The sequence below is a fragment of the uncultured Sphaerotilus sp. genome (genome assembly GCF_963924895.1).
In the GTDB taxonomy this organism is placed as follows: Bacteria; Pseudomonadota; Gammaproteobacteria; order Burkholderiales; family Burkholderiaceae_C; genus Sphaerotilus.
The window spans coordinates 1-55,701 of record NZ_CAWURG010000017.1 but is presented as its reverse complement, the minus strand read 5'-3'; the positions used below and the strand labels follow the sequence as shown (position 1 = coordinate 55,701).

General features: G+C 69.8%; 49 protein-coding genes and 1 pseudogene (1 of these 50 only partly in view). 18 read left to right on the top strand and 32 right to left on the bottom strand.

The window, feature by feature from the left end; genetic code table 11:
• From AABN02_RS07765 to AABN02_RS07725, 9 genes are all read right to left on the bottom strand, one after another.
• A protein-coding gene (locus tag AABN02_RS07765) for a thymidine phosphorylase (RefSeq protein WP_338414352.1) crosses the window boundary here: on the bottom strand, positions 1–1,276 show its 5' portion. It extends 59 nt beyond the left edge of the window; only the first 1,276 of its 1,335 coding nucleotides appear in the window; its start codon is at positions 1,274–1,276; its stop codon lies beyond the left edge, outside the window.
• Positions 1,277–1,811: 535 nt separating this feature from the next.
• Positions 1,812–2,594 carry a deoxyribose-phosphate aldolase gene (deoC, locus tag AABN02_RS07760; RefSeq protein ID WP_338414351.1) on the bottom strand — a complete coding sequence of 261 codons (783 nt, stop codon included), beginning with the start codon at positions 2,592–2,594 and terminating at the stop codon, positions 1,812–1,814.
• Positions 2,591–3,397, bottom strand: coding sequence for a purine-nucleoside phosphorylase (locus AABN02_RS07755; protein WP_338414350.1), 807 nt, complete (start codon positions 3,395–3,397; stop codon positions 2,591–2,593). The genes deoC and AABN02_RS07755 overlap by 4 nt, the downstream gene beginning before the upstream one ends.
• An 8-nt stretch (positions 3,398–3,405) precedes the next feature.
• Entirely contained in the window at positions 3,406–3,852 is a 447-nt protein-coding gene (locus AABN02_RS07750) for a cytidine deaminase (protein WP_338414349.1), read from the bottom strand.
• Positions 3,853–3,854: 2 nt separating this feature from the next.
• A complete protein-coding gene (locus AABN02_RS07745; protein ID WP_338414348.1) occupies positions 3,855–4,784 on the bottom strand; it encodes an ABC transporter permease in 930 nt (309 codons plus the stop codon).
• A complete protein-coding gene (locus AABN02_RS07740) occupies positions 4,777–5,892 on the bottom strand; it encodes an ABC transporter permease (protein ID WP_338414347.1) in 1,116 nt (371 codons plus the stop codon). The genes AABN02_RS07745 and AABN02_RS07740 overlap by 8 nt, the downstream gene beginning before the upstream one ends.
• The gene (locus AABN02_RS07735) at positions 5,889–7,424 is read right to left on the bottom strand and encodes an ABC transporter ATP-binding protein (protein ID WP_338414346.1); all 1,536 of its coding nucleotides are present in this window, start codon (positions 7,422–7,424) and stop codon (positions 5,889–5,891) included. The genes AABN02_RS07740 and AABN02_RS07735 overlap by 4 nt, the downstream gene beginning before the upstream one ends.
• A complete protein-coding gene (locus AABN02_RS07730; RefSeq protein ID WP_338414345.1) occupies positions 7,421–8,449 on the bottom strand; it encodes a LacI family DNA-binding transcriptional regulator in 1,029 nt (342 codons plus the stop codon). Before AABN02_RS07730 ends, AABN02_RS07735 begins: the two co-directional genes overlap by 4 nt.
• 4 nt (positions 8,450–8,453) lie before the next feature.
• Positions 8,454–9,425 (bottom strand): BMP family ABC transporter substrate-binding protein, encoded by a 972-nt coding sequence (locus AABN02_RS07725; RefSeq protein WP_338414344.1) that lies wholly within the window; start codon positions 9,423–9,425, stop codon positions 8,454–8,456.
• Between the two features lie 211 nt (positions 9,426–9,636).
• Here AABN02_RS07725 and add point away from each other — a divergent pair, with 211 nt between their 5' ends.
• Genes add through AABN02_RS07710 form a run of 3 tightly spaced genes read left to right on the top strand, consistent with a single transcriptional unit; the run spans position 9,637 to position 12,557 of the window.
• On the top strand, positions 9,637–10,668 hold the full coding sequence (gene add / locus AABN02_RS07720) for an adenosine deaminase (protein WP_338414343.1): 1,032 nt from the start codon (positions 9,637–9,639) through the stop codon (positions 10,666–10,668).
• Positions 10,665–11,618 carry a carbohydrate kinase family protein gene (locus AABN02_RS07715; RefSeq protein WP_338414342.1) on the top strand — a complete coding sequence of 318 codons (954 nt, stop codon included), beginning with the start codon at positions 10,665–10,667 and terminating at the stop codon, positions 11,616–11,618. The genes add and AABN02_RS07715 overlap by 4 nt, the downstream gene beginning before the upstream one ends.
• 18 nt (positions 11,619–11,636) lie before the next feature.
• Entirely contained in the window at positions 11,637–12,557 is a 921-nt protein-coding gene (locus AABN02_RS07710) for a pseudouridine-5'-phosphate glycosidase (RefSeq protein WP_338414341.1), read from the top strand.
• A 676-nt stretch (positions 12,558–13,233) separates the two neighbouring features.
• Here AABN02_RS07710 and AABN02_RS07705 read toward each other — a convergent pair.
• From AABN02_RS07705 to AABN02_RS07690, 4 genes are read right to left on the bottom strand one after another with little or no spacing between them, the layout of a single operon-like run.
• Complete coding sequence (locus AABN02_RS07705) at positions 13,234–14,955, bottom strand: dipeptide ABC transporter ATP-binding protein (protein ID WP_338414340.1); 1,722 nt, start codon at positions 14,953–14,955, stop codon at positions 13,234–13,236.
• A 4-nt stretch (positions 14,956–14,959) separates the two neighbouring features.
• Complete coding sequence (locus AABN02_RS07700; RefSeq protein WP_338414339.1) at positions 14,960–16,003, bottom strand: ABC transporter permease; 1,044 nt, start codon at positions 16,001–16,003, stop codon at positions 14,960–14,962.
• Positions 16,000–16,938 (bottom strand): ABC transporter permease, encoded by a 939-nt coding sequence (locus AABN02_RS07695; RefSeq protein ID WP_338414338.1) that lies wholly within the window; start codon positions 16,936–16,938, stop codon positions 16,000–16,002. Before AABN02_RS07695 ends, AABN02_RS07700 begins: the two co-directional genes overlap by 4 nt.
• Positions 16,938–17,690: a class II glutamine amidotransferase gene (locus AABN02_RS07690; protein ID WP_338414337.1), complete on the bottom strand. Its 753-nt coding sequence runs from the start codon at positions 17,688–17,690 to the stop codon at positions 16,938–16,940. The genes AABN02_RS07695 and AABN02_RS07690 overlap by 1 nt, the downstream gene beginning before the upstream one ends.
• Positions 17,691–17,762: 72 nt before the next feature.
• On the opposite strand from AABN02_RS07690, the gene AABN02_RS07685 reads away from it, so the two are divergent.
• Entirely contained in the window at positions 17,763–18,932 is a 1,170-nt protein-coding gene (locus AABN02_RS07685) for a putative zinc-binding metallopeptidase (RefSeq protein WP_338414336.1), read from the top strand.
• On the opposite strand, the gene AABN02_RS07680 is transcribed toward AABN02_RS07685, so the two are convergent.
• Positions 18,916–21,306 (bottom strand): EAL domain-containing protein, encoded by a 2,391-nt coding sequence (locus tag AABN02_RS07680; protein WP_338414335.1) that lies wholly within the window; start codon positions 21,304–21,306, stop codon positions 18,916–18,918. The two genes, AABN02_RS07685 and AABN02_RS07680, sit on opposite strands and share 17 nt — an antisense overlap.
• A 43-nt stretch (positions 21,307–21,349) precedes the next feature.
• Positions 21,350–22,582, bottom strand: coding sequence for an FAD-dependent oxidoreductase (locus tag AABN02_RS07675; protein ID WP_338414334.1), 1,233 nt, complete (start codon positions 22,580–22,582; stop codon positions 21,350–21,352).
• A gap of 37 nt (positions 22,583–22,619) precedes the next feature.
• Here AABN02_RS07675 and AABN02_RS07670 point away from each other — a divergent pair, with 37 nt between their 5' ends.
• Entirely contained in the window at positions 22,620–24,950 is a 2,331-nt protein-coding gene (locus AABN02_RS07670) for a patatin-like phospholipase family protein (RefSeq protein WP_338414333.1), read from the top strand.
• A 16-nt stretch (positions 24,951–24,966) separates the two neighbouring features.
• Here the strand turns inward: AABN02_RS07670 and AABN02_RS07665 are convergent, their stop codons facing one another.
• Positions 24,967–26,016 (bottom strand): LacI family DNA-binding transcriptional regulator, encoded by a 1,050-nt coding sequence (locus tag AABN02_RS07665; protein ID WP_338414332.1) that lies wholly within the window; start codon positions 26,014–26,016, stop codon positions 24,967–24,969.
• A complete protein-coding gene (gene yihA, locus AABN02_RS07660) occupies positions 26,000–26,770 on the bottom strand; it encodes a ribosome biogenesis GTP-binding protein YihA/YsxC (protein ID WP_338414331.1) in 771 nt (256 codons plus the stop codon). The genes AABN02_RS07665 and yihA overlap by 17 nt, the downstream gene beginning before the upstream one ends.
• A 51-nt stretch (positions 26,771–26,821) precedes the next feature.
• On the opposite strand from yihA, the gene AABN02_RS07655 reads away from it, so the two are divergent.
• The 8 genes from AABN02_RS07655 to AABN02_RS07620 all read left to right on the top strand — a co-directional run bounded on the left by AABN02_RS07655 (position 26,822) and on the right by AABN02_RS07620 (position 35,415).
• Complete coding sequence (locus AABN02_RS07655; RefSeq protein WP_338414330.1) at positions 26,822–27,454, top strand: c-type cytochrome; 633 nt, start codon at positions 26,822–26,824, stop codon at positions 27,452–27,454.
• A gap of 122 nt (positions 27,455–27,576) precedes the next feature.
• Entirely contained in the window at positions 27,577–29,694 is a 2,118-nt protein-coding gene (locus AABN02_RS07650) for a cytochrome c biogenesis protein ResB (RefSeq protein ID WP_338414329.1), read from the top strand.
• Positions 29,691–31,040 (top strand): c-type cytochrome biogenesis protein CcsB, encoded by a 1,350-nt coding sequence (gene ccsB, locus AABN02_RS07645; protein WP_338414328.1) that lies wholly within the window; start codon positions 29,691–29,693, stop codon positions 31,038–31,040. Before AABN02_RS07650 ends, ccsB begins: the two co-directional genes overlap by 4 nt.
• Positions 31,041–31,115: 75 nt before the next feature.
• Positions 31,116–31,505, top strand: a complete 390-nt coding sequence (locus AABN02_RS07640) for a hypothetical protein (protein ID WP_338414327.1) — start codon at positions 31,116–31,118, stop codon at positions 31,503–31,505.
• Between the two features lie 62 nt (positions 31,506–31,567).
• Positions 31,568–32,584, top strand: a complete 1,017-nt coding sequence (msrP, locus tag AABN02_RS07635; protein WP_338414326.1) for a protein-methionine-sulfoxide reductase catalytic subunit MsrP — start codon at positions 31,568–31,570, stop codon at positions 32,582–32,584.
• Between the two features lie 2 nt (positions 32,585–32,586).
• Positions 32,587–33,261: a protein-methionine-sulfoxide reductase heme-binding subunit MsrQ gene (locus tag AABN02_RS07630; RefSeq protein ID WP_338414325.1), complete on the top strand. Its 675-nt coding sequence runs from the start codon at positions 32,587–32,589 to the stop codon at positions 33,259–33,261.
• Positions 33,262–33,402: 141 nt separating this feature from the next.
• A complete protein-coding gene (locus AABN02_RS07625; protein ID WP_338414324.1) occupies positions 33,403–34,653 on the top strand; it encodes a hypothetical protein in 1,251 nt (416 codons plus the stop codon).
• 174 nt (positions 34,654–34,827) lie between these two features.
• Positions 34,828–35,415 carry a hypothetical protein gene (locus tag AABN02_RS07620; RefSeq protein WP_338414323.1) on the top strand — a complete coding sequence of 196 codons (588 nt, stop codon included), beginning with the start codon at positions 34,828–34,830 and terminating at the stop codon, positions 35,413–35,415.
• An 8-nt stretch (positions 35,416–35,423) separates the two neighbouring features.
• Here AABN02_RS07620 and AABN02_RS07615 read toward each other — a convergent pair whose 3' ends face one another.
• The 4 genes from AABN02_RS07615 to AABN02_RS07600 are packed head-to-tail and all read right to left on the bottom strand — an operon-like array spanning position 35,424 to position 39,622.
• Positions 35,424–36,584, bottom strand: a complete 1,161-nt coding sequence (locus AABN02_RS07615; protein ID WP_338414322.1) for a HupE/UreJ family protein — start codon at positions 36,582–36,584, stop codon at positions 35,424–35,426.
• A 31-nt stretch (positions 36,585–36,615) separates the two neighbouring features.
• Complete coding sequence (locus AABN02_RS07610; RefSeq protein ID WP_338414321.1) at positions 36,616–37,842, bottom strand: hypothetical protein; 1,227 nt, start codon at positions 37,840–37,842, stop codon at positions 36,616–36,618.
• Complete coding sequence (locus AABN02_RS07605) at positions 37,839–38,081, bottom strand: hypothetical protein (protein WP_338414320.1); 243 nt, start codon at positions 38,079–38,081, stop codon at positions 37,839–37,841. The genes AABN02_RS07610 and AABN02_RS07605 overlap by 4 nt, the downstream gene beginning before the upstream one ends.
• A 47-nt stretch (positions 38,082–38,128) precedes the next feature.
• On the bottom strand, positions 38,129–39,622 hold the full coding sequence (locus tag AABN02_RS07600; protein WP_338414358.1) for a DUF4331 domain-containing protein: 1,494 nt from the start codon (positions 39,620–39,622) through the stop codon (positions 38,129–38,131).
• Positions 39,623–39,819: 197 nt separating this feature from the next.
• Here AABN02_RS07600 and lipB point away from each other — a divergent pair, with 197 nt between their 5' ends.
• Together lipB and lipA are read left to right on the top strand one after the other, a co-directional pair.
• Positions 39,820–40,521, top strand: coding sequence for a lipoyl(octanoyl) transferase LipB (lipB, locus tag AABN02_RS07595; protein WP_338414319.1), 702 nt, complete (start codon positions 39,820–39,822; stop codon positions 40,519–40,521).
• A 17-nt stretch (positions 40,522–40,538) separates the two neighbouring features.
• Complete coding sequence (lipA, locus tag AABN02_RS07590) at positions 40,539–41,516, top strand: lipoyl synthase (RefSeq protein WP_338414318.1); 978 nt, start codon at positions 40,539–40,541, stop codon at positions 41,514–41,516.
• Between the two features lie 40 nt (positions 41,517–41,556).
• Here lipA and AABN02_RS07585 read toward each other — a convergent pair whose 3' ends face one another.
• From AABN02_RS07585 to AABN02_RS07555, 7 genes are all read right to left on the bottom strand, one after another.
• Positions 41,557–43,266, bottom strand: coding sequence for an ABC transporter ATP-binding protein/permease (locus AABN02_RS07585; RefSeq protein WP_338414317.1), 1,710 nt, complete (start codon positions 43,264–43,266; stop codon positions 41,557–41,559).
• Between the two features lie 21 nt (positions 43,267–43,287).
• On the bottom strand, positions 43,288–44,823 hold the full coding sequence (locus tag AABN02_RS07580) for a glycosyltransferase family 39 protein (RefSeq protein ID WP_338414316.1): 1,536 nt from the start codon (positions 44,821–44,823) through the stop codon (positions 43,288–43,290).
• A gap of 59 nt (positions 44,824–44,882) precedes the next feature.
• A complete protein-coding gene (locus AABN02_RS07575) occupies positions 44,883–46,199 on the bottom strand; it encodes a D-amino acid dehydrogenase (RefSeq protein ID WP_338414315.1) in 1,317 nt (438 codons plus the stop codon).
• A 155-nt stretch (positions 46,200–46,354) separates the two neighbouring features.
• On the bottom strand, positions 46,355–47,902 hold the full coding sequence (locus tag AABN02_RS07570; RefSeq protein WP_338414314.1) for a sigma 54-interacting transcriptional regulator: 1,548 nt from the start codon (positions 47,900–47,902) through the stop codon (positions 46,355–46,357).
• A 115-nt stretch (positions 47,903–48,017) separates the two neighbouring features.
• Positions 48,018–48,554 (bottom strand): OmpA family protein, encoded by a 537-nt coding sequence (locus tag AABN02_RS07565; protein ID WP_338414313.1) that lies wholly within the window; start codon positions 48,552–48,554, stop codon positions 48,018–48,020.
• The gene (locus AABN02_RS07560; protein WP_338414312.1) at positions 48,551–49,837 is read right to left on the bottom strand and encodes a diguanylate cyclase; all 1,287 of its coding nucleotides are present in this window, start codon (positions 49,835–49,837) and stop codon (positions 48,551–48,553) included. The genes AABN02_RS07565 and AABN02_RS07560 overlap by 4 nt, the downstream gene beginning before the upstream one ends.
• Positions 49,834–50,436 (bottom strand): YfiR family protein, encoded by a 603-nt coding sequence (locus AABN02_RS07555; RefSeq protein WP_338414311.1) that lies wholly within the window; start codon positions 50,434–50,436, stop codon positions 49,834–49,836. Before AABN02_RS07555 ends, AABN02_RS07560 begins: the two co-directional genes overlap by 4 nt.
• 372 nt (positions 50,437–50,808) lie before the next feature.
• On the opposite strand from AABN02_RS07555, the gene AABN02_RS07550 reads away from it, so the two are divergent.
• Positions 50,809–52,488, top strand: a complete 1,680-nt coding sequence (locus tag AABN02_RS07550) for an FMN-binding glutamate synthase family protein (RefSeq protein ID WP_338414310.1) — start codon at positions 50,809–50,811, stop codon at positions 52,486–52,488.
• 12 nt (positions 52,489–52,500) lie between these two features.
• Here AABN02_RS07550 and AABN02_RS07545 read toward each other — a convergent pair whose 3' ends face one another.
• Positions 52,501–53,259 (bottom strand): sterol desaturase family protein, encoded by a 759-nt coding sequence (locus tag AABN02_RS07545; RefSeq protein WP_338414309.1) that lies wholly within the window; start codon positions 53,257–53,259, stop codon positions 52,501–52,503.
• Between the two features lie 62 nt (positions 53,260–53,321).
• On the opposite strand from AABN02_RS07545, the gene AABN02_RS07540 reads away from it, so the two are divergent.
• Positions 53,322–54,458 carry a J domain-containing protein gene (locus AABN02_RS07540; RefSeq protein WP_338414308.1) on the top strand — a complete coding sequence of 379 codons (1,137 nt, stop codon included), beginning with the start codon at positions 53,322–53,324 and terminating at the stop codon, positions 54,456–54,458.
• Between the two features lie 175 nt (positions 54,459–54,633).
• Here AABN02_RS07540 and AABN02_RS07535 read toward each other — a convergent pair whose 3' ends face one another.
• From AABN02_RS07535 to AABN02_RS07525, 3 genes are read right to left on the bottom strand one after another with little or no spacing between them, the layout of a single operon-like run.
• On the bottom strand, positions 54,634–54,933 hold the full coding sequence (locus AABN02_RS07535; protein ID WP_338414307.1) for a DUF5615 family PIN-like protein: 300 nt from the start codon (positions 54,931–54,933) through the stop codon (positions 54,634–54,636).
• Between the two features lie 33 nt (positions 54,934–54,966).
• Complete coding sequence (locus AABN02_RS07530; RefSeq protein ID WP_338414306.1) at positions 54,967–55,200, bottom strand: DUF433 domain-containing protein; 234 nt, start codon at positions 55,198–55,200, stop codon at positions 54,967–54,969.
• Positions 55,197–55,472, bottom strand: a complete 276-nt coding sequence (locus tag AABN02_RS07525) for a hypothetical protein (protein WP_338414305.1) — start codon at positions 55,470–55,472, stop codon at positions 55,197–55,199. The genes AABN02_RS07530 and AABN02_RS07525 overlap by 4 nt, the downstream gene beginning before the upstream one ends.
• An 89-nt stretch (positions 55,473–55,561) precedes the next feature.
• Here AABN02_RS07525 and AABN02_RS07520 point away from each other — a divergent pair.
• Positions 55,562–55,701: pseudogene (locus AABN02_RS07520) on the top strand (restriction endonuclease); the annotation flags it as partial.

The window sequence follows — 55,701 nt, the reverse complement described above, 5'->3', positions numbered from 1 at the left end:
GTGCCTCGCCCAGCGTGATGAGGCGCTGCACCTGCGCCACCGCCTCGTCGGCCGCGGCTTCGTTGTCGGCGTGGACCATGGCCAGCGGCTCGCCCGCCTCGCGCCGGTCGCCGAGCTGGCACACCTCGCTCAGCCCGACCCGCGGGTCGATCGTGTCCCCGGCGGTGCGCCGCCCGCCGCCAAGCGTCACGACCAGCACGCCGAGTTCGCGCACCGCCATCGACTGCACCCAGCCCGCGTGCAGCGCCGGCACGACCCGCTGCACCGGCGCCCGCGGCAGCCGACCGCGTGTGCCGACATCGGCCGGGCCACCCTGGGCATGGACCATGCGCTCGAAGCGTTCCAACGCCTCGCCGCTGTGCAGCGCGCGGTCCACCCTGGCCTCGGCATCGGCCGTGTCGCCGGTCAGTCCGCCCAGCACCAGCAACTCGGCGCAGAGCGTGCGGGTCAGCGTGTGCAGCCGCACGTCGCGCCGCGTGCCGCGCAGGTAGTCGAGTGCCTCCTGCACCTCCAGCGCGTTGCCGGCGGTGTGGCCGAGCACCTGGTTCATGTCGGTGATGACCGCCCGCGTCGGCAGCCCCGCGCCCTCCGCCACGCGCACGAGGCTGAGCGCCAGTTCGCGGGCGTGTTCGGGTGTCGAGGCAAAAGCGCCGTCGCCGGTCTTCACGTCCATCACCAGCGCCTGCAGCCCGGCGGCGAGTTTCTTGGACAGGATGCTGGCGGTGATCAGCGCGGTGGATTCGACCGTCGCGGTCACGTCGCGGATCGCGTAGAGCCGCCGGTCGGCGGGCGCCACGCTGCCCGAGGCCCCGACGATGGCGCAGCCGGCCGAGCGCAGCGTGGCGATGAGTTCGTCCCGCGCGAGCTGCGTGCGGTAGCCGGGCAGGCTCTCCAGCTTGTCCAGCGTGCCGCCCGTGTGCCCGAGCCCGCGCCCCGACACCATCGGCACCCAGCCGCCGCAGGCCGCCACGATCGGCGCCAGCATCAGGCTCACCTTGTCGCCGACGCCGCCGGTCGAGTGCTTGTCCACGATCGGCGGGTGGTCGCCGAGATCGTCCCAGCGCAGCACGTCGCCGCTGCGGGTCATCGCCTGCGTCAGTGCGACGGTTTCCGCCGGGTCCATGCCGCGCAGCACGACTGCCATCGCCAGCGCGGCCGCTTGCGCGTCGCTCCAGCCGCCGGTGACGAGGCCGTCGACGAAGGCGTCGATCTGCGCGGTGGCGAGGGTGTGGCCGTCGCGTTTGAGGCGGATGATTTCTGGAGGGATTGCGTGCATCACCATTCCATGACGATCAAATAGTGGTGAGTACGAACCTTAGAGCCGCGAGGCACACAATAAAATGGATTACTGTGTGTATATATTTGTTAATTTTGTTCGGATTTTGTAATTTTAGGGTGGCAATTAATCCCTGCATGAGATTAAGTGCAAATAGGACAAATGATGCCGCTAGTAGCGATCCACCAGCCAAAAGCATCCAGGTGCAGTCAATGAATCCTGGTATGCCTATACAATTGGAGGTGGATGATAATATTTTTATTGAGATCCATAATAAAGCCCCGCATGTTGCGTAGTTCTTTACATAATCAAATAAGAATTTCAATGTTACATCTTTTGATTCAATGTGGAGAATATGCTTAAGAAACTTTTCATCGGTCAAAGCGTCTTCGGCTTGTTTAATGGGCTCTGTCTTCATAGTTGAAATTTATCGAGAGTGGAACTTTCGGTATATTCTGGTGATTTGTCAGACGCTGTCTGCTGAATCAGCGCCGAGAGCCAGCCTTGGCTGCCGGATGTGGGGAAAGCGACCATGTCAATACGCTCCGGCGGTTGGAGCGAGGCTGTCGCCTGTGAGGATCGCCTCAATGTCCGCATACAAGCTGCTCGCCCCGATCCGGAACCGCTTCGGATTCAGCGCTCCGGCGCCCAGGTGCTGCGCCACCAGCGCCAGATACGGCTGCACGTCCGCCACCGTGCGCAGCCCGCCCGACGGCTTCAGCCCGACGCGCCCGCTTGCCTGTGCATCGCTGGCGATGGCGGCCAGCATCGCCTCGGCGGCGCTCAGGCTGGCGTGGCGGGTGGTCTTGCCGGTGCTGGTCTTGAGGAAGTCGGCGCCTTCGGCCAGTGCGATCCGGCTGGCGCGGGTGATCAGGACCGTGTCGCCGGCCGCGCCGAGTTCGCCCGACTCGAGGATCACCTTCAGCGTCAGTCCCTCGCACGCCTGCCGCACGCCGCGCAGCACGGCCGCGACCGCCGCCTCGTCACCGGCCTGCAGCGCCCGCCACGGCAGCACCACGTCCACCTCCTGCGCGCCCGCCTGCACGATCTCGCTGGTGTCCCGCACGGCGCGTTCCACGTCCGTGCTGCCGTCCGGAAAGTTGGCGACCGCCGCCACGCCGATGTGCGCCGGCAACTGCGCCCGCGCGAACGCCGCCAGTCGCGGCCAGACGCACACGGCGGCGACCGGCCCGATCGGTGCCTGCGCGCGTTCGCACAGGCGAGCGATGTCAGCTTCGGTGTCGGCGTCGTTGAGGCTGGTCAGGTCGAGACAGGCCAGTGACAGGCGGGCGGCTTCGATGGGAGTCATGGTGGTCATACCAGCGGCAGTGTGGAAAGTATGGCGGCCAGCAGATCGCCCGCCGTGTCTGCGGCGGCCTGCGCTTGCGCCAGCGTGTGCGCGTGGCTGAGCTGCTCGTTGGACAAGCCGGCGGCCATGTTCGTCAGCAGCGACAGCGCCAGCACGCGCATCCCGGCGTGGCGGGCAATGATCGTTTCGGGCACGGTGCTCATGCCGACCGCGTCGGCGCCGAAGCCCTGCACCATGCGGATCTCGGCCGGCGTCTCGAACTGCGGCCCGAGGAACCAGGCGAACACCCCTTCGTGCAGCGGCGTGCCTAGCGATTGCGCGACGGTCTGGGCGTGCTGGCGCAGCGCGGGGTCGTAGGCATCGACCATGCTGACGAAGCGCTCCGAGCCCGCTTCGCCGACCAGCGGCGAGCGCTGCGACAGGTTCAGGTGGTCGCTGATCGCCATCAGGCTGCCGGGCGGCATCACAGGGCGCAGGCTGCCGGCCGCGTTGGTCTGCACCAGTACCTCGCAGCCCAGCGCCCGCAGCGTGCGCAGCGGGGTCTTCATGCCATCCGCCTCGCCCGTCTCGTAGACATGCTTGCGCCCGCTCATCACCGCGAGCCGGTGCGCCCCGAGCCGGCCGAGCCACAGCGCGCCGTCGTGGCCCGCCACCGTCGAGACGGGGAAACCGGGCAGCTCGGCATAGGGGATGCGCTCGGCGTCCTGCAGCCGCGTGGTCAGCCCGCCCCAGCCGGAGCCGAGCACGACGGCGATGCGGGGCGGCTGGTCGGCGCAGCGGGCGCGGAGTCGGTCGAGGGCGGTGTCGGTCATGTCAAGGGTCACGGATGCAGGGAAAGATGGTCCGGGCCGAAGCTGTGCGGCAGCAGCTCATCCAGCGTGAACCGGGCCAGTGCGCGTTGTGGATCGGCGATCAGGATCGGCAGGTCCGCCGCGCCGAACTCGCGCAGCTTCTGCCGACAGCCGCCGCACGGCGTCACCAGCGCGCCACCCGCGTCGCCCAGCACGACCACCGCCCGCAGCCGCCGCCCACCCGCCAGCACCATCGCCGACAGCGCACCCGCCTCGGCGCAGACGCCCTGTGGATAAGCGGCGTTCTCGACGTTGCAGCCCGCATGCAGCCGGCCGTGCTCGTCGAGTACCGCTGCGCCGACCAGGAAGCGCGAGTAGGGCGCGTGGGCCTGCAGACGCGCGGTGCGGGCGGCGTCCATCAGCGCGTTCCACGGGAAGTCGTTCAGTTCCAGCAGGTTTAACTTGTTCTGCGCCATGCTCAACGCTCCTTCAGATACGCCTGCCCCAGCGCCCGCGGCGCCACCGACTTGCCGATGAACCCCGCCAGCAGCACGACGGTCAGCAGATACGGCAGTGCCTGCACTGCCTGCACCGGCACCTCGCCGACCATCGGCAGGCTCACCCCTTGCAGGCGGATCGCGATCGCGTCCAGCGCGCCGAACAGCAGGCAGGCCCACAGCGCCTTCACCGGGTGCCACTGCCCGAAGATCATCGCGGCCAGCGCCATGAAGCCGCGTCCTGCCGTCATGTTCGGCACGAAGGAGGCGTTCTGCGCCAGCACGAGGTAGGCGCCGGCCAGCCCGCAGAGCATCCCGTTCAGCGTCAGCGCCGCATAGCGCAGTCGCGTCACCGACACGCCGGCCGCGTCCACCATCGCCGGGTTTTCGCCGACCGCGCGCAGGCGCAGACCAAACCGCGTGCGGTACACGCCCCACCACACGACCGGCACCAGCGCGAGCGACAGGTAGACCAGCGCGTTGTGGCCGAACAGCGCCGAGTCCGCCATCGACGGGAACACCGCCTGGATGCGCACCGCGTCGCTGACGGGTGGTGTCTGTCCCCCTTGCTTGAACCACGCGATGCCGAGCACGGCGGTCAGCCCGGCGGCGATGATGTTGATGGCCACCCCCGACACCACCTGGTCGCCCTGGTGGCTGACACAGGCCAGCCCGTGCAGCCACGACAGCACGACCGCGACCCCCATCGCCGCGAGCAGCGCAACGGCGGTCGAGCCGCTCCACACGCCCACCGTGCCGGCTGCAAAGGCGGCGAAGAGCATCTTGCCCTCCAGCCCGATGTCGATCACGCCCGAGCGCTCGGACAGCAGCCCGGCCAGCGCGCACAGGATCAGCGGAGTGGCCACCCGCAGCGTGGAGGCCACCAGCGCCCCGATCAGTGCCTCATCCATGGGCGGCTCCCTTGAACAGCAGCCGCGCCACCCGCGGCGCGATCACATACGCCATCGCGCCCGAGAACAGCACGATGAAGCCCTGCAGCGTCACCACCATGTCGCGGCTGAAGCCCGAGACCTCGAACGCCACCTCGGCGCCGCCCTGGAACAGCGCGCCGAACAGCAGGCTTGCCAGCAGGATGCCGACCGGGTGGTTGCGGCCCATCAGCGCCACCGCGATGCCGGTGAAGCCCGCGCCGCCGACGAAGTCGAGCTGCAGCCGCCCGGCCACGCCCGCGATCTCGTTCATGCCGACCAGCCCGGCCAGCGCGCCCGACAGGCCCATCGCGATCAGCACCTGGTGCTTCGGCTCGATTCCGGCATAGGCGGCCGCTCCTTCGCTGGAGCCGACCGCCCGCAGCCGGTACCCCGCCTGGCTGCGCCACAGGAACAGGTAGACCGCGCCCGCCGCCAGCAGCGCCAGCACCACACTCAGGTTCAGCGGCGACGACGGCCACTCGATGCCCAGCGCGCCCAGCAGATCGTGCATGGCCGGCAGCTTGGCCGACGCTGCAAACGCCTTGCTCTCCACCGACATCGACCCCGGCGGCTTGAGCGTGTTCACCAGCAGGTAGACCAGCAGGCTGCTGGCGAGGAAGTTGAACATGATGGTGGTGATGACGACGTGGCTGCCGCGGTACGCCTGCAGGTACGCCGGCACCGCCGCCCACACCATGCCGAACAGCGCCCCGCCGATCAGCATCAGCGGCAGCACCACGATCGCCGGCAAGTGCGGCCCGAGCCACAGCGCCACCAGCCCGGTGCCCAGCCCGCCGAGGATGGCCTGCCCCTCGCCGCCGATGTTGAACAGCCCGCCGTGGAAGGCGACCGCCACCGCCAGCCCGGTGAAGGTGAAGGTCGTCGCGTAGTACAGCGTGTAGCTCAGCCCGCGCGGCGTGCCGAACGCGCCGTGGATCAGCACCGACAGCACCTCCCACGGACTCTGCCCGACCAGCGCCACCACCACGCCCGCGGCGACCAGCGCCACCAGCAGGTTGATGGCCGGCATCAGCGCCACGTCCGCCCAGCGCGGCAGTGGCGCCGTCGCACCTTGAGTCGCACTCATGCGGCAGCTCCTTCGATCATCAGCATGCCCAGTCGGGCCTCCGTGCACTCGGCGATCGGCAGCTCGCCGGTGACACGCCCCTGGTTCATCACCAGCACGCGGTCGGCCAGTGCCAGGATCTCGTCCAGCTCGCTCGACACCACCAGCACCGCGCAGCCCGCGTCCCGCATCGCGCGCAGCCGGCCGTGGATGAACTCGATCGCGCCGATGTCCACACCACGGGTCGGCTGGCCGACGAGCAGGATCTTCGGCGCCTGTCCCAGTTCGCGGGCCAGCACCAGCTTCTGCTGGTTGCCGCCGGAGAACTTGCCGCTGAGCAGTTGCGGATCCCGGGGGCGCACGTCGAATTTCTCCATCATCTGTGCGGTGGCCAGCTTCATCGCGGCCCGGCGCAACCAGCCGCCCTGGCTGTAGGCGGGCAAGCCTTCATAGCCGAGCACGGCGGATTCCCAAGCCTCGAAGCCCATCACCATCGCGCGGGCGTAGCGGTCCTCGGGCACGTGGGCGATGCCGAGGGTGCGGGCAATGCGCGGGTCGAGCCACTTGGGCGGTGCAAAGGTACGTTCGCCGATCTGCAGCGTGCCGGAGTCGGCCGCGTGCAGGCCGGACAGCAGCTCCAGCACCTCGCTCTGCCCGTTGCCTGACACACCCGCCACGCCGACGATCTCGCCCGCGTGCAGGTCCAGCGAGAAGTCGCGCAGCCGCACGACGCCCTGCTTGTCGCGCAGCCCCAGCCCGCGCGCCTGCACCAGCGCCGCGCCGCGGGTCACCGCGCTGTCCGCCTGCCGGCCCATCGCCACCTTGCGCCCGACCATTGCCTCGGCCAGTGCCTCGACCGTGGTGTCGGCGATCTCGCAGTCGTGCACCACCTGCCCGGCGCGCATCACGGTGACGCGGTCGCACAGCCGCACCACCTCCTTGAGCTTGTGGGTGATGAGGATGATCGTCGTACCCGCCTCGCGCAGACGACCAAGCACCTCGAACAGCTGCAGCGTCTCCTGCGGCGTCAGCACGGCGGTCGGCTCGTCGAGGATCAGCACCCGCGCGCCGCGGTAGAGCGCTTTCAGGATCTCCAGCCGCTGCTGGTCGCCCACCGGCAGATCGCCGACGAGGGCGTCGATGTCCACGTGCAGGCCGGTGCGCTGCATCAGGTCACGCAGCCGCTCGCGCACCTGGCCTTCCGCCTTGTGCAGCAGCGCGTGCGGCTCGGCCCCCAGCATCACGTTGTCCAGCGCGCTGAGCGTGTCGACCAGCATGAAGTGCTGGTGGACCATGCCGATGCCGCGGGCGATGGCGTCCTGCGCGTTGCGGATCGTGGCGGGCTGGCCGAAGACCTCGATCGACCCGGCGTCGGCGGTGTAGAAGCCGTAGAGGATCGACATCAGCGTGCTCTTGCCGGCGCCGTTCTCGCCGACGAGGCCGTGGACCGAGCCGGTCTGCACCACCAGGTCCACGTTCTGGTTGGCGGCGACGGCGCCGAAGCGCTTGCCGATGCCGGTCATGCGCACGGCGATGGCGGGGGAGGGCGTCATGCGGGTACGGGTCCGGTCGATTCGCGCAGGATCAGCGCGGGAGTCACCACGAGTTCGCGCGCCGGGCCGCGGGGGAGGGTGGCGGCGCGGCGGATGCGCTCGATCAGTACCGCGGCGGCGCGGGCGCCGATGCTGCGGATGTCCTGGCCGACGCTGGTCAGGCCGGGGTGGACAAAGCCGCCCAGCTCGATGCCGTCGAAGCCGATCACCGAGAGCTGCCCCGGCACAGCGACACCGCGCTCGGCCGCTGCGCGCAGCGCGCCGATGCCGAGCAGGTCGTTGCCGGCGCAGATCGCCGTGATCTCGGGGTGGTCGGCGAGCAGGCCGAGCGTGGCGGCGTGGCCCTGTGCGGGGCTGTACGGGCCTTCGACCAGCCAGCCCGGCGCCGGGGTGATTCCCGCCGCAGCCAGCGCCTCGCGCCAGCCGGCCACGCGGGCGCGGCTGACCTCGAAGGCCAGTGGTCCGGCCAGACAGGCGATGCGGCGGTGGCCGAGGCCGAGCAGGTGCGCGGTCGCCAGCCGGGCGCCGCCGGCGTTGTCCAGGCGGACGAGGTCGGCGTCCAGCCCGGCGACGGCGCGTTCCACCACCACGGTGGGCACCGGGGTCTGCTTCAGCGCGTCCGCCACCGTGGAGGCTTCGGCGGCCGAGTTCGCCAGCAGCAGCCCATCCACGCGCCGCGCCAGCAGGCTCTGCACATAGCCGAGCTGCCGCGCCGGCTCGTCGTCGCAGTTGCACAGGAACACCGAGTAGCCCTGGCCGCGCGCTGCGTCCTCCACGCCGCGCGTCAGCTCGGCGAAGAAGGGGTTGGTGATGTTGGGCACCAGCACGCCCAGCACATGGGTCTCGCTGGTCTTGAGCGCCCGCGCCAGCGCGCTGGGCACATACCCCATCTCGGACACCGCCCGCTCGACCCGCTGGCGCGAGGTCTCGCTCACCCGGCGGGTGCCGTTGAGCACATGCGAGACGGTCGTGAACGACACGCCCGCCCGGGCCGCGACATCCTTGATGGTGGGACTCGGGCTCACTGGCTCACTTGCAGGCGTTGGCGGCCATGTAGTCGATGACTTTCAGCTTGCCGTTGACGATGTCGGCCTTGGCGGCATCGATCTTGGCCTTCATGTCGGCGGTGACCAGCTTGGCGTTGTTGTCGTCCATCGCGTAGTCCACGCCGCCCTCGGCCAGACCGAGCGAGGCGATGCCCGGCGTGTGGTTCTTCGCCACGTTGTAGACGGCCACGTCCACACGCTTGAGCATCGAGGTCAGCATCGTGCCGGGCTGCAGGTGGTTCTGGTTGCTGTCGACGCCGATGGCCAGCTTGCCCGCGTCCTTGGCCGCCTGGTAGACGCCGATGCCGGTGCCGCCCGCCGCCGCGAAGACGACGTCCGCGCCCTTGGCGAACTGCGCCTTGGTCAGCTCGCCGCCACGCGCCGGGTCGTTCCAGGCCGCGCCGGTGGTGCCGGTCATGTTGGCGTAGGTCTCGACCTTGGGGTTGGCGTACTTCGCGCCCTGCTCGTAGCCGCACTGGAACTTGCGGATCAGCGGAATGTCCATGCCGCCGACGAAGCCGACCTTGCCGGTCTTGCTCGCCTGCGCCGCCATCATGCCGACGAGGAAGCTGCCTTCATGTTCCTTGAACACGACCGACTGCACGTTGGGGGCGTCCACCACCATGTCGATGATGGCGAACTTGAGCTTCGGGAACTCCTTGGCGATCTTCTCGATGCTCGATGCCTGGCCGAAGCCGATACCGATGATCGGGCTGGCACCACGCTCGGCCATGCGGCGGATGGCCTGCTCGCGCTGGGTCTCGTTGGCGATCTCGAATTCGAGGTAGGGCTTGCCGGTTTCCTTCTTCCAGCGCTCCATGCCGCGGTAGGCCGCCTCGTTGAAGGACTTGTCGAACTTGCCGCCCATGTCGAAGATGACGGCCGGATCGGCGTGCGCGGCGAAGGCGGCGGCCAGGGTGCAGGACAGCGTGGCAAGGCGGAGGAAGGTCTTCATCGGAGGTCTCGCTGAAGTGGTGCCGCAAGCGGCGTGGTGCAGGCGTGTTGCAGGAGGGCGCGTCGGGCGCGGTGTTGACGCTGATCGCCAGGATGGGGTGAAATGCTGCGTTCTGGTGGCGCGCAAACGTTTGCCTCCCGTTCGATCAGCACCATCCTAACGTTCGCCGATTCCGGTGGGCGATTCATGTTTTCCCTAGCCGGGGCGGTTCATGTCAGCCAGCAACAAGCAGAACCCATGCCCACCGGACGATGTCGCGGCCTGGGTGGCGCGGCCGAAGGTGCTGCTCCACGAGCACCTGGACGGCGGTCTGCGCCCGCAGACGCTGCTCGACCTGTGCCGCGCCCGGGGGATCACGCCGCCGGCCGAAACGGCCGACGCGCTGGGCGACTGGTTCGCCGCGAACGCGCACGCGGGCAGCCTGGAGCGCTATCTGGCCGGCTTCGCGCTGACCGTGGGCGCGATGGCCAGTGCGGCAGCCTGCGAGCGCGTGGCCTTCGAGGCGGCCGAGGACGCGCTGGCCGATGGCTGCGTGCTGGCCGAGTTCCGCATGGCGCCGAGCCTGTTCGCCTCGCTGGGCCTGCGCCCGGAAGCGGCGCTGGAGGCCCTGCTGGCGGGACTGGCCCGCAGTGCCTTGCCCTGCGGCATGATCGTCTGCGCGATGCGCATGGAGGATCCGGTGCGCACGGCAGCGGTGGCGCGCATGGCCGGACGCTACGCCGACCGCGGGGTGGTCGGCTTCGATCTGGCCGGTGCCGAACGCGGATTTCCGGCGACGCTGCACCGCGAGGCCTTGCACCTGGCGCACGACGCCGGCTTGGGCCTGACCTGCCACGCCGGCGAGGCCGACGATGGCCACCGCGTCATCGAGACCATCCGCCTCGGCGTCACCCGCATCGGCCATGGTGTGCGGGTGATGGACAACCCGGTCTGGGTCGAGCAGGCGCGTGCCGCGGGTGTGCATTTCGAGGTCTGCCCGTCCAGCAATGTGCACACCGGTGCGGCGCGCAGCCTCGCCACGCACCCGTTTGGCGCGATGACCGCGGCGGGCTTGAACCTGTCCTGCTCGACCGACAACCGGCTCATCTCGCGCGTGACGCTCAGCGGCGAGCTGGCCGCGCTGCAGGCGTACCAGGGCCTGTCGACGGCCACGCTGATGGCGCAGCAGGCCGATGCGGTGCGGGCGTCCTTCCTCGGGGACGACATCAAGGCCGCGGCACTGGCGCAGATCGCTGCGGCATGAGTCCGGCGCTACATCCCGTCGTCTGCCTCGGCGGCGCCAATGTGGACCGCAAGCTGCGCGTGGCGGCGCCGGTGCGGCCGGGCAGCTCCAACCCGGTGTCGGCGCGGGAAACCTGGGGCGGCGTCGCCCGCAATGTCGCGGAAAACCTCGCCCGCTGCGGCGTGCCGGTGCAGCTGCTGACCGCCGTGGGCCAGGACGCCGCGGGCCGCGCGCTGCTGGACGACGCGGCCCGCTGCGGCATCGACACCAGCGCGGCCGAGGTCGTCGCCGACGCGCTCACCGGCAGCTACACCGCCGTGCTGAACCCGGACGGCAGCCTGCACGTGGCGCTGGCCCACATGGACCTGTGCGAGCAGCTCACGCCGGACTGGCTGGCGCGGCACGCGGGCCGGTGTCGATCGGCTGCGCTGGTGGTGGCTGACCTGAACCTGCCGGCCGCGACGCTGGCCGCGCTGGTCGCGGCCGCGGCGCAGGCGGAGGCATCGCCGCTGGTGCTCGTCGCGGTGTCGGAAGCCAAGATGGTGCGGCTGCCCGCCGGTCTGCAGGGCGTGCGGCTGCTGGTGCTCAACCGCGGTGAACTGGCCGCGTGGGCCGGCACCGAGCGGCTCGCCGATGGCGTGGCCCGTCTGCGGGCGGCCGGTGTGCACGACGTGGTCGTCACGCTCGGCGAGGCCGGGCTGTGCCACACCACGCCGGCGGGCGAACTGATCCACCTGGCCGCGCCGGCTGTTTCGCCCGAGGCGCTGGTCGATGTGACCGGGGCCGGTGATGCGCTGGCCGCCGGGCTGTGCCGCGGGCTCTGGCGTGGCGACGTCGCCGCGCAGGGCTGGTCGCCGACCTGCGTGCAGGCGCTGGCGCGCGCGGCGCGCACCGTGCAGAGTGCGGCGACCGTCCTGCCGGATGGCGACGCCGATTCCGACCCGATTTCTCTTCCCCCGATCCCGTCCTGAAAGGAACCCGGAATGCCGATGTCCGATCCCCTGATGCGCTATTCCGACGAGGTGCAGGCCGCCCGCAGTGCCGGCCGCCCGATCGTCGCCCTCGAATCGACCATCATCGCCCACGGCATGCCCTGGCCGCAGAACGTCGAGACCGCCCGCGAGGTCGAGGACATCATCCGCGCCCGCGGCGCCACGCCCGCGACGATCGCCGTGATGGGCGGGCAGGTCTGCATCGGGTTGTCGGACGCGCAGCTCGAACAGCTTGGCCGTGACCCGGACGTGATGAAGCTCAGCCGGCGCGACCTGCCCTACGCCGTGGCGATGGGCCGGGTGGGGGCCACGACCGTGGCGGCGACGATGATCTGTGCGGCGCGGGCGGGCATCGAGGTCTTCGTCACCGGCGGCATTGGTGGCGTGCACCGTGGCGCGGCGGAGAGTTTCGACATCTCGGCCGATCTGCAGGAGCTGGCGCGCACGCCGGTGGCGGTGGTCTGCGCCGGGGCCAAGTCGGTGCTCGATCTGCCGCTGACGCTGGAGTATCTGGAGACCTACGGCGTGCCGGTGGTCGGCGTGGGACAGGACCGGTTCGCGGCCTTCTACAGCCGGGACAGCGGATTGCTCTGCGATTTCCGCATCGACGCGCCGGCCGACCAGGCGCGCTTCCTGCGGACGAAATGGGCGCTGGGGCTGGGCGGCGGCGTGGTGTTCAGCAACCCGGTGCCGGTGGCGGACGAGATCCCGCCGGCCGAGATCGAGGCCATCACGCGCCAGGCGCTGTACGAGGCTGCGGCGCGGGGTGTCAGCGGCAAGGCGGTGACGCCGTTTCTGCTGGGGCGCATCAAGGAGCTGACCGAAGGACGCAGTCTGGTCACCAACATCGCGCTGGTGAAGTACAACGCACAGGTGGGGGCGGATCTGGCCTTGGCGCTGGCGCTGGTCACGGTCTGAGCGTGGTCGGCCGGCAGCGGCCGGGCAAAAAAGAAGGGAGGCGGGACGATGCTCCGGGGGCTCGCTCTCAAAAGTCCGGATCGCCCGCCTCCCCGGGGACTTCGTTCAGTCCCGAAGGCTTCTCTGAGGAGGAGTCACACGAGAAGATTCGATGATGAACCGGTGCATCTGGAATGTCATCTCCGAAGGAGAAACCAGGTGCAGCGAACCGTGATTCATTGGGCTTCGACGCGGACCAGCGACTGCTCGGCGGCTTCTGTGGCGGCAAAGGCGCTGAACGCCAGGACCAGGGCGGTGGCGGTGAGCCATTCGGACCAGCGGAACTTCATGGCAGTCTCCAGGAGAGAGGGTGAACAGACCAGGTGTTCAGCCTAAGCGGACTTGCTACGGCTTGTGATGGTCTGTTGCAAGCGGAACGGGGGTCCTGCGCACTAGTGCACGCCAGGTACTTCATGGTTCCAGCTCGGGCCCGCTTCAGCGGCTCTGCGCGATCTGCGGAACGTCATCGGCCACGGTCGCGGCCGCCCCGGCGCTCAGGGTGAAGGCAATGGCGGCGGCGGCCAGCCAGTCGATCCAGCGAGGTTTCATGGCAGTGCTCGGCAGCGGTGATTCGTTGTCGAGATCTTCGCAAGAGCGTCTTGCTGCATATCCCCGAATCAGGGGGGGGATGGAGTCGCTATTGCGGTGCCGTGTAGCCCCGCGGAATGGCGCCCAGCAGCCGCCGCGTGTAGTCCTCCCGCGGCGCGGCGAGCAGGGCCTGCGCATCGGCGCGTTCGACCACGCAGCCGTCCTTCATCACCAGCACCTCGTCGGCCATGAAGCGCACCACCGCCAGGTCGTGGCTGATGAAGACGTAGGCCAGTCCGAGCTGGTCCTGCAGGTCTTTCAGCAGGTTCAACACCTGCGCCTGCACCGACACGTCCAGCGCCGACACCGCCTCGTCGAGCACCAGCACCTCGGGCGACAGCGTCAGCGCCCGCGCGATGGCGATGCGCTGGCGCTGGCCGCCGGAGAACTCGTGCGGGTACTTGCCAAACGCCGTGGCGTCCAGCCCGACCCGCTCCAGCAGTGCCAGCGCCCGGGCTTCGCGCTCGCGGTCGTCGGTGCCGATGGCGTGGATCTGCATCGGCTCCAGCAGCGTCTGGCCGATGGTGAAGCGCGGGTTGAGCGAGGCGTAGGGGTTCTGGAACACGATCTGGATGCGCCGGCGCAGCGCCTGCCGCTCGGCGCCTTGCAGCGCGAACAGGTCCTGGCCATCGAACAGCACCTGGCCGGCGGTGGCCTCGTGCAGGCGCAGCAGCGTCAGGCCCATCGTCGTCTTGCCCGAGCCGGACTCGCCGACCACGCCCAGCGTGTGTCCGCGCCGCAGCGTGAAACTGACGTCCTGCACCGCCTTGAACGCGCGCTGCCGGAACAGCCCCTCGCGGATCGGGAAGGACTTGCACAGCCCGCGCGCCTCGATCAGCACCGGGGCGCTGGCATCGCGTGGCACCGCCGGCGACGCGGACGCTGCGACGGTCTGCCCAGCTTCTCCGGCGATGTGCGCGTCGATCACCACCAGCCGCCGCGCCGTGTGGTCCAGTCGGGGGCGGCAGGCCAGCAGCGCGCGGGTGTAGGCATCCTGCGGCGCGGTGAAGATCGCGGCGACCGGACCGCGCTCGCGGATCTGGCCGTGGCGCATCACCACCACCTCGTCGGCGATCTCGCCCACGACGCCCAGGTCATGGCTGATGAACAGCATGCTCATGCGCCGCTCGGTCTTGATGCGGGCGAGCAGTTCGAGGATCTGGCGCTGCACGGTGACATCCAGCGCCGTGGTCGGCTCGTCGGCGATCAGCAGCCGCGGCTCGCAGGCCAGCGCCATCGCGATCATCACGCGCTGCTGCTGTCCGCCCGACAGCTCGTGCGGATAGGCCGACAGGCGCCGCTTCGGCTCCGGCAGGCCGACTTCGGCCAGCAGTTCCTCCGCGCGGGCCAGCGCGGCGCGGCGACCCAGGCCGAGGTGCAGCCGCAGCGGCTCGGCGATCTGCGCGCCGACGGTGAAGACCGGGTTGAGCGAGCCCATCGGGTCCTGGAAGACGCAGGCGATGGCGCGGCCACGCAGCGCGCGCAGCTCGGCGGTGGACGCCTGCAGCAGATCGCGGCCGTCGAAGAGGATGCGCCCCGAGCGCTCGGCGTTGTCGGGCAGCAGGTTGACGATGGACATCGCCGTGACGCTTTTGCCCGAGCCGGACTCGCCGACCAGCGCGACCGTGGTGTTCTCGGGGATGTCGAAGCCGATGCCGCCGGTGTCGTCGCCGACGGCGCGGCCCCAGCGCGTCTGTGCCCGCGCCTGGCCGTGTGCGCGGCCGAGGCGGAAGCGGACCCGCAGGTCCTCGATGCGCAGCAGGGTTGCCATGGGATCAGTCCTCCAGCCCGCGCAGCTTCGGGTCGAGCGCGTCGCGCAGTGCGTCCGTCATCAGCGAGAAGGCGGTGACGAAGACCGCCATGAACAGCGTCGCGGTCGCGAGTTGCCACCAGTAGCCCAGGATCAGCTCGCTCTGCGCCTCGGCCAGCATCGTGCCCCAGCTCACCTGGTCCACGCTCACGCCCAGCCCCAGGTAGGACAGGATCACCTCGTACTTGATGAAGCCGACGACGTGGATCGAAAGCTGCACCAGCACGATGTGGCTGACGTTGGGCAGGATGTGGCGGAACATGCGCTGCAGCGGGCTGGCGCCGATCGCCTCGGCGGCGCGCACGTAGTCGCGGCCGGCGTGTTTCATGAACTCGGCGCGCACCAGCCGGTAGATGCCGGTCCAGCCGGTCAGGCCGAGGATCAGCACCACGCTGGTGACGCCGCGCCCGAACACCGCCGCGAAGGCGAGGATGAGCAGGATACCGGGGATGGACGTGAAGACGTTGTAGACCCACTCCAGCCCGTCGCCGACGCGTCCGCCGAAGAAGCCGCCGAAGGCGCCCAGCACCGTGCCGATCACCGCGGCGACCACGGCGGCCAGCACGCCGACCAGGATCGAGATCTGCGAGCCCTTGATCGCCTTGTCGAGCACGCTGCGGCCAAGCCGGTCGCCACCGAAGGGCAGGGTGGGCGACTGGGTAACGGTCTCGATCGACTGCTTCTTGGTCGCGGCGTCCCATTCGGCGTAGCGTGGGGCGAGCGGATCGACGGACGTCAGGTCGAGCAGCGGCTGCGCCGGGCCGGCTGTGCCGGAGGCGGGCATCCCGGGCATCGCGGCGAATTCGGGCGCGGGGCCGAGCAGCGTGGGTGGCGCGTAGGAGACGCCGCGCTCGGCCTGCCAGTTCGACGCGACCAGCCCGCTGGCAGCGGCCAGCAGCAGCACGGCGAACAGCGCGACCACCGCCATCGACACCAGACCGACGCGGTCCCCCTGCAGCCGCTGCCAGGCCAGCGACCAGACGCCTTCGGAACGTGTCACGGCCGTCATTTCAGCGTCACCCGGGGATCGACCGCCTTGTAGAGCAGGTCGGTGAGCAGGTTGATGAGCATGGTGATCACCGCCAGATAGACCGTCACCGCCTGGATGACCGGGTAGTCGCTGCGGTTCACCGCCATCCACACCTCGCGGCCCAGGCCCGGGATCGAGAAGAAGACCTCGATCAGGAAGGATCCGATGAAGATGCCGGGCAGCTGCATCGACACATTGGTGAGGATCGGGATCATCGCGTTGCGCAGCACGTGTTTCAGCAGCACGGTGCGCTCGCTCAGGCCCTTGGCGCGGGCGGTGCGCACGTAGTCGTGGCCGATCTCGTCGAGGAAGAAGCTGCGGTACAGGCGCATCTGCGGCGAGATGCCCACCATCACGGCCAGCAGCACCGGCAGCGGCGCGTAGGTGGTCAGGTTGGTCCAGACGCTGCGGGTCCAGCCCTGCACCGGAAACCAGCCGAGCTGGAAGGCGAACAGCCACTGCCCGACGATGACGTAGACGAGGAAGCTGATCGACAGCGCCACCGTCGTCACCACCATGATCGTGCGGTCGGTCAGCGAGCCACGCACCGCCGCCACCGCCAGCGCGAAGGGAATCGCCAGCAGCGCGTCCAGCACCAGGATCGGCGTCATCACCGTCAGCGTGGCCGGCAGCCGCGAGGCGAACAGGCTGGACACCGACTCGTTGGTCGCCCAGCTCTTGCCCCAGTCGAAGCGCAGGATCTGCTGCACGAAGATCCAGAGCTGCTCCCAGACCGGCTTGTTCAGGCCGAGTTGCTCGCGGATCTGGTCCACCTGGGCGGCTGATGCGTTCAGGCCGGCGAGGATCTCGGCCGGATCGCCGCCGAAGGACTTGAACAGGAAGAACACCAGCAGCACGACGCCGACCAGCGTCGGCACCATCTGCCAGAGGCGGCGGAGCAGGTAGGCACCCATCAGCGGCGGTCTCCATCGACAAACACGGCCAGCTCACCCGCCTTCAGCGCGACCCAGTCCTCGTTGCTGGTCAGCGGCTCGGTGACGACGATGGCGACGCGGTCCTGCGGTGTCGTCAGGTCGGCGAAGTCCACGGTCAGGTCGGCGTCCTGCAGCTGTGCGGCGGCGAAGGGGTGGCGGCGCAGGACGTAGTGCAGCTTCGTCGTGCAGTGCGCCCAGAGCGCCTCGCCCTGGCTGAGCAGGAAGTTGAAGGTGCCGTGGCGGGCGATGGTCGGGGCCAGCTCGGCCAGGGTCTGCGTCAGGTCGGGGATGCTGGGCATCCGGGCGTGGTTCTTGGCGAGTTCCTGCAGCAGCCAGCAGAAGGCGCGCTCGCTGTCGGTGTCGCCGACGGGGTGGAAGTTCGCGTGCAGCTTGGGGTGAAAGTTGACCAGGTTGCCGTTGTGCGCGAAGACCCAGTAGCGGCCCCAGAGTTCGCGCATGAAGGGGTGCGTGTTCTCCAGCGCGACGCGGCCCTGGGTGGCCTTGCGGATGTGGGTGACGATGTGGCGGCTGCGGATCGGGTAGCGGCGGATCATCTCGGCCACGGGCGATTCGGTGGCGCTCTGGTGGTCCACGAAGAGCCGCACGCCCGGGCCCTCGAAGAAGGCGATGCCGAAGCCGTCCTTGTGCTCGGCGGCGCGGTGGGCGAAGCCGGTGAAGCTGAAGACCAGGTCGGTCGGGGTATTCGCGTTGAGGCCGAGCAGCTGACACATGGGCCGAGACACTACCATGCCGCCCAGGTCTTTCCAGCGCTTTCCAGTCTTGCAATCCCGGGAGTTCGATCAATGGATGCTTTCCTGACGCAGCTCGGCCGCCACCTGGCGGACCGCTGGCGTGCCCAGCGCCAGCCGCGCACGCTGCGCGCCTTCCGCTGCCTGTGCGGCGCGCCGGTGTTCTTCCGCAACAGCGGCTGCCTGAGTTGCGGTCGCGCGCTGGGCTATGACCCGGCGCAGCGCCTGCTGCTGGCGCTGGACGCGCGCGGCGAGGCGCTGGTCGAGGCGCGGCCGGCGTCGTCTCTGCACCTGCGGGCGGCACGGGTCCTCCACCGCTGCGCGAATGCCGTGTCGGCCGCCAGCTGCAACTGGCTGGTGCCGGACGGGGAGCGCAACGGCGCCGGCGAGCGGCCGCTGTTCTGCGTGGCCTGCCGCCTGAACCGCGTCATCCCGGACCAGACCGTGGCCCACAACCAGCGCGACTGGGCGCTGATCGAGCAGGCCAAGCGCCGGCTGGTGTCACAGTTGCTGGCGCTGGGCTTGCCGGTGCAGTCCCGGCTGGCCGGGGCGGGCGGCGAAGACATGCAGCGCGGGCTGGCCTTCGACTTCCTGCGCCCGGTCGGCGGGCAGGGCGTGCTCACCGGCCACGCCAGCGGCGTCATCACGCTCAATGTCGACGAGGCTGACGACCCCACCCGCGAGCGCATCCGCGCCAGCCTGCGCGAGCCCTACCGTACGCTGCTGGGCCATTTCCGCCACGAGGTCGGCCACTACTACTGGGACCGGCTGGTCGCGGGCACCGGCTGGCTGCCCGCCTTCCGCCAGACCTTCGGCGACGAGCGCGCCGACTACCGCGCCGCGCTGGAGCGCAACTACCGGCTCGGCCCGCCGCCGGACTGGGCCAACTGGCATGTCAGCGCCTACGCGAGCTGCCACCCCTGGGAAGACTGGGCCGAAACCTGGGCGCACTACCTGCACATGGTCGACGCGCTCGACACCGGCCTGAGCTTCGGGCTGGATGCGGACGACGTCGAGGTCGATGTGCAGCCCTTCGACGAGGCGGTGCTGACGCAGCCGGACGCCGAGTTCCTGCGGCTGGTCAACGCCTGGGTCGAGCTGACGGCGCTGCTCAACGAGCTGTCACGCAGCATGGGCGAGCCGGACTTCTACCCCTTCGTGCTGAGCCAGACGGTGGTGCGCAAGCTCCACCTGGTGCACCAGGTGGTCACACGGTCGGCGTGAGTGCCTGGGCGGCCCTGGCGCGCAGCAGGGCCGTGAAGTCCTGGCGCGGCATGGGGCGGCCGAAGAGCCAGCCCTGCGCCAGCTCGCAGCCCTGTTCCCGCAGGAAACGCGCCTGCTCCTCGGTCTCGACACCCTCGGCGACCAGCTGGAGCTGCAGGCTGTGGCCCATCGAGATGATGGCGCGCACCACGCCGGCCTGGTCGGTGCGGGTGGTGATGTCGCGCATGAAGGACTTGTCGATCTTGAGCGTGCTGATGGGGTATTTCGTCAGGTAGCTCAGTGCCGAGTGGCCGGTGCCGAAGTCGTCGATCGCCAGCGTCAGGCCCATGGCGCGCAGGCCGTCCAGCGTCTCGCCGGCCTGGCCGCGTTCGTCGAGCAGCAGCCGCTCGGTGATCTCCAGTTCGATCCACTCGGCGCGGCAGCCGGTGCGGGCCAGCGCCGTGGTGACGGTGCCGATCAGGTCGTGGTTGAGGAACTGGCGCGGCGAGAGGTTGACCGCGATGCGCAGCGGCGGCTCGCCCGGTGCCAGCGCGCGGTTCCAGTCGGCCGCGGCCGCGCAGGCATCGCGCAGCACCCAGGCGCCGATCGCCACGATCAGCCCGCTGTCTTCGGCCACCGGGATGAAGACGTCGGGCGAGACCGGGCCGCGCTCCGGGTGGTTCCAGCGCAGCAGGGCCTCGGCGCCGACGATGCGGCCGTCGTCCAGCGCCACCTTGGGCTGGAAATGGACGCTGAACTGCCGCTCGGACAGGCCGCGACGCAGGTCGGCTTCCATCGTGACGCGGTCGCGGGTGCGCTGGCTGAGGTCCTCGGAGTGGAACTGGTGGCGCGAGCGGCCGCCGGCCTTGGCGGCGAACAGGGCGGTGTCGGCCTGCTGCATCAGGGTGGCCGCGTCCGTGGTGGCGCTGTGGGCGGACTCGGGCACGGCGATGCCGACGCTGGCCGAGACGAAGATATCGTGGTCGTCGATGCGGCAGGGCGCCGAGAGCGCCTCGACGAGCCGGCGCGCGATGCGTTCCAGCTGGTCGTGGTGCACCGCGTCGTGGATCAGCACGGCGAACTCGTCGCCACCCAGCCGGGCGATCGTGTCCTGGCTGCGCAGGCAGGTGCCCAGGCGCTGCGCCATCATCACCAGCAGGCGGTCGCCGGTGGCGTGGCCCAGGGTGTCGTTGACGTACTTGAAGTGATCCAGGTCCAGCATCAGCACGGCCTGGACCGGACGTTCGTGGAGGCGCTGCGTGAAGCCGGCCCGGTTGACCAGCCCGGTCAGCACGTCCTCGAAGGCCAGCGTGCGCAGTTCGCGCTGGGTGGTCTTCAGCTCGGTGATGTCCTGGGTGGTGGTCAGCGTCTGGACATGCCGGCCCTGCGCGTCGTAGTCGAAGCGCTGCACCACCCGCAGGTCGCGCGGGCCGAAGGGTCCGGAGATCGTGGTGTCGAAGCGCAGCTCCCGGTCCTCACGCGCCACCGCCTGGCTGGACAGCTCGATGACGCGGGGACGGTCCTCGCTGATGACGCGGCTCCACACCTCCCGGGCGCTCCGGATGGTCGTGCTGTCGAAGCCGAGCTGGCGCTGGGCTTCGGCGGACAGGGTGGAGCACCGGGCGGCCTCGTTCCAGATCAGGTGGCCCATCTGCCCGACCCGCTCGGCGTCTTCGAGGCGGGCGACCAGCCGGTCGCGGTCACGGCGGTTGGCATGCTGCTCCGCCATCGCGCCGCTGATCCGGGACGGTCCCTTGACCATCACGAGGTAGACGTAATAGACCAGTGCCGCGCCCATGTAGGTCTGGGCCAGCTCGCCGCGGGTCAGCAGCATGCCGATCAGCGGGCTCATCGAGAGCACGCCATAGACCGTCAGCGTGCCCCGGATCGACCCGATCAGCGCGGCGCTGCCCGCGCACGCGCCCATGAGCGTCATCAGCAGGGCCGTGCGGGCGGCCTGGTCGTCGACCACCGCGTAGAACAGGCCGAGCGCGCCCCAGCTGAGGCCGCTCAGCGTGGTCTGGAGGTGGGTGACGGCGCACCACTGCCGCATCGACCAGCGCGCCCGACCGCCGCCGTGCAGGTAATAGCGTGCGACCAGCAGGCGCAGCAGCATCATCAGCTCGACGCTGACCAGCCACTGGATCAAGGTCGAATGCGGCGCCGTGCCCCACAGCACGCCCGCGATCATGGCCGACAGGGCCATGCCCGAAAGCACCGCCTGCGGGGTATGCCGGTAGTGGGCCAGCAGGAGCTGCGATTTCCACTCGGCAGCTTCCTCCGCTTCCGACCGGAGGGAGGGTGACTCGGGGGCAGCGTGGCTGGAAGGGGTGGGCGTGCGTGTCATCGAGGCAGGCGCCGGCAGGAACGCGGCGCCTTGGAGCGCTATCGGCATCGCCCCGCCCTACTGAAGCGGCCCCGCCTGTTCTGGCGTGTGTTCAGCGCGCCAGCAGCCGGAGCATGCCGCGCACCGACAGCAGGTGGCCCGGGTTCGAGGTCTCGTTGAGCACGCCGCTCATGCGCTGCCGCAGCGAGGCACTGCGCTGCGCCCGCCAGATCACCAGATCGGCCAGCCAGGGGTGGCGGTTGACGCTGTTGGCCTTCTCGTAGAGCGCGAATTTCGGCCGCAGCGTGGCAAGCCGCTGGTCGTAGTGCTGCCGCACGGCGGCTTCGTCCAGCCCGTCGCGCGCGCCCTGCAAGAGGGCATCGGCGACCATCAGCCCGGTTTCGAGCGCCTTGCCGATGCCTTCGCCGGTGAAGTCGTAGGTCGAGCCCAGCGTCTCGCCGGTGGCGAGCAGGCCGGGGCGGCCGCTCTGGGCGCCGTCGAGCGTGCAGCGCAGTGGCGCGCCCTTGAGATCGCCCTGCAGCGTGCCGCCGTCCATCAGCGCGCGGGCCGGGGCGTAGACGCGGGTGAAGTCGTCGAACATCTGGCGCAGGTTGGCGTCCGCCGCCTGGCCCTGGCGGAAGAAGGCGCCGACGCCGATGTTCCAGGTGTCGTCGCCACACGGGAAGATCCAGCCGTAGCCCGGCCGCAGCGCCTTGTCCCACACCACGTCCATGGTCGTGAGCTGGCCGGCCAGCGCCGGGTTGCGCACATAGCCGCGCAGCGCGATGCCGCTCGGGGTGCGCCGCGTGCACAGCCCCGTGGCGACCAGCGGTTGCACGCCAGCGCCGGTGGCCAGCACCACCCAGCGTGCGCGCACCTCGGGCCGCGCCTCGCCCTGGCGCAGCCGGGCACCAACGACGCGGCCGTCCTCCTCGATCACCGCGTCGAACTTCACCGGCGTCACCAGCCGCGCGCCCTGGCGCTGCGCGTGCTGCACCAGCAGGTAGTCCAGCACCCGGCGCGGCAGCACGGCCAGCGACCCCGGCACATCGACCTGCCCGCCGCGCGGCGCCACGCAGCGCACATGGCTGACGTGCGCGGCGTGGGCCATCACCTCGTCGAGCACGCCCAGTCGGCGCAGGGCGGCGTGGGCATCGGGAATCAGGCCGTCGCCGCAGACCTTCTCGCGCGGAAAGTCGTGCTGGTCGACCAGACAAACCGACCAGCCGGCCGCCGCCAGCGTCGCCGCGCAGGCGCTGCCGGAGGGGCCTGCGCCGATGACCAGCACATCGCAGGAGGCTGGCAGGGTGCCGACAGGAGCAGGCGGGGGGACGGTCAGTTTCATGGCGCGAATTCTAGGAGCGGGCCGCACAATCCGCGCCATGCGTGGTCCGTGTTCCTCCCTGCTCTTCATCTTCTGTGTGGTCACCGGCTTGGGCCTGGGCCTGTCCACGGCATCGGGCGCGGCCGTGGGGCCGGAGCCGGTTCCGGCCGAGGTCGGCCCCACGCTGGGCCGTCCGCGCATCGGCCTGGTGCTTTCGGGCGGTGGCGCACGCGGACTGGCGCATGTGGGCGTGCTCAAGGTGCTGGAGCGCGAGCACATCCCCATCGACGCCATCGCCGGCACGTCCATGGGCGCCATCATCGGCGGCCTCTACGCCAGCGGCCTGCGCGCCGACGACCTGGAGCGCGAGCTGCTGGCGCTGGACTGGACCACCCTGTTCGCCAACCGCCTTCCGCGCGAGACGCTGAGCGAGCGGCGCAAGGAGGAGGATTTCGAGATCTCGCCCGCGCTGGAGGTCGGCCTCAGCCGCAGCACCGGCGAGCTGATGCTGCCGATCGGCTCGGTGTCGAGCCGCGGGCTGGAGCTGCTGCTGCGCCGCTACACGCTGCCGGTGCGCCAGCTGCCGAGCTTCGACGTGCTGCCGATCCCCTTCCGCGCGGTGGCCACCGACATGGAGTCCGGCGAGGCGGTGATCTTCCGCGAGGGCGATCTGGCCCAGGCGCTGCGGGCGAGCATGTCGGTGCCGGGCGTGTTCCCGCCGACCGAGGTCGAGCACCGCATCCTCGGCGACGGCGGGCTGGTCAACAACCTGCCGGTGGACGTCGTGCGGGCGATGGGCGTGGACCTGGTGATCGCCGTCAACATCGGCACGCCGCTGGCCGGGCGCGACAGCCTGGGCACCGTGCTCGGGCTGACCTCGCAGATGGTCAACATCCTGACCGAGCAGAACGTGCAGCGCTCGATCGCCACGCTGGATCCGGCGCACGACCTGCTGATCGCCCCGCCGCTGGGCCGCCTGACCTCGGGCGACTTCGACCGGGCGGCCGATCTGATCGCCGCGGGCGAGCAGCACACCATGCGGATGCTGCCGCAGCTGGCAGCGCTGCGGCTGAACGACGTGGACTGGCAGGCGCTGCGCGTCGCCCAGACGCGGCCGGAGGATCCCCCGCAGCCGATCACCTCGGTGCGTTTCGAGGGCCAGGACATCACCACGCCCGAGCGCCTGCGCGGCGTGCTGGCTGTCCAGCCGGGCCAGCCGTTTTCCGTCGAACGCGCCGAGCGCGACAGCCGCACGCTGGCCGCCAGCGGCGATTACCTGCACGTCGACTACCGCGTCGAGGACCTGCCCGCCGGCACCGGGCTGGTCTACCGCGTGGAAGAGAAGCCCTGGGGGCCGCACTATTTCCGGCTCGGACTGGACATGCAGAGCGACTTTGCCGGCCGCGGCGACTTCAACGTCAAGCTCAGCCACAACCGCCACTGGCTCGACGACAGCGGCACCGAGTGGCGCAACCGGGTCCAGCTCGGCTCGGTGCCGCGCTGGTTCAGCGAGCTGTACGTGCCGATGGGGGCGGGCAGCGGGCCGGCCAGCGACTGGTTCCTCGCGGGCTGGGCCGAGGTCGAGCGCCGCCGCCTGACCACCTACCAGCCGCTGGAGCCGGACCAGAGCGCGCGGGCGCTGGCGGTGCTGGGCCGGCAGGTGCGCGGGCAGCTGCGGGTCGGCCTGGACCTCGGCCAGTCGCTCGGCGACCTGGGCGAGTGGCGCGTGGGGGTGGTGCGCGACATGCTGAGTCTGGATCCCGAGATCACCGCCGGTACCTCCGATCCCGCCAGCCTCACCGCCGGCCGCAGCCGCGAGTGGGCGCTGCGCAGCGGACTGGTGATCGACCAGCTGGACCACGCGAGTTTTCCGCGCCAGGGCTGGCGCATGAAGCTGGGCGTGCAGGCGGGCCGGCGCTGGCTGTCCGGTGGCGGCGCGGCCGGGGAGAGCGGTGTCTTCCACCGCATCGAGGCCGACCTGACGCAGGTCGCCAGCAGCGGCCGCCAGACGGTCGAGACCACGCTGCGACTGCGCCATGCCCACCAGCGCGAGGCGCCGGGGCAGGTCGGCCACTACACGCTGGGCGGCTTCCACAACCTCTCGGGCTACGAGACCGACCAGCTCGCCGGCAACGACACCCTGCTCGGGCGCCTGACCTGGATGGTGCGGCTCAACCGCCAGCCGGTGCTGACCCGGGGCGTGTTCGCAGGCGCCACGCTGGAGGCGGGCAATGCGTGGCTGTCTTCCCGCTCGGTCAGCCTGCAGGACCTGCGCTGGGGCAGCAGCGCCTTCCTGGGTGCGGACACCGGGCTGGGGCCGCTCTACCTCGGGCTGACCTGGGCGCCGCGCGGCCGGACCGGGGTGTACCTGATGCTCGGGCGCCCCTGAGCCACCGCCGCCCGGCTCAGCGCAGCGAGCTGCGCCGCACCACCAGTTCGACCGGGAGCGTGCGGGGCGGCACCACCTCGCCGCCGACGATGGCGAGCAGCGCCTGGACGATCTCGGCCCCGGCGCTGGCCACCGGCTGACGCACGGTGGTCAGCGGCGGGTCGGCGTGGCTGGCCCATTCGATGTCGTCGTAGCCGACCACCGCCACGTCGCGCGGGATCTCGCGGCCATGCAGGCGCAGGGTCTGCATCACCGCCATCGCCAGCACGTCCGAGCAGGCGAACACCGCGTCGAAGACCGTGCCGGACTCGATCAGGCCGGTCAGTGCCGTGCGGGCCTGGTCGGCGTCGAAGGACGAGTGGAGCTGCAGTGCCGGGTCGTGCGGGAGGCCGGCATCGAGCAGGGCCTGGCGGTGGCCGCGCAGGCGCAGTGCGGCTTCGGGCGTGGTCGGGTCGCCGATGAAGGCGATGCGCCGGCAGCCACGCTCGAGCAGGTGGCGCGTGGCCAGCAGGCCGCCGGTGACGTTGTCGCCGCCGACCGAGCAGTAGCGCTGCTGCGGGATCTGCGCGCCCCACACCACCAGCGGCACGCCCCGGTCGGACATGGTGTTGATCTGCGCGTGGCTGTGCCACTGGCCGATCAGGATCACCCCGAGCGCGGTGCCGGTGTCCCAGGCCCGGGCGGCGGTTTCCAGCTGGTCGGCATCGACGCGGGAGACCAGCATGTCGTAGCCCTGGTCGGTCAGCGCATCGGCCAGGCTGCCGAGCATCGAGAGGAAAAACGGGTCGGAGACGTGCAGCCGCGCCCGCTGGTCGAAGGGGATCACCACCGCCACCGTCTTGTTGTGGCGCAGCCGCAGGTTCTTGGCGCCGACGTTGATGGTGTAGTTCAGCGAGCGCGCCAGCTCGGAGATGCGCTGGCGCGTCGCGGCGCTGACCTCCGCGCTGCCATTGAGCGCCCGCGACACCGTGGCGACCGACACCCCGGCGATCCGGGCGATGTCGGCCATCTGCAGGCGCTGGCGGTCGGGGCGCTCGACGGGGACTGGGTCAGGCAGCTGGGTCATGCGAGGGATTCCCGTTGGCGGGCTCCAGAACCACGGGCGCGGCGGCGATGGCCGCTGCGGCGTCCAGCGCCGGCTGGGCCACCCATTCGTGCAGGATCTCCGCCACATCGCCCACGCCCTGGCGCTTGAGCGACGAGAACAGCGTGATGCGGATGTCGGACTCCTCGGTGGAGAGCCCCGCCAGCACCGCCTGCGCCTTGCGCAGCGAGTCGGCGGCTTCGTTGCGGTTGAGCTTGTCGGCCTTGGTCAGCAGCACCAGCAGCCGCACCTCGCCGTTGGCCAGCCGCGGCGCGACGAAGTTCAGCAGTTGCCGGTCCAGGTCGGTGAAGCCGTGGCGCGAATCCACCATCTGCACCACGCACGCCAGGTTGCGCCGCACGCGCAGGTAGTCGGCCATGACCTCCTGCCAGCGCGCCTTGGCCGCCTTGGCCACCGCCGCATAGCCGTAGCCGGGCAGGTCGGCCCAGTAGGCCTGCGGGGCGTCCTTGGGGCCGACCTCGAACAGGTTGATGTGCTGGGTGCGGCCGGGGGTCTTGGACGCGTAGGCCAGCTGCCGCTGCTGGGCCAGCGTGTTGATGGCGGTGGACTTGCCGGCGTTGGACCGGCCGACGAAGGCGATCTCGGGCAATTCGTGCGCCGGGAGCTGGTCCAGACGGCTCGCGGTGGTCAGAAAGCGGGCCGTGTGGGTCCAGGCGAGGGCAGTTCGCGTGGCATCGGCGCCACCGACGAGAGGGGCAAGTGGAGGGGTCATCATTCGGCATTGTAAAATCTTCAGGTTTCACGTCTGCCTTTGCGCCGCTCAACCATGAAATCGCACGTCAAGTCGCTTCTTGCCCTGCTCGCGGCGGCCGCCATGGCCACCCCGCTCGCTGCCAATGAATCCCAGCCCGCCGCGGCCAAGGTCGATCCGGCCAAGGGCCAGGCGATCTCCGCCCAGGTCTGCAGCGCCTGCCACACGGCCGATGGGTCGCGTGGCTCGCCGGCCAATCCGATCCTGCAAGGCCAGCACCCCGAGTACCTCGTCAAGCAATTGACCGAGTTCAAGACTGGCAAGCGCGACAACGCCATCATGAAGGGCTTCGCCTCCGCGCTCAGCGAAGAGGACATGAAGAACGTCGCTGCCTTCTATTCCAGCAAGCAGGCCAAGCCGGGCGCTGCGAAGAACAAGGACCTCGTCGTCCTGGGCGAGAAGATCTACCGCGGTGGCATCGCCGACCGCAAGGTGCCCGCCTGCGCTGGCTGCCACAGCCCGTCCGGCGCCGGCATCCCCGCCCAGTACCCGCGCCTGTCGGGTCAGCACACCGACTACACCACCGCGCAGCTGACCAGCTTCCGCGACGGCATCCGCAAGAACAACGCCGTCATGACCGGTGTGGCGGCCAAGATGAACGACCGCGAGATCAAGGCCGTCGCCGACTACATCGCCGGGTTGCATTGAGATCCCGCGGCGGCCGACCTCCGTGTCGCCGTCGTTGATGCAGATCAATAAGGCCGGTCGCTGACCGGCCTTTCTGCATCTTTATGCTCTATTCATCTTTCGTTTGCATAATCCCGCTCGCCATGTCCGCATCCCCTTCCGGCCTCGAGGTCCAGGGCGGTTCTCGCTGGATGCAGGAGACCGTTGAACTGCTGTCGTCGATGCGCTTTGCCATCGCGCTGTTCACGATCATCTGCATCGCCTCGGTGATAGGCACCGTGGTCCAGCAGCACCAGCCGCCTGTCAATTACGTCAACCAGTTCGGCCCCTTCTGGGCCGATGTGTTCGGCCGTCTGGGGCTCTACGCGGTCTACAGCACGGGCTGGTTCCTGCTGATCCTGGTGTTTCTGGTGACCTCCACCAGCCTGTGTGTCGCACGGCACACCCCCAAGATCCTCGGCGACCTGCGCAACTACAAGGAAAACATCCGCGCGTCGGCGCTGCTGGCCTTCCACCTCAAGGGCAAGGGCGTCGTGCCGCTGTCGCGTGCGCAGGCGCTGGCCCGCGTCAACGAGGTGCTGGCCAATGACGGCTGGAAGGGCAAGGCGCAGGTCCGCGATGGTGGCGTGATGGTCGCCGCGCGCCAGGGCGCCGCCAACAAGCTCGGCTACATCGCCGCGCACAGCGCGATCGTGCTGATCTGCATCGGCGGGCTGCTGGACGGCGACCTGATCGTCAACACGCAGATGGCGCTGCTGGGCAAGTCGACCTTCGCCGGCGGCGGGCTGATCAAGGACGTGGCGCCCGAGCATCGCCTGTCGGCCTCGAATCCCACCTTCCGTGCCAATCTGTACGTGCCCGAGAAGTCCGTCGCCGGCACCGCGGTGATCAACCTCACCAGCGGCATCGTGCTGCAGGACCTGCCCTTCCAGGTCGAGCTGAAGAAGTTCGTGGTCGAGTACTACGACACCGGGATGCCCAAGCTGTTCGCCAGCGACATCATCGTCCACGACGCGGACGGCACGAAGACCGAAGCCAAGGTCAAGGTCAACGAGCCCTACATCCACAAGGGCATCGCGATCTACCAGTCGAGTTTCGAGGACGGTGGCTCGAAGCTGACGCTGATGGCCCGCCCGATGGGCCGCCCCGGCGCACCGTTCGAAGTCAAGGGCGAGGTGGGCGGCATCACCACGCTGACCAACGCGGCGTCCCAGACCGACAAGCTGCAGCTCGAATTCACCGGCCTGCGCACCATCAACGTCGAGAATCTGGCGGCCGAGAACGCGGGTTCGGCGTCCGGTGCCGATGTGCGCAAGGTCGATCTGGTTGGCACGCTCGGTGAACACCTGGGCTCCGGTGCGCGCGTCAAGGCCGACAAGAAGCTGCACAACGTGGGGCCGTCGGTGACCTACAAGCTGCGCGATGCGTCTGGCCAGGCGCGGGAATACAGCAACTACATGATCCCGGTCGAGCTGGATGGCCAGAAGGTCTTCCTCGCCGGGGTGCGCGACTCGCCCGACCAGGCCTACCGCTACCTGCGCATTCCCGCCGACGACCGCAGCACGCTCGACGACTGGATGCAGATGAAGGCCGCGCTGGCCGATCCCGCCAGCCGCGTGGAGGCCGCGCGCCGCTACGTGCGCAAGTCCGCCCCTGCCGACAAGCCTGAACTGGCACAGCAGCTCGAAGCCTCCGTGCTGCGCGGGCTGACGCTGTTCGCCGGCGCCGAGGCGGTGCGCAAGGACGCGCCCAGCGCCGGGCTGGTGGCGCTGCAGGACTTCATCGAGACCAATGTGCCCGAAGCCGACCGCGCCCGCACCTCCGAGGTGCTGATCCGCATCCTCAACGGCGGGCTGTTCGAGCTGCTCAACCTCGTGCGCGAGCGCGCCGGGCTGGCCGCGCTGCCGCCGGGCGAAGAGGCCCAGCGCTTCATGGGCCAGGCGGTGCTGTCGCTGTCGGACTCGTTCGCCTACCCGGCGCCGCTGCTGCTGTCGCTCACCGGCTTCGACCAGGTGCAGGCCAGCGTGTTCCAGGTCACCCGCGCGCCCGGCCAGAAGCTGGTCTATCTCGGATGCGGGTTTCTGATCCTCGGCGTGTTCGCGATGCTCTACATTCGCGAACGCCGCCTGTGGATCTGGATCGAAGGCCCAGCGGACGCGCCGTCCACCACCGTGACGCTGGCCTTGTCGGCCACCCGCCAGACCATGGACACGGACAAGGACTTCGACGCCTTGAAAACCAGGATGCTGCAGACACCATGAACCAGACCACCACCCTGACCCTCGGCCGGGCCTCGCCGCTGAGCCGGCGCAGCCCGTTTGACTGGCTGTTCGCATTGCTCGTGATCGGCGGCGCGGGCTTCGTGTGGCAGCGCTACGGGCTGTCGATGGACGGCTACGAGCGCGGCATCCTGCTGTGTGCCGTGCCTGCACTGATCGCGCTGGGCTGGTTCTGGGCGCCGCTGCGGGCGCTGAGCCTGGGCGTCGGCGTGGTCAGTCTGCTGGCCATCTCCCTCTACATGCGCCAGACCGACGCCTTCGGCGCCGATCTTGCGGCGGCAGACAAGGTCTTCTGGCTCAAGTACCTGCTCTCCAGCCAGAGCGCGATCATGTGGATGTGCGTGCTGGTGTTCATGAGCACGCTGGCCTACTGGATCGGTCTGCTGATCGGCCGCGGCAGCGACACGGCGCAGCGCATCGGCTCCTGGTTGGCCTGGGCCGCCGTCTTCATGGCGCTGACCGGCACCTTCGTGCGCTGGTTCGAGAGCCACCAGATCGGCCCGGACATCGGCCACATCCCGGTCAGCAACCTCTATGAAGTGTTCGTGCTCTTCGTCTGGCTGACCACGCTGATCTACCTGCACATCGAAGGCCACTACAAGACCCGCTCGCTGGGCGGCTTCGTCATGCTGATCGTCAGCGCCGCGGTGGGCTTCCTGCTGTGGTATTCGCTGGTGCGTGGTGCGGACCAGATCCAGCCGCTCGTGCCGGCGCTGCAGAGCTGGTGGATGAAGATCCACGTGCCCGCCAACTTCGTCGGCTACGGCACCTTCGCGCTGTCGGCGATGGTCGCGCTGGCCTACCTGGTCAAGACGGCGCCGGTGCGTTCGTTGTGGACCGGGCTGGTGGGCGTGCCCGGCGCCTTGCTGCTGCTGCTGGCCGGTTTCTGGCTGCTGGGCGACCTGTCGCCGCAGACCTCGGCCGCGGTGATGAAGTCGATGCGGATGCTGGGTGGCTGCGTGGCGCTGTTCGCCTTCACGATCTCGGTGCGCGGCGTCCTGAACGCCCGCACACCAGCGCCGGAAGTGCTGGATGACGTGATGTACCGCGCCATCGCCCTCGGCTTCGCCTTCTTCACCATCGCCACCATCCTCGGCGCCTTCTGGGCCGCGGAAGCCTGGGGCGGCTACTGGAGCTGGGACCCGAAGGAAACCTGGGCGCTGATCGTCTGGCTGAACTACGCCGCCTGGCTGCACATGCGCCTGATGAAGGGCCTGCGCGGCTCGATGGCCGCGTGGTGGGCGCTGGTCGGGCTGGTGGTGACGACCTTCGCCTTCCTGGGCGTCAACATGTTCCTGTCGGGGCTGCACTCCTACGGCGAACTCTGATCCGGGGCCGGCGCACGCGGTGGCGACTCAAGCCGCTGCGTTCGCCGTCGATAGGCAGAACAGAGAGGTTCTGCCATGCCCTACGTACACAGAGATGCCCGCGGCCAGATCGACCGCATCCACCGCGACGAAGTACCGGGGGCGGAGTTCCTGCCGCCGGAGCATCCGGAATTGCTCCAGGTCGTGGGCGGATCGCCCCGCAGCGCGAATTTCGCGCACCTGGACACCGGCCTGATCCGTGTCCTGGAGGACCTGGTGGACGTGCTGGTGTCGCACAACGTCATCTGCATCACCGACCTGCCGATCGAGGCGCAGCAGAAGCTGTTCGCGCGCAAGAATTTCAGGGACCGGTTTCAAAGGAATGCCCTGCAGCTCGGTGCACCGGAAGTGCCCTTGGGCCATGATTCGCTGATTCCCACGGTCGCCATGCCGGTCGCGCCCACCCGGGTGAAGCGGCGCGGTTGATCCGGTGTAAGAAACCGGGTGGCTGCGGCGACTGAGGGAGGACGCACCCCAAGGAGCCCTTCATGTCCGCACGATCGCACGGCCACCCCGACCACGGTTTCCTCCACCCCGTTCCCAGCGAGATCACGCCGGCCGAGGTTTATGCCGGTCGCCGGCAGTGGCTGCGGCAGCTCGCCGCGGGCACCGGTGGCGCGGTCCTGGCCAGCTGGGCTGCCCGCGACGCGCAGGCCCAGGCCGCCAGCAGCCCGGCCCGGCCCGGCAAGCTCGCCGCGCTGCCCGGCGTCCGCAGCGCCGTGCCTGGCGCCATGGTGATGGACAAGCCCACCGCCTACGCCGACGCCTCCACCTACAACAACTTCTACGAGTTCGGCACCGACAAAGGCGACCCTGCCCGCAACGCTGGCAAGCTGCAGACCCGCCCGTGGACCGTGGCGATCGAGGGCGAGGTGAAGAAGCCGGGCGTGCTCGATCTGGAGTCGCTGCTGAAACTCGCGCCGATGGAGGAGCGCATCTACCGCCTGCGCTGCGTCGAGGGCTGGTCGATGGTGATTCCCTGGGTCGGCTTCTCGCTGGCAGACCTCATCCGGAAGGTCGAGCCGACGGGCAATGCCAAGTACGTCGAGTTCGTGACGCTGGCCGATCCGAAGCAGATGCCGATGGTCGGCTCGCGCGTGCTCGACTGGCCCTACGTCGAAGGCCTGCGCATGGACGAGGCCATGCACCCGCTGGCGATGCTGGCCTTCGGCATGTACGGCGAGGTGCTGCCGAACCAGAACGGCGCGCCGGTGCGGCTGGTGCTGCCGTGGAAGTACGGCTTCAAGAGTGCCAAGTCGATCGTGAAGATCCGCTTCACCGACAAGCAGCCCGGCACCGCCTGGAACAAGGCGGCGCAGCAGGAATACGGCTTCTTCTCCAACGTCAACCCCGAGGTCGACCACCCGCGCTGGAGCCAGGCCACCGAGCGCCGCATCGGCGAGGACGGCCTGTTCGCCAAGAAGCGCCCGACGCTGATGTTCAACGGCTACGGGCCGCAGGTCGCGTCGCTCTACGCCGGCATGGACCTGCGCAAGTTCTTCTGATCATGAACCGAGCCGCTCTGAACCGGGCCTTGCTGCACCCGGCGGCCAAACCCTTGCTGTGGCTGCTGTGTCTGGTGCCGCTCGCCGGCTGGGTGTGGGGCGGGTTCCACGGCAGCCTGGGGGCCAACCCGGCGGAAACCATCCTGCGCGGCACCGGATCGTGGACGCTGCGCTTCCTGTGCATCGTGCTCGCCGTGACGCCGCTGCGCCAGTGGACCGGCCTGAACGCGCTGGCCCGCTGGCGGCGCCTGCTGGGGCTGTACGTCTTCTTCTACAGCGTGCTGCACTTCCTGGCCTATGCCTGGCTGGACATGGGCTTCGACCCGGCTGCGGTCGTGAAGGACCTGGCCAAGCGGCCGTTTGCGCTGGTGGGCTTCCTTGCCTTCGTGCTGCTGATCCCGCTGGCGGCGACCTCGTTCAACCGCGCCATCAAGGCGATGGGGGCGGCGCGCTGGCAGCGCCTGCACCGGCTGGTCTACGCCATCGCCTTGCTGGGGCTGCTGCACTTCTTCTGGATGCGGGCCTCCAAGCACCGCTACGACGAGGTGCTGGTGTACGCCGTGGTGATCGGCGGGCTGCTGGGTGTGCGTCTGTGGCGCCGCCTGCGGACCGCACCTTCGACCGGCGCGGCGCCAATGTCGCGGAATGCGCAGGCTTCCCGCGTTACAGGGTCGTGACATAACCGAATCCCCCCTGAACAGGGGATTGAGTTCGCACATTTTCATTCGTTACCGTGACAAAGTTGGCAAAATCATTGACATGTGATTTTTGCCCACTTACGATCAGCCAAAACGTAACGGTGTGTTAAGGAGGTGAGCGTGGCTATCGCGAACAGCATGGCAGGTCCGGGTGACGAACTCTCCGCAGGGGAAGCGTCTTCGCTGGAAGGGCAGCCGCCCTGGGACTTGATCGCGCTGTTGACGCTCGCGTTCATTGTCTTCGGCTGGATGGCGCTGGCGGTGTCCTACAACCCCAGCCATGGCGCGCAGTTCGCGTTCGAGAGCTTCCACACGGTCGCGCTGCACCAGTTCCAGACCCTGCCCTGGGACCGCTTCCTGCACGAGATGCACACCACCTACGGGCCGGCGTTCTATGCGCTGGTCGGCAGTCTGCACCTGCCGACCGAAGGCGTGCGGGCGGTCGGGCTGGTCATGCACCTGGTTTCGACGATGGTGCTGCTGCAGGTGGGCCTGCGGATCGGCGCGCCCTGGCAGCGGGCGGCACTGCTGTCGGCGGCATTTTTTGTGTCGCCGTTCCAGTTTGGCCCGGCGCTCTGGGGGCATCCCGACGCACTCGCGACGCTGCTGATGATGCTCGGCCTCGGTGCCACGATGCTGCCCGGTCGCGGCACGCACCGCTCGGTCTCGATCGCGCTGCTGCCCGTGACGGTGCTGGTCCACCAGGCCGGTGCGGCGGTGGTGGCGGCGTCCTGCCTCGACGACCTGCGCCTGAAGCGGTACGCCGACATGGCGATCAAGCTGGTGGTCACCTCCGTGATGCTCTACCTGCTGTACCGGGTCTGGGACGGGTTCACGCCGCCCTCGCTCCAGACGGCCGCGCGCATCAACACACGGGCCTTCCTGATGGCCTTCACGCTGCTGGCCCTCGGCCTGCACGCCTGGGACCGCCTCAACACCCGCACGCGCGGCCTCGTGCTGCTGGCGCGCTTTGCGCTGCTGTGGCCGCTGTTCACGCTGGTCTATGCGCTGTCCGGTCCGTTCGCGGGCGGCGGCTTCGTGTTCTCGCGGCTGGATGTGCTGGAGGGCGGCATGTTCCCGGTCAACCTCGCCAGCCCGGCGCTGATGGCCATGGTCGTGGCGTGGTGCTGGCGGTCGCTGCTGGGCTACCGGCTGTCGACCGCGCAGATCACGCTCTGCGCCGCCGTGCTCGCCACGGGGCAGGGGCTCTATCTGAAGGATGTCGACTTCTTCTTCTGGCCGCTGCTGCTGATCCGGCTGGTGCGCTGGGGTGCACAGCGGCCGAGCGTGCGCGACGCGCTGATGCGCAGCGCGGTGGTCTGGACGCTGGTCAGCCTGTCGCTGGCAACGCTGTCCTACAGCCAGCTCTGACGCGCAGATGCACCGCGCCCGACCGGTCTGGCGCGTGTGGATTGCACGGCCAGCGGCACGGCGTCCCTGGATCTCCCTGAGCTGCGGGATCCCCCGCTTCCCCTGCCGTTCGTACCATGGTTTGCACGACGGTCGGCCATCAGCCGACTGCGCAACCACGGTGCGGGGGCATCCATGAATTTCAGGGAACACAACGATACGGATCGATCAGAGGCGGGTGTCGAACCCCGCCGCGAGGGCTGGCCGCAGCGCATGGAGCGGGCCCGGCAGGAGCGCAACCACCGCGAGATGGCCCGGCTGCTGCTGGATGGCGCGGATACCGCGATGGCGGACGCCGGCGACGACGAGTCGCTGGAACGGGCGCAGTGGCTGCTGACGCGCACGCAGCGCTCGCTCGACGCCTGCGGCGCGCACCCGGAATGCCTGCCGCTGCTGTGCGAGCTGATGGAGCGCCAGTGGCAGCTCGCACAGCACTGGCAGCAACTCGGCCATCCTGGGCAGCGCCACGCCGCCCGCGAGCAGGTCCGCGATCTGGCCTTCGAGGTGGCACGCCGCGGCGAGCGCACCGACGACCTCGGCCTGCGGGTGTCGGTGATCCTGCGGGCCGCCGAAGCCCTGGAGGCGCTGGGCGACCAGAGCGATGCCCACGCACTGCGGGCACGGGCCTTTCACAGGCTGGGGGCCGCCAGTCTGCGCGAGACCTCGTCGCGCTTGCCCGAGGCGGCCTCGTCGCCCTGCCGCGCGGCGGCGTCGTACCAGTAGCGCGCGGCTCAAGACCCCAGCAGCTTCAAGTCGAACACGCGCTCGACCACCCAGGCCGCCGCGATCAGTGCCACCACGGACGAGCCGCCGATCAGCACGCCGCGCTGGTAGAAGCGCGTGCCGCGCGCCCACCAGGCCAGCGGCAGGAACAGCGCCACCAGCGACAGCTGCCCCAGTTCGACCCCGAGGTTGAAGCCCAGCAGCGCGGAGGCCAGCGAGCCGCCACCCAGTCCGAGGTCCTTGAGCGCGCCCGCGAAGCCGAAACCGTGCACCAGCCCGAATACCAGCGTCAGCCGCCAGCGGTGCTGCGGCGCGAGCATCGGCCGCAGGTTGTCGATCGCGGTGAAGAGCACCGACACGGCGATCAGCGACTCGACCCAGCGCGAGGGCGGATCGACGATGTCCAGCACCGCCAGCGCCAGTGTCACGGAGTGCGCCACCGTGAAGGCGGTGACGATCTTCAGCACCTCGGTCAGCATCGGGCGCCACCGCGGTGCGGCCTCCCGCCGGCCGGCCGCGCCCACGATGAGCACCGCCGGCAGCAGCAGTGCCAGCAGGAAGAGCACGTGGTCGGTGCCGATCAGGATGTGGTGGATGCCCTCGGCGACAAAACCGCCGAAGCCGCTCGGCGCCTCGCCGGCGGCGGAGGCGCCGAGCGAGACGGTGGTGGGCGGCGTGCTGCCGGGCACCAGCACGGCGGTCTGTGGTGCGCCGGCGCCGTGGCTCAGGCGCAGCAGGCCGCGGTGGCTGGCGTCGGTGTCGGCGAAGAGCCGGTAGTCGATGGTCAGCGCCTGCGCACCGGCCGGGCAGGTCCAGCGACTGCGCAGCACGGCGTAGGCGCCGTCGGTGTGCTCGTCCAGCTGCGGCTCGCCGGTGGCGACCGAGTTGCAGGGCTGGCCGGCCACGCTCAGGCGCACGCGCTCGGCGGTGTAGCGCTGCAACTTCTCCCAGCGCGTGCGCACCTCGGCCCACTGCAGGCGGCCGTCGTCGTCGTGGTCCAGCACCAGTTCGCGGTCCAGGTCGCGCAGGTGGACGTCCAGGCGCTGCTCGATCTGCGTGCCCGCCACCTGCAGGGTCAGGTAGGCGTCGCTCGGCTTGTGGGCCAGTGCGGCCGGGCCGATCAACAGGGCGGCCAGCGCGAGCAGCCAGGAAGCGAGGCGGTGGGTCATGGCGGGGGCGGCCGATCAGCGGACCAGCGGATCAGCGTTTGGGGGCGGGAGGGAGCAGCGCGGCGGTCAGCCGCACGTCGCGCTGATGGTAGACGCGCAGGTGGCGCAGCACGTCCTGCGCCGCCTGGGGCTGGCCGGCGGCATTGGCGCAGTCGAGCAGCAGGCGGGCGTCCGCCGGCTCTTTCTGCACGGCCCAGTTGGCGAGTGCCAGCGGCAGCGCGGCCTGGGGCTGGCCGCGCAGCTCCAGCAGGTAACGCGCCTGCTCGCGCTGGTGGGTCGTGTCGCCGCGTTCGCGGGTGGCGTCCAGGCGCTGGCCGAGCAGGTCGGCAGCGGCAGCCGCCCGCGGATCCCCCAGCCGCTTCAGCGCGATCGCGCGGCGCAGCAGCAGGCTGTCGGGCAGGTCTTCCAGCGCGGTGTCGGACAGGCGCAGCACCTCGGCGTGGCGCTGGTGGTCCAGCAGCCAGTCGGCCAGTGCAGCGCGGGTGTAGGCCTCGGGGGCCAGCGTCAGGGCCCGTTCGAACAGGACAGGCGCGGCCGGATCGCCGCGCCGCTCGGCGAGTTCACCCTGCACCAGCGCCAGCCAGGCGGCGGTGCCGGGGTCGGATTGCGGCGTGACCTTGGCGGCCAGCGCGGCGAGTTCGCGGGCGCCGCGGCCCTCGTCGCCCATCAGACTGGCGAGTTCGGCGGCGCAGACGGCGGCCGGCAGCTGCACGCTGTCGCCGAGCGTGGCGTAGCGGGCGCTGCCCAGCCGTTCGCAGCCGAGGCGGGCGTCTTCGAGCCGGCCCTGCGCCTGCAGCAGCGCCAGGCGGATCAACTCGGCCTGGGCCTGCAGCGGCAGCGGTGCCTGCGGGGTGGCGATCAGCGCGTCCAGGTCGGTCAGTGCGGGGCCGAAGTCGTGCTGGGTCTGGAGGATCGAGGCGCGCAGCAGCCGCACGGCGGGCGGCGGAGCGGCCTGTGTCCACCACGGGGTCAGCGCGGCACGGGCCACGCCGATCTCGCGGGGATCGCCATCGCGGCGGAAGCGGTCGATGGCGGCGCGGGCCAGTTGCAGCGACGCCGGCAGCGCGGCCGGCGACGTGCCCAGAGCGTGGACCTGGCGCGCCAGCTGCCGCGCCTGTCGGCGGGCGGCTGTCGTGCCGGGCAGGGTGGCGACCACGGTCTGGTCGTCGGTGGGGGTGTGCGGGGTGGCGCCGCTCGGCCCGCCCAGGCCGATGGCGATCAGCGCCACCACGAGGGTGCGGGCGAGCGGCGTGTTCACAGCGTCACCGGCTCGTCGGTGTCGCTGGTCGGCGGCGTCATGCTGGACACATCCAGCGGCTCCGACGTGTCGACCGCATCCAGCATGCCGGCGTAGCTGGCGAAGGCGGCGACGTTGACCGTGGCGGAGGCGGGCACCTCGTTGGTCGTGGCCGTCACCGGCGTGTCGTCGCTGCCGCCGCCGCAGGCCACCAGCGTGGCGCTGGCGAACAGCAGGGGGAGAAGGGCAAGGGTTCTCATGGCAGTACTCCTGTGGGGTCCTGTTTCGGGCCTGTGGGCGGGCCGGATCACTTCGTGCCGCCGATGGGCGTGTTCAGGTAGGGGAAACCGGCCAGCAGCGGGACCACGGCCTGATCGACCGCGTCATGCAGCTTGAAGGTCGTGGCGCCCAGGGGCACGGCCGACGGCTTGCAGGCTGCGCCGAAGCCGAAGGCGTTGGTGTCGCCGTTGGCCATGCACAGACCGCCCATCACCGCGACCAGCGAGATGTCCACCACGTCGTCCTTCGGGCGACGACCGTTCGGGTAGCCCGCGTTGTCGCTGCCACCGGCCAGCACGTTGCCGACGATGCCCAGGCGGTTCTGCTGCGCAAACGCCACCGGCGGGATGGCCGTGTTCAGGCGCAGCATTTCCGAGGCGACCACATTGGCCGGCTGGTTCACGCCCTTGATGCCGGTCAGGAAGGTGGTGACCAGGTCCGTGCGCGGGTAGTTGGTCGGGGCGGTGCCGGGGATGTTCAGCGCGATTTCCAGCAGCTTGGGCAGCGTCGGGTTGGTCACATAGTTGGCGAACTGGCCGTCATCCTTGGGCTTGGAGCTGTTGAACTTGTCCTTGTCCTTCAGGCCGATCACGACCTCGTTGACCAGCGGCATGCCCAGACGCGACACCTGCGTCCACGCACCGCCCGCCTTCTCGCTCATGTGGTGGCCGGAGCCCGGGTTGCCGTCAAGCAGGCGCGCCTGGCGCAGGCTGGCCGTGGTCCAGCCGCCGATGACGGTTTCGCTGCGGGCGGTCAGGCAGCTCTTGTGGATTTCGAGCGCCAGCGTGGTGACGTTCTTGTCGGCCAGCTGGTTCGGGACGGCGCCAATCAGGGCCGGATTGGTGATGACGCTGACCGGCGCATTGACCAGGTCGAAGATGGTGCCGAGGTTGACTGCAAACGGGTCCTGGCGCTGGCCGACGAAGAGGCGGCCGGGCTGGCTGCAGCCGGGGATGTTGATGGTGCTGATGTGCTTGGCGGCGTAGCCAGCGTAGTCGGGGATCGTCTTGACGCCGATGTTGTCCACCGGCTTGTCGAAGGTGGCGCTGCCGCTGGAGGCATTGGTCAGCGCACCGCTCGAACCCTTGCGGCGGTCACCGCGCTTGATGTCGACCGTGAAGGTCTCGGCGAGCTGCAGGCTGGCGTCCTTGACGTTGGCCACCTGGCCGGCCTGGATCAGCGGGATGTTGACCATCTTGTCGCCGACCGGCAGGTTCACGCCAGCGCCGTTACCGGCCAGCGTGTTCTTGAAACGGAACTGGAAGCTGATGTCCTCGACCGCGTCGCCGTTGTTGTCCACGTGGATCTCGTACATCGCGTTCGGATCCATCGAGAAGTAGTTCGGGCCGCCGTAGGCGTCCTGCAGCGGCTGGTAGTTGGCGATCAGCGTCACGTAGTCGCTGCGGCCAGCCTCGTAGCTGAGGAACATGTAGAAGTCGGACGCATCCACCTTGGGCGAGGTGGTGATGAACGGGGCTTCCCGGTGGCTGGACGCCAGGCTCAGGCCGGTGGCCAGCGTCATCGCGGCAGCGATGGCCAGGGTGGTGAGGTGGGGGCGGGCGGTGCGGGGGGCGAAGGTCATGGTGAAGCTCCTGGGTGTGCGGTTGGGCTGGCCGGTCGCGAGGGATATTCAGCCGGTCAGATCTCCTTACGCAGGCCTTTGCCGATCGGATGCAGCAATCGAAACCATCGGACGCACAAGAGTGTGAAAATTCGTACATGACTTCCGACGCCCCCGAATCGCCGCTGCTGCGTGTCCTCGGCCGTGTGCCCTACGAGCCGACCTACGCCGCGATGCGCGCCTTCACCGACGCCCGCACGCCCGACACGCCCGACGAACTCTGGCTGTGCGAGCACGACCCGGTCTACACCCAGGGCATCGCCGGCAAGCCCGAGCACGTCTTCGCGCCCGAGGGCGTGCCCATCGTGCAGACCAACCGCGGCGGGCAGGTCACCTACCACGGCCCTGGTCAGGTGGTGGCCTATCCGCTGATCGACCTCAAGCGCCTGGGTCCGCAAGGCGTCTATGTCAAGGAATACGTCTACCGCATCGAGGAAGCCGTGATCCGCACGCTGGCCGAGTTCGGGGTCACCGGCCACCGGGTGCTGAGCGCGCCGGGCATCTATGTGCGGCTGGACGATCCCTTCGCGCACGGCGCGCTGCGCGGGCCGGCCGATCCGCGCGACCCCTTCCGCGGGCTGGGCAAGATTTCGGCGCTGGGCATCAAGGTGGCGAACCACCGCACTTACCACGGCGTGGCGCTCAACGTGGCGATGGACCTCTCGCCCTACGGCCGCATCAACCCTTGCGGCTACGCAGGGTTGCAGACAGTCGACTTGGCTACACTCGGCGTCCACGCCGACCCCGGCGAGGTGGCCGTGCACCTGGGCGGACAGCTCGGCCGGCTGTTGAGCCCCTGACCGCCGAGGCCCCCCGCATGTCCCACGATCCGCAGTCCCCAGCCCCCTACGACGCCACCGCCAAGCAGAAATCGCAGGCCAAGACCTCGCGCATCCCGATCAAGATCGTGCCTGCGGAGACGCTGAAGAAGCCGGACTGGATCCGCGTCAAGGCCGGCTCGCCGACCACGCGCTTCTACGAGATCAAGGAGATCCTGCGCGAGCACAAGCTGCACACGGTCTGCGAGGAAGCCAGCTGCCCCAACATCGGCGAGTGCTTCGGCAAGGGCACGGCCACCTTCATGATCATGGGCGACAAGTGCACCCGGCGCTGCCCCTTCTGCGACGTGGGCCACGGCCGCCCCGACCCGCTGGACGTGAACGAGCCCGCCAACCTCGCCAAGACGATCGCGGCGCTGAAGCTGAAGTACGTGGTCATCACCAGCGTGGACCGCGACGACCTGCGCGACGGCGGTGCTGGCCACTTCGTCGAGTGCATCCGCCAGATCCGCGAACAGTCGCCGCAGACGCAGATCGAGATCCTCGTGCCGGACTTCCGCGGCCGGGACGACCGGGCGCTGGAGATCCTGAAGGCCGCGCCGCCGGACGTGATGAACCACAACCTGGAAACCACGCAGCGCCTGTACAAGGAAGCGCGCCCGGGCTCCGACTACCAGTTCAGCCTGAACCTGCTGAAGAAGTTCAAGGCGCTGCACCCGGACGTGCCGACCAAGAGCGGCGTGATGGTCGGCCTGGGCGAGACGGACGAAGAGATCCTGGAGATCATGCGCGACATGCGCGCGCACGACATCGACATGCTGACCATCGGCCAGTACCTCGCGCCCTCAGGCCACCACCTGCCGGTGCGGCGCTACGTGCACCCGGACACCTTCAAGATGTTCGAGGCCGAGGCCTACAAGATGGGCTTCTCGCACGCCGCCGTGGGCGCGATGGTGCGCAGTTCGTACCACGCGGACCAGCAGGCGGCACACGCCGGCGTGGGCGCCGAACTCTGACGCAGCGAACGCGGGCCGTACTGCGGCCCGCGGCCCGCGGTCAGTCGAACTGGTAGCCCTCGGCCGACACCACCCGCCAGCTGCCGTCGCCCGGCAGCTCCAGCACCCAGCGGTGGAACGGCAGGATCGCCGGCCGGTGGCTGATGCTGACCGGCGTGCTGCCGATGATGGCGAGCTGGGCGTACAGCAGCGCCTCGTTGGCCGCGTCCAGCGCGCTGGAGGCTTCGTCCAGCATCACGTAACGCGGCCGCGCCAGCAGCACCCGCGTGAACGACAGCCGCTGCTGCTCACCCACCGAGAGCACCTTGGCCCAGTCGCGCTCCGCATCCAGCCCGCCCACGCGGTCGGCCAGATCGGGGAGGTTGACCTGGTGCAGCAGCACGCGCAGCTCCTCGTCGGTGACCTCGCGCTCGGGGTGCGGGTAGAGCATCTGGCTGCGCAGCGTGCCCGGGGACAGGTAGGGCTGCTGCGGCAGAAAGAGCATTTCCTCGTGGCCCGGTCGCACGACCCGCCCGGCGCCGGTCTGCCACAGGCCGGCCATCACCCGCAGCAGCGAACTCTTGCCGCAGCCGCTCGGCCCGGTGATCAGCAGCCCCTCGCCGGGCGCGATGGCGAGCGTGACCTCGCGGATCAGCGTGTGCTCGTGTCCCGGCGTCTGCACGGTGACCAGCTCCAGCGCGAGCTGGGGGCCGTCGGCGGTCTCGATGCCGGGTTCGGCGTCGGCGGCGGTTTGGTCGTCGAGCGCCTGCGAGAAGCTGTCGAGCCGGTTCACGCCGGCACCGAAGCGGCTCAGGCTCTCGAAGTGCTGCACGATCAGCGTCAGCGCGCTCAGGATGGCGGTGAAGGCCCCCGCCGCCTGCACCGCCCGGCCGACTTCCATGCGCCCCGACAGCACCTCGTCGGCAATGATGACGCTGGGCAGCGCCAGCGTGATGAAGCTGTGCGCGTACTGGAACAGGTTGAGGTTGAACTGCCAGCGCAGCACGAAGCGGAAGTTGCGCAGCAGGTCGTCGAACAGGCGGCGCAGGCCGCCCAGCTCCTGCCCCTCGCCGCTGTGGAAGGCGATCGACTCGGCGTGTTCGCGCACCCGCACCAGCCCGAAGCGGAAATCGGCCTCGCGCCGCAGTTGCCGGAAGTTCAGCCCGATCAGCCGCTTGCCGAACACCGCCCCGGTGAACCAGGTGCCCAGCAGCGCGTAGCCGATCAGGAAGGCCACCAGCGGCCGCGAGATGGTCCAGAGCACGCCGGTGAAGGCCACCAGATCGATCACCGCGCCGAGCACCACCATCAGGAAGTACAGCGACTGCGAGGTGAAGCTGTTGACGTCCTCGGCGATGCGCTGGTCGGGGTTGTCGATGCCGGCGTGCGCGTTGAGGTGGTAGTAGGCGCGGCGGTGGAAGTAGCGCTGCAGCAGGTGGTCGGTGAGCCAGCGCCGCCACTGCATGCCCAGCGTGTCGCGCACGAAGTAGTAGCAGGCGTAGAGCGGCACGGCGGCCACCAGGATGATGGTGAAGCGCCGGATCGCGGCCCAGAAGCGGTCGGCGTCCCCGGCGGCCAGCGCCGAGGTGAACTCGCCGGTCTCCTGGTTGAACAACACGTTGAAGCCCGTCTGTCCGAGCAGCAGCACGATCAGCAGCGCCACCATCCCGCGGGCGCGCACCCGCTCGTCCGACTGCCAGTACGGCGTGGCGATGTGGACGAAACGTTGCCAGAGGTGGCGGTCGGCGCCGGGTTCGTCTAGGGGCGGCATGGATGGCGGGTCAGGGGTGGATCAGGGGCACCCGGGTGGGGGTGTGTCGACCACGGCGCGCCACAGGACGCCGTTCTTCCCCTTGTACACCTCCGCGGGCCCGGACAGGGCCGGCATCGGCTTCCACGCCCGATCGGCGATGAACCAGATGGTGCCCGGCGCGCACAGCAACTCTGCGGCGCGGTCGGTGCGCCAGAGCTGGCGCGCGGCGGCCGGCGGATCGAAACGCCCGGCGTCGAACAGCTCCTTGCGCCAGTTGTCGGTCTTGGGCAAGTCCGGATCGTTCCAGTTCGACAGCACGATCGGCGGCTGCGTCAGTCCGGCGTAGAAGGGCACGTCGAAGAAGGCGCCGTCGACGAACACCACGCGGTCCTGCGGCTGGTGCTGCCGGGCCAGCGCTTCGCCGAGGTCACGGTGGGAGTGGGGCGCCTTCCAGGCCAGCGCGGCGACGATGCCGACGCACAGCACGGCCGCTGCCGGCAGCACCTTGCGCCACGCCGACCCGCGTGCCACCGCCAGCCCCAGCAGCATGCACAGCGGCGGGACCGCGGGCAGGACATAGCCGACCAGCTTGGACGTCGGCATCGAGAAGAAGCCGGTGATCGCCACCAGCCACCACAGGACCAGACCGCGCTGCAGGCCCTGCGGTGGCGTGCGCCAGGCCGCCGGCAGCCACAGACTCCACGGCAGCGTCAGCAGCGGCAGGACAGCGACGTAGAACCACGCCGGCTGCGCGTTGTTGAAGCCGACCTGCGCGAAACGGCGGAAGTGCTGCTCCATGAAGAAGTAGTCGAAGAAGCCGGGGTAGCGGAGCTGCATCGCCACGAACCACGGCGCCGCGATCAGCAGGAAGAGCCCGACCGCCAGCGGGTGCATCAGCCCCAGGCATTGCCGCCAGCGCCGCTGCGCCAGCAACCACGGCCCGACCACCAGCACCGGCAGCACCACGCCGATCAGCCCCTTGGCCAGCACGCCCAGCGCCATCGCGCCCCAGGCGGCGAGCAGCCAGCGCAGATCGGTGCGTGCGGGATCGTCCACCGCGCGCTGGCCGCAGACGATGGCCACCGTGATCAGCCCTGCCACCAGCATGTCGTGGTTGGCGTACTGGCCGCCGATGAAGAAGAACGGCGTCGTCGCCATCACGCCCAGCGCAATCAGCGCCTCGCGCGGGCCGACGCGGCGGCGCAGGTCGAGGAACAGCGCCGCGCCCATCAGCCACGCCCCCAGCGCCGGCGCCACGCGGGCAGCGAAGGCGTGGACACCCAGCAGGTGCATGCCGGCGATGTCCAGCCAGTACATCAGTGGCGGCTTGTGGAAAAACGGGAGTCCGAGCAGCGTCGGCACCAGCCCGTCGCCGCGCAGCATCTCGCGGGCGACCTCGGAATAGCGGCCCTCGTCGGGCAGCAGCAGCGGGCGCAGGCCGATGGTCAGCAGCAGCCAGAGCGCCAGCAGGCCCAGCGTCCAGCCTGGGTGATGGGTCAGCGCAGTGGAGGCCGGTGAGGCGTCGGCAGGGCCGGAGGCGGATGCGGTGGGAGGCAGCGTGTCGGTGGTCATCATCAGGGCAAGTCCGGATTCCATTATCCGCGGCTTGCCTGTCACGAATCCTCAGTCCTGATTCAGGTGGAGGGACGCGGTGCCGTGCCGGTACGGGTCTGGTCGCGCGGGTGTGTGCTGGCGCCGCGGCCGTAGCGCGCCATCGTCAGCCCTTCCATGCTGATCTCGGGCGTGCGGCCGCTGATCAGATCGGCCAGCACGCGGCCGGTGCCGGCGGCCATGGTCCAGCCCAGCGTGCCGTGGCCGGTGGAGAGCGACAGGTTGCGCAGCCGGGTGGCGCCTAGGATGGGCGTGCCGTCCGGCGTCATCGGGCGCAGGCCGCACCAGAACTCGGCCTTCGACACATCGCCGCCCTTCGGGAACAGGTCGATGACGACGAACTCCAGCGTGCGGCGGCGGGCGGCGTCCAGATCGAGGTTGAAGCCCGAGAGCTGCGCCGTGCCGCCGACGCGGATGCGGTCGCCCAGGCGTGTCACGGCGACCTTGTGCGTCTCGTCCATGATGGTGGACTCGGGTGCCTGTGCCGCGTCGGTGATCGGCACGGTGATCGAGTAGCCCTTGACCGGGTAGACGGGGATGTGCAGCCCGAGCGGCTTGAGCATCTGCGTCGAGTAGCTGCCCAGTGCCAGCACGGTGTGGTCGGCGGTGAGCGTGCCGCGGCTGGTGCGCACGCCGGTGATCTGGTCGCCCGCGTGGTCGATGCCCTGGATGTCCACGCCGAAGTGGAACTGCACGCCCAGCGCCCGCGCCGCGTCCGCCAGCCGGTTGGTGAACTGGAAGCAGTCGCCGGTCTCGTCACCTGGCAGGCGCAGGCCGCCGACGAACTTCTGCTGCACCCCGGCCAGCGCCGGCTCGTGCTGCAGGTAGCCGGCGCGGTCGAGCACCTCGAAGGGCACGCCGTGCTGGCGCAGGATCTCGGTGTCCTTGCCGATGCCGTCGAGCTGCTTCTGGGTGCGGAAGAGTTGCAGCGTGCCCTGGCTGCGCGCGTCGTACGCGATGCCGATGTCGGCGCGCAGCTCCTTCAGGCAGTCGCGGCTGTACTCGGCCAGCCGGACCATGCGCGCCTTGTTGACGCGGTAGGCGCGCTCGTTGCAGTTGGCCAGCATCTGCAGGCACCAGGTCCACATGCCCGGGTCGAGCAGCGGCTTGATGACCAGCGGGCTGTGGTGCATCAGCAGCCACTGGATCGCCTTCAGCGGCACGCCCGGCCCGGCCCACGGCGCGGAGTAGCCAGGGGAAATCTCGCCCGCGTTGGCGTAGCTCGTTTCCAGACCGGGACCGGGTTGCCGGTCGACCACCGACACTTCGTGGCCGGAACGGGCCAGGTAGTACGCCACCGAGGTGCCGATCACCCCACTGCCAAGGACCAGGACGCGCATGTTGCTGTTCTCCAGAGTTGGGGAATACATCGCAACGACCATGCCATTCGGCCGCCCTGGGGAATGGGTGGCATTTGTATGGATTTCAGTACGAAACTGAACGCCATCTGTATGGATTTCAGTTCACTGTATCGAAATCAATGCGACCCCTCCCGTCATCCTCGCGAACGCGAGGATCCACCCCCGCCACCCACCCCGTACTTGCGCAGCCGCACCGCGATCGCCGAGTGCGAGGTCTGCAGCCGCTCGGCGAGCTTGCGCGTCGACGGGTAGTCGCGGTGCAGCCGCTGCAGCAGGGCCTTCTCGAAGCCGGCGACGGCGTCGTCCAGCGAACCGACCTCTTCGACCGCGGGCGCGGTGCGGGTGTCGGCGGCGGGCGCCGGCGCGCTGCCGACGAACTCCAGATCCGCCGGCTCGATCACCGGCGCCTCGCTCAGCGTCACGGCGCGGAAGACGACGTTCTGCAGCTGCCGCACATTGCCGGCCCACGGATGTGCCAGCAGCGCCGCCGCGGCCGCTGCCCCGATGCGCGGCCGCGGCCGGCCGATCTGCGCACAGGCGCGCTCCAGAAACACCTGCGCCAGCGGCAGGATGTCCTCGGTGCGTGCGCGCAGCGGCGGCACCTGCAGCTGCAGCACGTCGAGCCGGAACAGCAGATCCTGCCGGAACGTACCCGCGGCCACCATGTCCTCCAGCGAGCGGTGGGTGGCGCTGATGATGCGCAGGTCCGCCTTCAGCTCGCGCTCGCCGCCGACGCGCCGGAAGCTGCCGTCGTTGAGGAAACGCAGCAGCTTGGCCTGCAGGTAGGCCGACATCTCGCCCACCTCGTCGAGGAAGAGCGTGCCGCCGTCCGCCAGCTCCAGCAGCCCCGGCTTGCCACCGCGCAGCGCACCCGTGAAGGCGCCGCCGGCATAGCCGAACAGCTCGCTCTCGGCCAGGCTCTCGGGCAGCGCGGCGCAGTTCAGCGCGAAGAAGGGCTGGTCGCGGCGGCGGCTGCCAGCGTGGCAGGCGTGGGCGATCAGCTCCTTGCCGGTGCCGGTCTCGCCGCGGATCAGCAGCGGCGCGTCCACCGGCGCCATGCGCGCGGCGCGCTGCTTGAGCTGGCGGATCGCGGGCGAGTCGCCCAGGATCGTCTCGAAGCCGCCCGCGCCGTGGTTGCGCAGCGCGCTCAGCCGCTCGCCGAGGCGGTGCGGTGCGTGCAGCGTCAGCACCGCGCCGGCCACCGCGCCGCCCGCCTCGTGCAGCGCCACCGATTCGAGCAGGTAGGACTGGCCGCCGAACTGCACCTCGCTGCCCGCGCGGGGCGTGTCCGTCCGGTCGGTCAGGCCCGGCAGGGCACGCCCGATCAGCGCCGACTCGGCCCGTCCGCTGGCGCTGACCGCCGCCGCATTGGCCACGACCACCACGCCCGCGGCGTCGACCGCGAGCACCGGGTCTTCCTGCGCCGCCAGCAGCGCATCCAGGTACAGCCGCCGCCGCGCGCCCGGCAGCATCGCCACCGCGCCGACCGACTGCACGCCCGCCACGCCCAGCAGCTCGCCGCGCAGCTGCTCCAGCCCCTGCGCGTCCAGCGCGGGCGCTTCGAGGTAGACGTGGGGCGGCTCGACCTCGACCGCCGACACATCCAGCGCCCGCTGCGCCAGCGTGGCGAGGATTTCCTGGGCGATGCCGACCCGGTCGGTGAAGAAGACGTCAATGCGCATGTGACGGATTCTGCGTGAATGCCAAGTTCGGTTGACCGGGGTAACGCTGTTCACCGAGTCCACCGGCAGCTCGCCGAACAGCGCGACAAGCGCTGACCCGCGAGGGGCGCAGCCTTCAGTCGCTGCGCACCAGGATCACCACGCGGCGGTTCTGCGTGCGGCCGGCCTCGGTCGCGTTGTCGGCCACGGGCATGGCCGAGCCGACACCACGCACCTCGATGCGGGTGGCGGGCAAGCCGTGGGCCGTGAATTCGCGCGCCACCGCCTCGGCGCGGCGGGCGGACAGGCGGCGGTTGTACTCGTCGCCGCCGATGTTGTCGGCATGGCCCTCGATGCGCAGGCGGGTCAGGTCTTCCTTGAGCAGCGTGTCGGCGATGCCGGTGATGGTCTGCAGGCCTTCGGCGCCCAGGCGCTCGTCGTTGAACGAGAACAGCACCTTGCCGGCGAGGTTCAGCTCCCAGCCTTCGGTGACTTCGGCGAAGCCCATCTGGCGCAGCGCTGTGACCTGCGAGGGCGAAAAACGCGCCGGTGGTGCGGGCGGCGGCGGGGTGGCGCAGCCGGTCAGCGTCAGCGTGAAGACGAGGCCCAGGGCGAGGGCACCTGCGGCCCTCAGGCTGCGGCGCCGGGCCGGAGGGTGGTCATGTCGTGTCATTGCGCGATCTTTTCGTGGAGGGTGGGGTACGGGGTGCCGTGTCCCGTCAGGGGCTTGTGCCGTGCACGCTTGCTGGCGTGCTTGGCGCGGTACATGGCCCGGTCGGCGGTGTCGAGCAGGGCGGGGATGGTGTCGCCGTCGAGCGGGTAGGTGGCCATGCCGGCGCTCAGGCCGCAGTTGAAATGGCCGTGTTCGTCGAGGTCGAAGGGCTGCGTCATCAGGCTGTGGATCTTCTGGACGACGCGGCGCGCGTCGTCCACGCTGCGCAGCGGGTGCAGCAGCACCGCGAACTCGTCGCCCCCCAGCCGCGCCACCACGTCGGTCTCGCGCACGGCGGTGCGCAGCCGGTCGGCCATCATCGCCAGCAGGCGGTCCCCAGCGGCGTGGCCGGCCGTGTCATTGACCGCCTTGAAGCCATCGGCATCCAGGAAGAGCACGGCCAGGTGCCCGCCGCGCGCGCCGGTGCTGTTGAGCGCTTCCTGCAGGAGGCGCTCGAACTGCGAGCGGTTGGCCAGCCCGGTCAGCTCGTCGTGCCAGGCCTTGTGCGCCAGCAGGTCGTTGTCGGACTGCAGGCGCCGGTGGCTGGCCATCAGCTCGGCCTGCCCGAGCTGCACCTCGTCGAGCATGGCGTTGAAGTCCTCGCTGAGCGCCTGCAGCTCGGCAATGCGGGCGGGGGGCGCGCGCCGGTCGTAGGTGCGTCCGCTGCGGATCGAGCGGGTCAGCGCGGCGAGCTGGTTGATCGGCTCGATGAGCGAGTGCTCCATGCGCCGCGTCATCAGCGTGCCCGCGGCCAGCGAGGCCCCGATGCACAGCACGGCACCGATCGCGCCATAGAACAGCAGCCAGGCGTACAGCGTGCCGTCGCCCCGCACGCGGACCAGGCCGATGGTGCGGCCGTCCAGCAGCACGGGCGAGCGGGCCTCGCTGCGCATCAGCACCTCGCCGGCCCGCCGCATCAGGTGGTCGACCGGGCCGCTGTCGGGCGTGGTGTGGCTGGCCAGGACGGCGCCGTCGGGCAGCAGCACCCGCGCGTCCACCAGCCCTTCGCGCCCGGCGATGTCGCGCAGCAGCTCCGACGCCGTCTGCTCGTCCCGGAAGGTGATGGCCGCCTCGACCGAGTAGCTCAGCGTGCGCGCCACCAGCTCCAGGTGGCGCTCCTGCACCCCGCTCATCAGCACATGCGCGATCACCGCCAGCGCGAGCCCGAAGGTCATCACCGCGGCGGTCGCCACCCGCAGATGGCCACGCCGCAGCAGCTTCTGGAAGGTTGCGGGGCGGGTCATGGCATTGCTCCCGGGCGTGGCTGGCCGATCTTGAGCACCTGCGGATGCACATGCAGCCCGCTGCGCGCGACGGTGTCGAGGTTGATCTCCACCCGCAGGTCGTTCTGGCGCTGCACGAGGCAGAACATGCCGCCACGGCTGCAGAAGTCGGCACCTTCGCCCATGCTCAGCACCGGGCGGCCGACCAGCTGGGCCAGCGGCTCGATCGCCGGTGCACCGACGCCCAGCCAGACCGCGTCGCAGTCGGGCGGCAATTCGTCGGCGAGATCGACCAGCCGCACCGGCGCCAGCTTGCCCGGCGGCACGCTGGCGTGCAGCGTGCGCATGTCGGTGGCGGCGCTGCTGCGTTCATTCACGCACAGCGACAGGGGCCGCACTGCCCGCTGCGGCCAGCGGGTGTGGGCCAGGATGCCCAGCACGGCATCGACCACGGTGAGCCGCAGCGCATTCGGGTAAGGGGTGGCTGCGGCCAGATTGCCCGCCGCCACGGTGCCCGGCCGGGGTTCCGCCGCGGAGGGCGCCGACCAGACGGCCGATGACAGGGTCATCCAGCCCAGTCCGACGACAAGGCCGAGCCCGGCGCGCCAGCGCAATAACATGTCCTGCAATCCGATCCTGATATGAGAGGCGGTCTCTGTCGGACCGGTGTTGGTGCATTGTGTGAGCCAGTCACCGGACGAGCAAGTACCAGGGGTCATTCGACCGGGCGAGCTGCCGTATCCATCACATTCGGATTGGTGCGGATTCCGCGATCTGTGCATGCCCGTGAGGCGCAGCGGGGAGCGTCACCGACGGGCGGAGATGGACAGTGACTTCATGGTCGGGGGACTTTTGGGCGGGTGCAGTCCGCGATACTGCCCAGCTTTTCCGAAGTCCACCCCCAACACCGGCCAGTTCTTTCTGAAAACTGACCGGTCGGCCGCCATCAGGGTGCCTCCCCGGTCGCGGCCGTGACCACACAAGGAATTCCCATGCCCGCCTGGCTGACCGCATTGGACCGCTACTTTCCCATCCGTTACCTGGTCATGCTCTGCTGTGGCGCCATGGCGCTGGGTGGCGTGATCGGCTGGTGGGCCCTGCGCCTCGATCCCTGGATCGCGCTCGTCGGCATCGCTGGCCTGGGCATCGGCCTGCGCGACCTGCGGCAGCCGCAGCGCTCGGTGCTGCGCAACTACCCGGTGATCGGGCACCTGCGCTACCTGCTCGAATTCATCCGCCCCGAGATCCGCCAGTACTTCATCGAGAGCGACAACGAGGCCGCGCCCTTCTCGCGCCAGCAGCGCTCGCTGGTCTACCAGCGCGCCAAGGGCGACCCGGACAAGCGCCCCTTCGGCACCCAGCTCGACGTGCACCAGCAAGGCTTCGAGTGGCTCAACCACTCGCTCGCGCCCACCACGCTCGCCACGCACGACTTCCGCGTCACCATCGGCGCGGGCCGCGCGCAGCCCTACAGCGCCAGCGTGTTCAACATCTCCGCCATGAGCTTCGGCGCGCTCAGTGCCAACGCCATCCTCGCGCTCAACGGCGGCGCGAAGCAGGGCGGCTTCATGCACGACACCGGCGAAGGCTCGATCAGCGCCCACCACCGCACCCACGGCGGCGACCTCGTCTGGGAGATCGGCTCCGGCTACTTCGGCTGCCGCGACGACGCCGGCCGCTTCAGCGAGGAGAAGTTCGTCGCCAACGCCACCGACCCGCAGGTGCGCCTGATCGAGGTGAAGCTGTCGCAAGGCGCCAAGCCCGGCCACGGCGGCGTGCTGCCCGGCCCGAAGGTGACGATCGAGATTGCGCAGACGCGCGGCGTGCCGGTGGGGGTGGACTGCGTCTCGCCGGCGGCGCACAGCGCGTTCTCGACGCCGGTCGAGCTGCTGCAGTTCCTCGACCGGCTGCGCACGCTCTCGGGCGGCAAGCCGGTCGGCTTCAAGCTCTGCATCGGGCATCCGTGGGAGTGGTTCGCGATCTGCAAGGCGATGCTCGCCACCGGGCTGCGGCCGGACTTCATCGTCGTCGATGGCGGCGAGGGCGGCACCGGGGCGGCGCCGCTGGAGTTCACCGACCACGTCGGCGCGCCGCTGCAGGAAGGGCTGCTGCTGGTCCACAACACGCTGGTCGGGCTGAACCTGCGCCAGCACATCCGGCTGGGCGCCTCCGGCAAGATCGTCAGCGCCTTCGACATCGCCCGCGCGATGGCCTTGGGGGCGGACTACTGCAACTCGGCGCGCGGCTTCATGTTCGCGCTCGGCTGCATCCAGGCCCAGCACTGCCACACCGGCCAGTGCCCCACCGGCGTGGCGACGCAGGACCCCGGCCGCCAGCGCGCCCTCGTCGTGCCCGACAAGATCGAGCGCGTGCGCCGCTTCCACGAGAACACGCTGCACGCGCTGAAGGAACTGGTCCAGGCCGCCGGGCTGCGCCATCCGGGCGAAATCACCGCCGGCCACATCGTGCGCCGCGTCAGCAACGACCAGGTGCGCCTGCTGCGCAACCAGCTCTGCTTTGTGCGACCGGGCGAGCTGCTCGCGGCCGAGCGTGGCGAGTGCGACTGGCCGCACCAGGTCTACGAGATCTACTGGCCGCTCGCGCAGGCCGGGTGTTTTGCGCCCACCGATCCGAGCGATACCGCGCTGACGGTGCGCGAACTGGCGACCTGAGCGAGCCGCCGCTCAGCGCCGCGCTGGATCGGCGCTGCCGAGCCAGCGGTCCCACCAGGTGAAGTACAGGCCGTAGTTGTCCCGCCCTGTGGCGTGGTGGTGGGCGTGCAGGGTCGAGGTGTTGATCCAGCGGCCGATCGGGTGGCGGTGCCAGTCGGGCGGGTAGAACTCGCGGCCGCAATGGCCGTAGACATTGATCAGCGTCGACACCGTCTGGAAGACCAGCAGCGCCAGCGGGTGCATCGGCAGCACGAACAGGACCGCCACCACCAGCAGCGCCTCGCCGAGCGCTTCCCACGGGTGGAAGCTGTAGGCGGCGAAGGCGGTGGGGCGCACCGAGCGGTGGTGCGTCAGGTGCATCCGGCGGTAGAGCGGGCGGGTGTGCATCAGCCGGTGCAGCGCGTAGAACAGCGCGTCGTGCAGCACCAGCGCCAGCACCACGCTCAGCGCGAACCAGCCGGCCGGCGCCGCGTCGAGGCGGAAGTAGAGCTGGGTGTGCTGGATCAGCCCGGTGCCGAACAAGACCGCGTTCACCAGCCCGAACACCAGCACCGTGCCCGCCGCGTGGCCGATCTCGCGCCGCAGGTGGGCTGCCCGGTCGTCGCCGGCTGGATAGGCCGCATCCACCGGGCGACCCCGGCCGCGCCGCGCCAGGCTGTAGAGCGCCAGCGCCATCACCAGATAGCGCGTGCCGTAGAGCAGCACGCCATAGAAAAACGGTGCCAGGACCGGGCCCGGCAAGAGCTGGGAGAGCAGGGTGGGCAGTGTCATGGCGGTGCGGGCGGCGGCGTGGATAATGCCACGCCCTTGCCCCACCACCGAAGCCCTTTTCCATGAACCGATCCCTGATCAAGTCCCGCAGCGTGCGCCCTGCGAATGCGCGCAGCCGGGCGCAGACGCGTTTTGACCGGCTGTTCCGGGAGGTCGAGCAGTGGCGCGAGCGCCTGGCGCAGTGGCAGGCGTTCGAGGGGCCTTGCATGGCGCGCATCGGCCAGGAGCTGGAGCCGCTGGAGGTGCGCTACCGGGTGCGGTGTCGGGACATGGCGTTTCTGATCGACGAGTTGCTGGTGGCGCCGCCGGTGGGTCGGCCGCTGGGGCGACAGCAGCGTGCCAAGCTGGTGGGCCTGCTCACGTCGCTGGCAGCGTCCGTGCTGAGAGACGCCGCGTCGAGTGCCGAAACCGACGAGGACGAGGCCCTCAAGGCGCTGCACGACCGCTACCACGAAGAATCGTTCGACGCGCAGAACGAGGCCGCGATCGCCGACACGCAGCAGATGCTCGCCAGCTTCGGGGTCGAGATCAGCGCGGATGAACTGCGCGGGCTGTCGCTGCCGGAGATGCTGGCCAAGGTGGCCGGACACCTGTTCGAGGAGGGCGAGACCGAAGCGTTGCAGCAGGCCGCCGCCGAGGCCGAACGCCGATCGACGCAGTCCCCCAACCCCGCCCGCGACCGCCGCGCCGCTGCTGCCGAGGCCAAGCGCGAGCAGGCCGAGCGCGAGGTCAGCCAGTCGGTGCGCGAGGTCTACCGCAAGCTCGTCAGCGCGCTGCACCCGGACCGCGAGACCGATCCGCAGGAGCGCGAGCGCAAGACGGCGTTGATGCAGCGCGTCAACCAGGCCTACGACGCGCGCGATCTGCTGACGCTGCTGACCCTGCAGATCGAGACCGAACAGATCAGCGCCGCCGACCTCACCTCGGCGCCCGATCGCCGCATCGAGCACTACAACCAGGTGCTGGCCGAGCAGTGCGAGGAACTGAGCGAGGAGGTGATGGGGTATGTCTACCGGTTCGGCATGGTCTTGCCCGAACACCTGCCGCCCGACCCGAAGATCGTCACGCCCCAGCTGGTCGAGCAACTCCTCGGACAGGACATCCAGCACCTGCGCGGCAAGATCGCGTCGCTGGAGGCGGATCTGGTGGGGTTCCGGGATCGGAAGTATCTGGGGGCGTGGCTGAAGGGCTTGCGCTGACGCCCACCCGCTCAAGCCTTGTGCTGCTGCTGGCTTTCACGCGCTGTCGGTGGCGTACCTGCCGGCGTACCAGTCCCTGCTGATCGGCTTTGCTGACCAGGTGCTGCTGCCGGTGCACCGAGGCCACGGTGCAGGCGTCGCGAGAGAACGGGCGCAAGGCCGAAAAGGGCCTGACTCAGTGCGCCCAGACTTCCACGATCGCATCACCCCGATCAAGCGCTGACGTGATCCGGCCGATCAGGCGGTCGAACACGGGAAACAGCGCCTGCTTGCGGCAGTTGCCGATGCGGACCCAGATGACCTGCGGTGGCGGGCCGAAGCGCAGCGCCAGACTCTGGAAATCCTCGTCCTTGGAGACGATCACCCAGCGTTGCGCGTGGGCATGTGCCCAGATCGCCCGGTCGTCGCTGTCGGCCATGCCGATATCGCGCCAGTGCCACAGGAAGCTGGTTGTCCACCAGCAGCAGGCGCTCACCCGGCACGGGCGGCTGATAGCGCGTCGCCATCCTCAGGCGGCGATCAGTACCTGATGCCCCGCCTGTGCCGCGGCCCAAGCCAGCGCGGCGCGGATGTCGTCCTCTTCGAGTTCGGGGAAGTCCTCGATGATTTCCGCGTGGCTGGCGCCGTGGCTGAGCAGGTCCAGCACGTCCTTCACCCGGATCCGCATGCCGCGCAGGCAGGGACGGCCGCCGCACTTGCCGGGTTCGATGGTGATGCGGTCGAACAGGGGGTTGGGCATCATGGTGGGCTCCGCTGGGGGTGGTTCAGTATAGGGTTGGCTGCCTCGTCCTCACCGTGGAAGCGGGCTGGCCGCACCGGCTGGTGTTTCAACTCCAGCAAGTCGTTGCTCAGTCCTTGCCCGTCAAAGCGGGCTGCAATGCGCGAACCCAGGCCGAGCTTCTGCTGGAGATTCGTCGGCAATGTCTGGCTGGCCGGTCCTGCGGACAGCATGTCGGCTGCGGTCAGTTCGCGGACCTCGCCTTGCGCGTCTGTCAGTGGCGGTTGATGGGCCATCGGATGGTTCCAGAATGCGTGGGTCGATCTTGATTTGACACCAGCCGCAGCGAAGCCGCTCAATACCTCATGCGTGAGCCAAGAAAGGCGTCTTCATCACCACGTCGGGCTACACCGCGCAGGCGCTGCAGTTCGCGCAATCCGTCGAGGGCATCGTGCTGGTGGACGGGGTGCGGCTGGCGGGGTTGATGGTCGATCACGAGGTGGGGGTGACGGCGCGGGTGTTGAA

Excerpts from the sequence above, each read along its gene's own strand:
- deoC (WP_338414351.1), bottom strand. The coding sequence starts at position 2,594 with ATGACCACCATGACTCCCATCGAAGCCGCCCGCCTGTCACTGGCCTGT.
- AABN02_RS07755 (WP_338414350.1), bottom strand. The coding sequence starts at position 3,397 with ATGACCGACACCGCCCTCGACCGACTCCGCGCCCGCTGCGCCGACCAG.
- AABN02_RS07750 (WP_338414349.1), bottom strand. The coding sequence starts at position 3,852 with ATGGCGCAGAACAAGTTAAACCTGCTGGAACTGAACGACTTCCCGTGG.
- AABN02_RS07745 (WP_338414348.1), bottom strand. The coding sequence starts at position 4,784 with ATGGATGAGGCACTGATCGGGGCGCTGGTGGCCTCCACGCTGCGGGTG.
- AABN02_RS07740 (WP_338414347.1), bottom strand. The coding sequence starts at position 5,892 with ATGAGTGCGACTCAAGGTGCGACGGCGCCACTGCCGCGCTGGGCGGAC.
- AABN02_RS07735 (WP_338414346.1), bottom strand. The coding sequence starts at position 7,424 with ATGACGCCCTCCCCCGCCATCGCCGTGCGCATGACCGGCATCGGCAAG.
- AABN02_RS07725 (WP_338414344.1), bottom strand. The coding sequence starts at position 9,425 with ATGAAGACCTTCCTCCGCCTTGCCACGCTGTCCTGCACCCTGGCCGCC.
- add (WP_338414343.1), top strand. The coding sequence starts at position 9,637 with ATGTCAGCCAGCAACAAGCAGAACCCATGCCCACCGGACGATGTCGCG.
- AABN02_RS07715 (WP_338414342.1), top strand. The coding sequence starts at position 10,665 with ATGAGTCCGGCGCTACATCCCGTCGTCTGCCTCGGCGGCGCCAATGTG.
- AABN02_RS07710 (WP_338414341.1), top strand. The coding sequence starts at position 11,637 with ATGTCCGATCCCCTGATGCGCTATTCCGACGAGGTGCAGGCCGCCCGC.
- AABN02_RS07705 (WP_338414340.1), bottom strand. The coding sequence starts at position 14,955 with ATGGCAACCCTGCTGCGCATCGAGGACCTGCGGGTCCGCTTCCGCCTC.
- AABN02_RS07700 (WP_338414339.1), bottom strand. The coding sequence starts at position 16,003 with ATGACGGCCGTGACACGTTCCGAAGGCGTCTGGTCGCTGGCCTGGCAG.
- AABN02_RS07695 (WP_338414338.1), bottom strand. The coding sequence starts at position 16,938 with ATGGGTGCCTACCTGCTCCGCCGCCTCTGGCAGATGGTGCCGACGCTG.
- AABN02_RS07690 (WP_338414337.1), bottom strand. The coding sequence starts at position 17,690 with ATGTGTCAGCTGCTCGGCCTCAACGCGAATACCCCGACCGACCTGGTC.
- AABN02_RS07685 (WP_338414336.1), top strand. The coding sequence starts at position 17,763 with ATGGATGCTTTCCTGACGCAGCTCGGCCGCCACCTGGCGGACCGCTGG.
- AABN02_RS07680 (WP_338414335.1), bottom strand. The coding sequence starts at position 21,306 with ATGCCGATAGCGCTCCAAGGCGCCGCGTTCCTGCCGGCGCCTGCCTCG.
- AABN02_RS07675 (WP_338414334.1), bottom strand. The coding sequence starts at position 22,582 with ATGAAACTGACCGTCCCCCCGCCTGCTCCTGTCGGCACCCTGCCAGCC.
- AABN02_RS07670 (WP_338414333.1), top strand. The coding sequence starts at position 22,620 with ATGCGTGGTCCGTGTTCCTCCCTGCTCTTCATCTTCTGTGTGGTCACC.
- AABN02_RS07665 (WP_338414332.1), bottom strand. The coding sequence starts at position 26,016 with ATGACCCAGCTGCCTGACCCAGTCCCCGTCGAGCGCCCCGACCGCCAG.
- yihA (WP_338414331.1), bottom strand. The coding sequence starts at position 26,770 with ATGATGACCCCTCCACTTGCCCCTCTCGTCGGTGGCGCCGATGCCACG.
- AABN02_RS07655 (WP_338414330.1), top strand. The coding sequence starts at position 26,822 with ATGAAATCGCACGTCAAGTCGCTTCTTGCCCTGCTCGCGGCGGCCGCC.
- AABN02_RS07650 (WP_338414329.1), top strand. The coding sequence starts at position 27,577 with ATGTCCGCATCCCCTTCCGGCCTCGAGGTCCAGGGCGGTTCTCGCTGG.
- ccsB (WP_338414328.1), top strand. The coding sequence starts at position 29,691 with ATGAACCAGACCACCACCCTGACCCTCGGCCGGGCCTCGCCGCTGAGC.
- AABN02_RS07640 (WP_338414327.1), top strand. The coding sequence starts at position 31,116 with ATGCCCTACGTACACAGAGATGCCCGCGGCCAGATCGACCGCATCCAC.
- msrP (WP_338414326.1), top strand. The coding sequence starts at position 31,568 with ATGTCCGCACGATCGCACGGCCACCCCGACCACGGTTTCCTCCACCCC.
- AABN02_RS07630 (WP_338414325.1), top strand. The coding sequence starts at position 32,587 with ATGAACCGAGCCGCTCTGAACCGGGCCTTGCTGCACCCGGCGGCCAAA.
- AABN02_RS07620 (WP_338414323.1), top strand. The coding sequence starts at position 34,828 with ATGAATTTCAGGGAACACAACGATACGGATCGATCAGAGGCGGGTGTC.
- AABN02_RS07615 (WP_338414322.1), bottom strand. The coding sequence starts at position 36,584 with ATGACCCACCGCCTCGCTTCCTGGCTGCTCGCGCTGGCCGCCCTGTTG.
- AABN02_RS07605 (WP_338414320.1), bottom strand. The coding sequence starts at position 38,081 with ATGAGAACCCTTGCCCTTCTCCCCCTGCTGTTCGCCAGCGCCACGCTG.
- AABN02_RS07600 (WP_338414358.1), bottom strand. The coding sequence starts at position 39,622 with ATGACGCTGGCCACCGGCCTGAGCCTGGCGTCCAGCCACCGGGAAGCC.
- lipB (WP_338414319.1), top strand. The coding sequence starts at position 39,820 with ATGACTTCCGACGCCCCCGAATCGCCGCTGCTGCGTGTCCTCGGCCGT.
- lipA (WP_338414318.1), top strand. The coding sequence starts at position 40,539 with ATGTCCCACGATCCGCAGTCCCCAGCCCCCTACGACGCCACCGCCAAG.
- AABN02_RS07585 (WP_338414317.1), bottom strand. The coding sequence starts at position 43,266 with ATGCCGCCCCTAGACGAACCCGGCGCCGACCGCCACCTCTGGCAACGT.
- AABN02_RS07580 (WP_338414316.1), bottom strand. The coding sequence starts at position 44,823 with ATGATGACCACCGACACGCTGCCTCCCACCGCATCCGCCTCCGGCCCT.
- AABN02_RS07575 (WP_338414315.1), bottom strand. The coding sequence starts at position 46,199 with ATGCGCGTCCTGGTCCTTGGCAGTGGGGTGATCGGCACCTCGGTGGCG.
- AABN02_RS07570 (WP_338414314.1), bottom strand. The coding sequence starts at position 47,902 with ATGCGCATTGACGTCTTCTTCACCGACCGGGTCGGCATCGCCCAGGAA.
- AABN02_RS07565 (WP_338414313.1), bottom strand. The coding sequence starts at position 48,554 with ATGACACGACATGACCACCCTCCGGCCCGGCGCCGCAGCCTGAGGGCC.
- AABN02_RS07560 (WP_338414312.1), bottom strand. The coding sequence starts at position 49,837 with ATGACCCGCCCCGCAACCTTCCAGAAGCTGCTGCGGCGTGGCCATCTG.
- AABN02_RS07555 (WP_338414311.1), bottom strand. The coding sequence starts at position 50,436 with ATGTTATTGCGCTGGCGCGCCGGGCTCGGCCTTGTCGTCGGACTGGGC.
- AABN02_RS07550 (WP_338414310.1), top strand. The coding sequence starts at position 50,809 with ATGCCCGCCTGGCTGACCGCATTGGACCGCTACTTTCCCATCCGTTAC.
- AABN02_RS07545 (WP_338414309.1), bottom strand. The coding sequence starts at position 53,259 with ATGACACTGCCCACCCTGCTCTCCCAGCTCTTGCCGGGCCCGGTCCTG.
- AABN02_RS07540 (WP_338414308.1), top strand. The coding sequence starts at position 53,322 with ATGAACCGATCCCTGATCAAGTCCCGCAGCGTGCGCCCTGCGAATGCG.
- AABN02_RS07530 (WP_338414306.1), bottom strand. The coding sequence starts at position 55,200 with ATGATGCCCAACCCCCTGTTCGACCGCATCACCATCGAACCCGGCAAG.
- AABN02_RS07525 (WP_338414305.1), bottom strand. The coding sequence starts at position 55,472 with ATGGCCCATCAACCGCCACTGACAGACGCGCAAGGCGAGGTCCGCGAA.